This is a genomic window from Pantoea sp. E2023-21 (assembly GCF_051302795.1).
Taxonomy (GTDB): domain Bacteria; phylum Pseudomonadota; class Gammaproteobacteria; order Enterobacterales; family Enterobacteriaceae; genus Pantoea; species Pantoea ludwigii_A.
On record NZ_CP195344.1, the window covers coordinates 915,596 to 972,097 of the forward strand.

The 56,502-nt window shown below is 54.9% G+C and carries 56 protein-coding genes (2 of these 56 only partly in view); 24 read left to right on the forward strand and 32 right to left on the reverse strand.

Features of this window, described 5'->3' with window-relative positions; all coding sequences use genetic code 11:
* A protein-coding gene (gene cfa, locus ACRQ84_RS04400) for a cyclopropane fatty acyl phospholipid synthase (RefSeq protein ID WP_483817881.1) crosses the window boundary here: on the reverse strand, positions 1-337 show its 5' end (the start). 812 nt of this gene lie to the left of the window's left edge; the window shows 337 of its 1,149 coding nt (coding positions 1-337); it begins with the start codon at positions 335-337; the stop codon falls past the left edge of the window.
* 302 nt (positions 338-639) lie between these two features.
* The gene (gene punC, locus ACRQ84_RS04405) at positions 640-1,842 is read right to left on the reverse strand and encodes a purine nucleoside transporter PunC (RefSeq protein WP_483817269.1); all 1,203 of its coding nucleotides are present in this window, start codon (positions 1,840-1,842) and stop codon (positions 640-642) included.
* A gap of 109 nt (positions 1,843-1,951) precedes the next feature.
* Between punC and punR the strand changes: the two genes are divergently transcribed.
* The gene (gene punR, locus ACRQ84_RS04410) at positions 1,952-2,863 is read left to right on the forward strand and encodes a DNA-binding transcriptional activator PunR (RefSeq protein WP_064741048.1); all 912 of its coding nucleotides are present in this window, start codon (positions 1,952-1,954) and stop codon (positions 2,861-2,863) included.
* Here punR and purR read toward each other — a convergent pair.
* Complete coding sequence (gene purR / locus ACRQ84_RS04415; RefSeq protein ID WP_064741049.1) at positions 2,860-3,885, reverse strand: HTH-type transcriptional repressor PurR; 1,026 nt, start codon at positions 3,883-3,885, stop codon at positions 2,860-2,862. The genes punR and purR overlap by 4 nt on opposite strands.
* Positions 3,886-4,158: 273 nt before the next feature.
* Between purR and ACRQ84_RS04420 the strand changes: the two genes are divergently transcribed.
* Complete coding sequence (locus ACRQ84_RS04420; protein ID WP_007892756.1) at positions 4,159-4,248, forward strand: cytochrome bd-I oxidase subunit CydH; 90 nt, start codon at positions 4,159-4,161, stop codon at positions 4,246-4,248.
* 56 nt (positions 4,249-4,304) lie between these two features.
* Here the strand turns inward: ACRQ84_RS04420 and ACRQ84_RS04425 are convergent, their stop codons facing one another.
* Positions 4,305-5,096, reverse strand: a complete 792-nt coding sequence (locus ACRQ84_RS04425) for a C40 family peptidase (RefSeq protein WP_064741050.1) — start codon at positions 5,094-5,096, stop codon at positions 4,305-4,307.
* A 364-nt stretch (positions 5,097-5,460) separates the two neighbouring features.
* On the opposite strand from ACRQ84_RS04425, the gene ACRQ84_RS04430 reads away from it, so the two are divergent.
* Positions 5,461-5,796 (forward strand): Grx4 family monothiol glutaredoxin, encoded by a 336-nt coding sequence (locus tag ACRQ84_RS04430; protein ID WP_175501675.1) that lies wholly within the window; start codon positions 5,461-5,463, stop codon positions 5,794-5,796.
* Positions 5,797-5,831: 35 nt separating this feature from the next.
* Here the strand turns inward: ACRQ84_RS04430 and rnt are convergent, their stop codons facing one another.
* The 5 genes from rnt to eptA all read right to left on the reverse strand — a co-directional run bounded on the left by rnt (position 5,832) and on the right by eptA (position 10,538).
* Complete coding sequence (rnt, locus tag ACRQ84_RS04435) at positions 5,832-6,500, reverse strand: ribonuclease T (protein WP_008110303.1); 669 nt, start codon at positions 6,498-6,500, stop codon at positions 5,832-5,834.
* Positions 6,501-6,607: 107 nt separating this feature from the next.
* Entirely contained in the window at positions 6,608-7,015 is a 408-nt protein-coding gene (gene gloA / locus ACRQ84_RS04440) for a lactoylglutathione lyase (RefSeq protein ID WP_007892766.1), read from the reverse strand.
* Between the two features lie 101 nt (positions 7,016-7,116).
* Entirely contained in the window at positions 7,117-8,214 is a 1,098-nt protein-coding gene (locus ACRQ84_RS04445) for an alkene reductase (protein WP_064741052.1), read from the reverse strand.
* Between the two features lie 50 nt (positions 8,215-8,264).
* A complete protein-coding gene (locus tag ACRQ84_RS04450; protein ID WP_483817270.1) occupies positions 8,265-8,861 on the reverse strand; it encodes a TetR/AcrR family transcriptional regulator in 597 nt (198 codons plus the stop codon).
* 39 nt (positions 8,862-8,900) lie between these two features.
* The gene (eptA, locus tag ACRQ84_RS04455; RefSeq protein WP_483817271.1) at positions 8,901-10,538 is read right to left on the reverse strand and encodes a phosphoethanolamine transferase EptA; all 1,638 of its coding nucleotides are present in this window, start codon (positions 10,536-10,538) and stop codon (positions 8,901-8,903) included.
* A 228-nt stretch (positions 10,539-10,766) separates the two neighbouring features.
* On the opposite strand from eptA, the gene ACRQ84_RS04460 reads away from it, so the two are divergent.
* The 4 genes from ACRQ84_RS04460 to ACRQ84_RS04475 all read left to right on the forward strand — a co-directional run bounded on the left by ACRQ84_RS04460 (position 10,767) and on the right by ACRQ84_RS04475 (position 13,171).
* Positions 10,767-11,006, forward strand: a complete 240-nt coding sequence (locus ACRQ84_RS04460) for a DUF1289 domain-containing protein (protein WP_008110296.1) — start codon at positions 10,767-10,769, stop codon at positions 11,004-11,006.
* A gap of 72 nt (positions 11,007-11,078) precedes the next feature.
* Entirely contained in the window at positions 11,079-11,975 is an 897-nt protein-coding gene (locus ACRQ84_RS04465) for an aldo/keto reductase (RefSeq protein WP_483817272.1), read from the forward strand.
* Between the two features lie 80 nt (positions 11,976-12,055).
* On the forward strand, positions 12,056-12,574 hold the full coding sequence (gene sodC, locus ACRQ84_RS04470) for a superoxide dismutase [Cu-Zn] SodC (protein ID WP_483817273.1): 519 nt from the start codon (positions 12,056-12,058) through the stop codon (positions 12,572-12,574).
* A 129-nt stretch (positions 12,575-12,703) separates the two neighbouring features.
* The gene (locus ACRQ84_RS04475) at positions 12,704-13,171 is read left to right on the forward strand and encodes a hypothetical protein (protein ID WP_483817274.1); all 468 of its coding nucleotides are present in this window, start codon (positions 12,704-12,706) and stop codon (positions 13,169-13,171) included.
* On the opposite strand, the gene ACRQ84_RS04480 is transcribed toward ACRQ84_RS04475, so the two are convergent.
* From ACRQ84_RS04480 to ACRQ84_RS04490, 3 genes are read right to left on the reverse strand one after another with little or no spacing between them, the layout of a single operon-like run.
* Positions 13,172-15,172, reverse strand: a complete 2,001-nt coding sequence (locus ACRQ84_RS04480) for an FUSC family protein (RefSeq protein ID WP_064741058.1) — start codon at positions 15,170-15,172, stop codon at positions 13,172-13,174. It abuts the gene before it with no gap.
* 7 nt (positions 15,173-15,179) lie between these two features.
* A complete protein-coding gene (locus ACRQ84_RS04485; protein ID WP_483817275.1) occupies positions 15,180-16,037 on the reverse strand; it encodes an efflux RND transporter periplasmic adaptor subunit in 858 nt (285 codons plus the stop codon).
* A gap of 6 nt (positions 16,038-16,043) precedes the next feature.
* Positions 16,044-16,280 carry a DUF1656 domain-containing protein gene (locus ACRQ84_RS04490; protein ID WP_064741060.1) on the reverse strand — a complete coding sequence of 79 codons (237 nt, stop codon included), beginning with the start codon at positions 16,278-16,280 and terminating at the stop codon, positions 16,044-16,046.
* A gap of 150 nt (positions 16,281-16,430) precedes the next feature.
* On the opposite strand from ACRQ84_RS04490, the gene slyA reads away from it, so the two are divergent.
* Complete coding sequence (gene slyA, locus ACRQ84_RS04495; protein ID WP_007892783.1) at positions 16,431-16,868, forward strand: transcriptional regulator SlyA; 438 nt, start codon at positions 16,431-16,433, stop codon at positions 16,866-16,868.
* 40 nt (positions 16,869-16,908) lie between these two features.
* Here slyA and slyB read toward each other — a convergent pair whose 3' ends face one another.
* The gene (gene slyB, locus ACRQ84_RS04500; protein ID WP_007892784.1) at positions 16,909-17,376 is read right to left on the reverse strand and encodes an outer membrane lipoprotein SlyB; all 468 of its coding nucleotides are present in this window, start codon (positions 17,374-17,376) and stop codon (positions 16,909-16,911) included.
* Positions 17,377-17,651: 275 nt separating this feature from the next.
* On the opposite strand from slyB, the gene anmK reads away from it, so the two are divergent.
* The 5 genes from anmK to pdxY all read left to right on the forward strand — a co-directional run bounded on the left by anmK (position 17,652) and on the right by pdxY (position 22,122).
* Positions 17,652-18,773, forward strand: coding sequence for an anhydro-N-acetylmuramic acid kinase (gene anmK / locus ACRQ84_RS04505; RefSeq protein ID WP_483817276.1), 1,122 nt, complete (start codon positions 17,652-17,654; stop codon positions 18,771-18,773).
* A 9-nt stretch (positions 18,774-18,782) separates the two neighbouring features.
* Positions 18,783-19,112: an MliC family protein gene (locus tag ACRQ84_RS04510; RefSeq protein WP_483817277.1), complete on the forward strand. Its 330-nt coding sequence runs from the start codon at positions 18,783-18,785 to the stop codon at positions 19,110-19,112.
* A gap of 22 nt (positions 19,113-19,134) precedes the next feature.
* Complete coding sequence (pdxH, locus tag ACRQ84_RS04515) at positions 19,135-19,791, forward strand: pyridoxamine 5'-phosphate oxidase (protein ID WP_064741063.1); 657 nt, start codon at positions 19,135-19,137, stop codon at positions 19,789-19,791.
* A 139-nt stretch (positions 19,792-19,930) separates the two neighbouring features.
* Complete coding sequence (gene tyrS, locus ACRQ84_RS04520; RefSeq protein ID WP_064741064.1) at positions 19,931-21,205, forward strand: tyrosine--tRNA ligase; 1,275 nt, start codon at positions 19,931-19,933, stop codon at positions 21,203-21,205.
* 56 nt (positions 21,206-21,261) lie between these two features.
* Complete coding sequence (pdxY, locus tag ACRQ84_RS04525) at positions 21,262-22,122, forward strand: pyridoxal kinase PdxY (RefSeq protein ID WP_064741065.1); 861 nt, start codon at positions 21,262-21,264, stop codon at positions 22,120-22,122.
* Between the two features lie 39 nt (positions 22,123-22,161).
* Here the strand turns inward: pdxY and gstA are convergent, their stop codons facing one another.
* The 3 genes from gstA to dtpA form a co-directional block, all read right to left on the reverse strand.
* Positions 22,162-22,767, reverse strand: a complete 606-nt coding sequence (gene gstA / locus ACRQ84_RS04530) for a glutathione transferase GstA (protein ID WP_483817882.1) — start codon at positions 22,765-22,767, stop codon at positions 22,162-22,164.
* A gap of 99 nt (positions 22,768-22,866) precedes the next feature.
* Positions 22,867-23,748 (reverse strand): LysR family transcriptional regulator, encoded by an 882-nt coding sequence (locus ACRQ84_RS04535; RefSeq protein WP_483817278.1) that lies wholly within the window; start codon positions 23,746-23,748, stop codon positions 22,867-22,869.
* Between the two features lie 147 nt (positions 23,749-23,895).
* Positions 23,896-25,401 carry a dipeptide/tripeptide permease DtpA gene (gene dtpA, locus ACRQ84_RS04540; RefSeq protein WP_483817279.1) on the reverse strand — a complete coding sequence of 502 codons (1,506 nt, stop codon included), beginning with the start codon at positions 25,399-25,401 and terminating at the stop codon, positions 23,896-23,898.
* A gap of 652 nt (positions 25,402-26,053) precedes the next feature.
* Here dtpA and ACRQ84_RS04545 point away from each other — a divergent pair.
* Positions 26,054-26,746: a CTP synthase C-terminal region-related (seleno)protein gene (locus tag ACRQ84_RS04545; RefSeq protein WP_483817280.1), complete on the forward strand. Its 693-nt coding sequence runs from the start codon at positions 26,054-26,056 to the stop codon at positions 26,744-26,746.
* A gap of 545 nt (positions 26,747-27,291) precedes the next feature.
* Here ACRQ84_RS04545 and ACRQ84_RS04550 read toward each other — a convergent pair.
* The 10 genes from ACRQ84_RS04550 to ydgT form a co-directional block, all read right to left on the reverse strand.
* Positions 27,292-28,128, reverse strand: coding sequence for a zinc-dependent alcohol dehydrogenase family protein (locus ACRQ84_RS04550; protein WP_483817883.1), 837 nt, complete (start codon positions 28,126-28,128; stop codon positions 27,292-27,294).
* A gap of 118 nt (positions 28,129-28,246) precedes the next feature.
* A complete protein-coding gene (gene nth / locus ACRQ84_RS04555; protein WP_483817281.1) occupies positions 28,247-28,882 on the reverse strand; it encodes an endonuclease III in 636 nt (211 codons plus the stop codon).
* Positions 28,879-29,580, reverse strand: a complete 702-nt coding sequence (locus ACRQ84_RS04560) for an electron transport complex subunit E (protein WP_064741072.1) — start codon at positions 29,578-29,580, stop codon at positions 28,879-28,881. The genes nth and ACRQ84_RS04560 overlap by 4 nt, the downstream gene beginning before the upstream one ends.
* Positions 29,573-30,208: an electron transport complex subunit RsxG gene (gene rsxG, locus ACRQ84_RS04565; protein ID WP_064741073.1), complete on the reverse strand. Its 636-nt coding sequence runs from the start codon at positions 30,206-30,208 to the stop codon at positions 29,573-29,575. The genes ACRQ84_RS04560 and rsxG overlap by 8 nt, the downstream gene beginning before the upstream one ends.
* A 2-nt stretch (positions 30,209-30,210) precedes the next feature.
* Positions 30,211-31,269, reverse strand: coding sequence for an electron transport complex subunit RsxD (gene rsxD, locus ACRQ84_RS04570; RefSeq protein WP_483817282.1), 1,059 nt, complete (start codon positions 31,267-31,269; stop codon positions 30,211-30,213).
* Positions 31,270-33,729 carry an electron transport complex subunit RsxC gene (gene rsxC / locus ACRQ84_RS04575; protein ID WP_483817283.1) on the reverse strand — a complete coding sequence of 820 codons (2,460 nt, stop codon included), beginning with the start codon at positions 33,727-33,729 and terminating at the stop codon, positions 31,270-31,272.
* Positions 33,722-34,300 (reverse strand): electron transport complex subunit RsxB, encoded by a 579-nt coding sequence (gene rsxB / locus ACRQ84_RS04580; protein ID WP_064741075.1) that lies wholly within the window; start codon positions 34,298-34,300, stop codon positions 33,722-33,724. The genes rsxC and rsxB overlap by 8 nt, the downstream gene beginning before the upstream one ends.
* Positions 34,300-34,881 (reverse strand): electron transport complex subunit RsxA, encoded by a 582-nt coding sequence (gene rsxA / locus ACRQ84_RS04585; RefSeq protein WP_007893776.1) that lies wholly within the window; start codon positions 34,879-34,881, stop codon positions 34,300-34,302. The genes rsxB and rsxA overlap by 1 nt, the downstream gene beginning before the upstream one ends.
* Positions 34,882-35,004: 123 nt before the next feature.
* Positions 35,005-35,448, reverse strand: a complete 444-nt coding sequence (locus tag ACRQ84_RS04590) for a DUF2569 domain-containing protein (protein WP_483817284.1) — start codon at positions 35,446-35,448, stop codon at positions 35,005-35,007.
* Positions 35,449-35,559: 111 nt separating this feature from the next.
* Positions 35,560-35,775: a transcription modulator YdgT gene (gene ydgT, locus ACRQ84_RS04595; RefSeq protein ID WP_036650139.1), complete on the reverse strand. Its 216-nt coding sequence runs from the start codon at positions 35,773-35,775 to the stop codon at positions 35,560-35,562.
* Between the two features lie 674 nt (positions 35,776-36,449).
* On the opposite strand from ydgT, the gene ytfQ reads away from it, so the two are divergent.
* The 4 genes from ytfQ to yjfF are packed head-to-tail and all read left to right on the forward strand — an operon-like array spanning position 36,450 to position 40,976.
* Positions 36,450-37,406 carry a galactofuranose ABC transporter, galactofuranose-binding protein YtfQ gene (ytfQ, locus tag ACRQ84_RS04600; RefSeq protein WP_483817285.1) on the forward strand — a complete coding sequence of 319 codons (957 nt, stop codon included), beginning with the start codon at positions 36,450-36,452 and terminating at the stop codon, positions 37,404-37,406.
* Positions 37,407-37,463: 57 nt separating this feature from the next.
* A complete protein-coding gene (locus ACRQ84_RS04605) occupies positions 37,464-38,984 on the forward strand; it encodes a sugar ABC transporter ATP-binding protein (protein ID WP_064741078.1) in 1,521 nt (506 codons plus the stop codon).
* Entirely contained in the window at positions 38,977-39,993 is a 1,017-nt protein-coding gene (gene ytfT, locus ACRQ84_RS04610) for a galactofuranose ABC transporter, ATP-binding protein YtfT (protein ID WP_064741079.1), read from the forward strand. Before ACRQ84_RS04605 ends, ytfT begins: the two co-directional genes overlap by 8 nt.
* Positions 39,990-40,976 (forward strand): galactofuranose ABC transporter, permease protein YjfF, encoded by a 987-nt coding sequence (yjfF, locus tag ACRQ84_RS04615; RefSeq protein ID WP_064741080.1) that lies wholly within the window; start codon positions 39,990-39,992, stop codon positions 40,974-40,976. The genes ytfT and yjfF overlap by 4 nt, the downstream gene beginning before the upstream one ends.
* Before the next feature lie 502 nt (positions 40,977-41,478).
* Here the strand turns inward: yjfF and ACRQ84_RS04620 are convergent.
* The 3 genes from ACRQ84_RS04620 to ACRQ84_RS04630 all read right to left on the reverse strand — a co-directional run bounded on the left by ACRQ84_RS04620 (position 41,479) and on the right by ACRQ84_RS04630 (position 45,916).
* Entirely contained in the window at positions 41,479-41,829 is a 351-nt protein-coding gene (locus tag ACRQ84_RS04620) for a hypothetical protein (RefSeq protein WP_483817286.1), read from the reverse strand.
* Between the two features lie 886 nt (positions 41,830-42,715).
* On the reverse strand, positions 42,716-44,218 hold the full coding sequence (gene araA / locus ACRQ84_RS04625; protein WP_483817287.1) for an L-arabinose isomerase: 1,503 nt from the start codon (positions 44,216-44,218) through the stop codon (positions 42,716-42,718).
* Between the two features lie 12 nt (positions 44,219-44,230).
* The gene (locus ACRQ84_RS04630; protein WP_483817288.1) at positions 44,231-45,916 is read right to left on the reverse strand and encodes a ribulokinase; all 1,686 of its coding nucleotides are present in this window, start codon (positions 45,914-45,916) and stop codon (positions 44,231-44,233) included.
* 366 nt (positions 45,917-46,282) lie between these two features.
* Here ACRQ84_RS04630 and ACRQ84_RS04635 point away from each other — a divergent pair, with 366 nt between their 5' ends.
* The 5 genes from ACRQ84_RS04635 to ACRQ84_RS04655 all read left to right on the forward strand — a co-directional run bounded on the left by ACRQ84_RS04635 (position 46,283) and on the right by ACRQ84_RS04655 (position 52,027).
* Positions 46,283-47,266 carry an arabinose ABC transporter substrate-binding protein gene (locus tag ACRQ84_RS04635; RefSeq protein ID WP_064741086.1) on the forward strand — a complete coding sequence of 328 codons (984 nt, stop codon included), beginning with the start codon at positions 46,283-46,285 and terminating at the stop codon, positions 47,264-47,266.
* A gap of 133 nt (positions 47,267-47,399) precedes the next feature.
* Complete coding sequence (araG, locus tag ACRQ84_RS04640; RefSeq protein WP_483817289.1) at positions 47,400-48,920, forward strand: L-arabinose ABC transporter ATP-binding protein AraG; 1,521 nt, start codon at positions 47,400-47,402, stop codon at positions 48,918-48,920.
* A 17-nt stretch (positions 48,921-48,937) separates the two neighbouring features.
* Positions 48,938-49,924 carry an L-arabinose ABC transporter permease AraH gene (araH, locus tag ACRQ84_RS04645; protein ID WP_064741088.1) on the forward strand — a complete coding sequence of 329 codons (987 nt, stop codon included), beginning with the start codon at positions 48,938-48,940 and terminating at the stop codon, positions 49,922-49,924.
* A gap of 67 nt (positions 49,925-49,991) precedes the next feature.
* Complete coding sequence (araC, locus tag ACRQ84_RS04650) at positions 49,992-50,909, forward strand: arabinose operon transcriptional regulator AraC (protein WP_064741222.1); 918 nt, start codon at positions 49,992-49,994, stop codon at positions 50,907-50,909.
* Between the two features lie 77 nt (positions 50,910-50,986).
* The gene (locus tag ACRQ84_RS04655) at positions 50,987-52,027 is read left to right on the forward strand and encodes an oxidoreductase (protein WP_008110233.1); all 1,041 of its coding nucleotides are present in this window, start codon (positions 50,987-50,989) and stop codon (positions 52,025-52,027) included.
* A gap of 64 nt (positions 52,028-52,091) precedes the next feature.
* Here the strand turns inward: ACRQ84_RS04655 and add are convergent, their stop codons facing one another.
* The 3 genes from add to malX all read right to left on the reverse strand — a co-directional run bounded on the left by add (position 52,092) and on the right by malX (position 55,973).
* The gene (add, locus tag ACRQ84_RS04660) at positions 52,092-53,090 is read right to left on the reverse strand and encodes an adenosine deaminase (RefSeq protein ID WP_064741089.1); all 999 of its coding nucleotides are present in this window, start codon (positions 53,088-53,090) and stop codon (positions 52,092-52,094) included.
* A gap of 118 nt (positions 53,091-53,208) precedes the next feature.
* The gene (locus ACRQ84_RS04665) at positions 53,209-54,387 is read right to left on the reverse strand and encodes a MalY/PatB family protein (RefSeq protein ID WP_483817290.1); all 1,179 of its coding nucleotides are present in this window, start codon (positions 54,385-54,387) and stop codon (positions 53,209-53,211) included.
* Positions 54,387-55,973 (reverse strand): maltose/glucose-specific PTS transporter subunit IIBC, encoded by a 1,587-nt coding sequence (gene malX, locus ACRQ84_RS04670; RefSeq protein WP_064741091.1) that lies wholly within the window; start codon positions 55,971-55,973, stop codon positions 54,387-54,389. Before malX ends, ACRQ84_RS04665 begins: the two co-directional genes overlap by 1 nt.
* 173 nt (positions 55,974-56,146) lie before the next feature.
* On the opposite strand from malX, the gene malI reads away from it, so the two are divergent.
* Positions 56,147-56,502 carry the beginning of a Mal regulon transcriptional regulator MalI gene (malI, locus tag ACRQ84_RS04675; RefSeq protein WP_483817291.1) on the forward strand. Its footprint extends 673 nt past the window's final position, so 356 of the gene's 1,029 nt are visible here — the first part of the coding sequence; its start codon is at positions 56,147-56,149; its stop codon lies off the right edge, out of view.

A 56,502-nucleotide genomic window follows, 5' to 3' on the forward strand; every position in this document is an offset into this window, starting at 1 on the left:
AGGCACGTTTTTTTGATTGCAAATTAGTGAGACGCGCAGCTGCAATGCGCAACGTATCTTTAAAATGCCGCGGTAATTGTTGGTCCAGATGATGTTTTAATACGCGATGGAAGAACATATCGAGTTGTTCACACTCCCACCAACCGTCCATGTAACTTTCACCCAAGCCGAGAGAACCGTTTTCAAGAACGCGTTTAAAAAAATCTGGATGCTTTACCTGAATATCCCAGGGACGAGTGCCATTAACTGCAATATCTGCGCGCTCTAGCAGTTCATTGACGATCCGATACCAGTGGTTTTCTTCAAGGCTCACTTCTTCTATAACAGATGAACTCATAGCTTCTCCATCACCTTCCGATCTGAACCTGAGAAAAAGAATAGCCAATTTCCCAAGACCTGTGAGAGAACTCACGGAAAACCCGTGCGCCAAAAATCCGACGTTTTACAGAGGTATGAATTTGAATAGAAAAGTTGGACGTAACACTGGAGTATCGTGCAGACGCCATCCCGCGACAGGGTCGCTAAAGGTATTACATTTATATTATTGATTTAATACAGAATTACTGACCCACTGAGTATATGCTCACGTGGGTCAATATTCAACGGGTGATCGTTAGTTTGCTAACGAAAATCGTTGCCTTAATGATTATCTTCGCAGGGACGGGAAGTGTGGGCAATATCACTTTGTGCGTTTACTGCTCGCTGGCAGACAAACCCCGCCCACGCCAGTACCACGGTGGCCACCATCACTAAAGTCGTGTTAAACAGCGCTTGCTCAAGGCCAGCAGAGACCAACAGGCTGGCGACAAAGCACAATCCTAACTGGAACAAGTTCTGTAATCCGGCCGCTTTGCCGGTGGCGTGCGGGAAGGGCGCTAATGCGCTGGCAACCACAATCGGATAGATCGCGCCATTGGCCAGCGCCATGCCGCAGAATGGCATGAGTAATACGAACAGCGGCGCTGAAGGCATTAAGGCGATAACAAACAGGCTCAGGATGCTCAGGCTATACAGCACCAGCAACCATGGCAACAGTTGTGCACCTTGATAACGATTTAACAGCGTGCGACAGCCAAAACCGCCAATTAAAAACGCAATAGTCTGCGGAATATAACTCAGGCCAATATCGCCCGGTGTCAGGCCAGCAGCGGCGAGAATGAAAGGTGATCCCGTCAGCCAGGCGAAGAAACTCGCCGAGCAAGCAGAATAGATCAAGACGTTACCGCTATAGACGCGCGTGCCCAGTAAGGTTAACCAGCCAGGTTGTGTACCACCGGCCACTTTTTCGCGCTTAGCCGACGTTAACTGCAGCGTACCGATCAGCAGTACCACCGCGACCAATGTCAGCGTGATAAAGATGCTGCGCCAGTGGAAGTGGCTGATAAGCCAGGCGCCAAGCAGTGGTGCCAGCGCAGGAGACAGCGCAACCAGCGGCATAATCGTTGCAAACACTTTATTCGCTTTGGCTTTTGGATAGTGATCTACCACCAACGCCTGCCAGCTCACGGCTGCAGCACACACGCCAATGGCCTGCACAAAGCGCAGCGCCAACATCAGGCGTACGTCGGTTACCCAAAGCATACCCAGGCAGCCGAGGGCGAAGATGGCTAAACCCGCCAGTAAAATCGGTTTACGTCCATAACGATCCGACAGCGGCCCCCAAAATACCTGTGCACAGGCAAAACCGCCGAGAAACAGACTTAAGCTGGCGCTGATAGTGCCGGGTGCGCTAGCAAAATCACGCTGCATATCGCCAAAGGCGGGTAAATACATATCCGTGGCAAGAAAGCCGAGCATGCTGAGCACGGCGAGATAAGGCATAAATGCTTTAGACGACAACATGTTGATTCTCTTTTGGGCAGGTTGAACGCCGGGAGTGTAAAAGGATGCAACGCGCTTTGTGAAACGCTAATATTTGCATGGAGCTGTTAAATTTTTTGAAGGCAAAAATATGTGGTCAGAATATGCGCTTGAAGTGGTGGATGCCGTGGCGCGCACCGGCAGTTTTAGCGCGGCCGCGCAGGAGCTGCATCGCGTGCCTTCTGCCGTCAGCTATACCGTGCGTCAGCTGGAAACCTGGTTGGCGGTACCGCTGTTTGAGCGCCAGCATCGCGAAGTGGTCATGACACCAGCCGGCGAGCACTTCGTTCGTGAAGGGCGATCTGTTATCAAAAAAATGCTGGCAACGCGTAGGCAGTGTCAACAACTGGCGAATGGCTGGCGCGGTGAATTGAGTATCGCGGTTGACTGCATTGTAAAACCGCAGCGCACGCGGCAATTAGTGAAGGACTTCTATCGTCATTTTCCCGATATGGAGTTGATTATCAGCTACGAAGTGTTTAACGGAGTGTGGGATGCATTAGCCGATGGCCGGGTAGATGTCGCGATTGGCGCCACGCAGGCAATTCCCGTCGGTGGACGTTTTGCGTTTCAGGATATGGGCGCGCTGAATTGGCGTTGTGTGGTCAGCCCGGATCATCCACTGGTTAACAGCACTGAACTGGATGATGAAACGTTGCGAGCGTGGCCATCTCTGGTGCTGGAAGATACGTCGCGTGCATTGCCGCGCCGTATGACCTGGACGCTAGATAATCAGCGGCGGCTGGTGGTGCCAGAATGGGAAACCGGGATGGCGTGTTTGTTGGCAGGATTGTGCGTTGGAATGGTGCCGGGCCATTTGGCGCGTCCGCTGCTGGACAGTCATAAATTGGTCGAACTGTCGCTGCCGCAAGCCTTTCCTGATAGTCCGTGCTGCGTCAGCTGGGCTGAACAACGCACGTCGCCGGCGCTTGAGTGGTTACTGGCTTATCTGGGGGATGCTGAAACGCTGAACCACGAATGGCTCAGCGAAGTGTCAGCTTAGCGGCGATAATCGCGGAATGGGCCGTACGCCACTGAACGACGTTCAATCAGCGTAGGCTGAACCTCGATGGTTTGTGGATCTTCACGTTTGCTGGTGATGCGATCCAACAGCATTTCCAGCGCTTTTTCACCCAGTTCGGCTTTAGGCTGGTGTACGGTGGTCAGCGCAGGCGTGAAATAGCGCGCGTTGCGCACGTTATCGTAACCAATCACCGAGATATCTTGCGGTACACGCAAACCCATCTCATCGGCGGCACAAATTGCGCCCATCGCCATAATATCGCCGCCGCAGAACACGGCGGTTGGGCGCTGTTTCTGGTTAAGAATCTGCTGCATTGCCTGATAACCGGATTCAGGTTCAAAGTCGCCCTGAACCACCCATTCTGGGCGCACTGTAATGCCTGCTTCGTTCATCGCCTGCAGAAATCCTGCGTGACGTCCGCCGCCGGTGTTGCGCTCCATCTGGCCAGGGATGGCACCAATATCGCGATGGCCACGTTCAATCAGATAACGCCCGGCGAGATAGCCGCCTTGAAACGCGTTGTCCTGCACCGTATCGGTAAAATCACCGCGCGAAGCACCCCAATCCATGACGACCATCGGGATATTGCGGTTCTCTTCCAACATTTGCAGTAAATCGTCCGGATATTCAGAACACATCACCAGCAAACCATCGACGCGCTTTTGCGCCATCATCGACAGATAGGCGCGCTGTTTTTGCAGATCGTTGTGCGCATTGCCGAGAATCAACGTATAGCCGCGTTCGAAACAACGATTCTCCACCGCTTCGATAATTTCAGCAAAATAGGGCGCTTCACTGGACGTTGCCAGCAGACCTAAGGTTTTGGTGTGATTCACTTTGAGACTACGCGCCACGGCACTTGGCGAGTAGTGTAATTGTTTGATCGCTTCCCATACGGCGTTACGCGTTTCTTCCGCAACGAAACGCGTTTTGTTGATGACATGCGAAACCGTGGTGGTTGAGACACCTGCGCGTTTTGCGACATCTTTAATTGTTGCCATGAAAATGGTACTCCTGGGCTTATCGCAACTCACTGATAAGTATATTGTTAAACGTTTGCGTCTGCTAACGCTTTTACAGCCCAAAAGGCGGGCAAAACGGGGTGTTATAGCAGACGAAATCACTTCATTATGCTGAAAATACAGCACGCGCAAAATCTGTTGCGCAACGAAAGGCGGCGATTCTAACAAGCCCGCGCGGATAACACGAGATTTTTGCCGATTGCTGTGCGAAAATCGCGTTAACCCCATTAATTGTGTGACTAAGGAGTTGTGATGAATACTGACCTGAAGCTGGCGCTAATGACCACTGTTGGCGCACTGTTGATGATTATCGCCTTCAGTTTTACCGCGATCATGCATTAACAAAAAAGCCGGAGCTGTGTGCAGCATCCGGCTTTTTTCTGTTTGTTGCGCAACAATTAGCGAATGGTTTTTGGCGTCATCATACGACGCGCGCCCACATAGTGTTTCTGCCAGTAATCCTCTCCCAAAGCGCTAATCTGAATATCTTTGCCGGTACGCGGCGACTGAATGAATTTGCCGTTGCCGAGATAAACGCCAACATGATCAGCGGTGCCGCGATTGTTAATGCGGAAGAACACCAGATCCCCTTTCTCCAGCATTTCACGTTTGATCGGGGAAGCATCACGCAAGTGATACATCTCATTGGCGGTGCGCGGAAATTTGAATTTCACCAGATCTTTATAGGCGTACCAGACCAATCCACTGCAGTCGAAACCGGTATGTGGCGAGGTGCCGCCCCATTGATAAGGTTTACCGAGTTGCCCCATTAATTTGGTCATCGCCGTTTCACGCGCTTTTTGATAACGCTGGCGGTGCGACTTACTCATTTTAATGCCGGTAAGCGCAACCGCTTCGTCATCAACCACCACTTCGGGAGATTTCTTCACCAGGCGTTGATGACCGTATTTCTTAGCGGTAAGTTTCAGCGGGGATTTTTTGCTGGTGGTTTTGTGCAGCGCGGTTTCTGTTTTGGTCTGTTTTTTTAGTTTGAATTTTTGGACAGCAGTCAGGCGCGATTTTTTTGTGGTGGTTTTCACCGGACGTCGTTTGCGGCGCTCGTCTTCACGTGCGCTCTTTTTCTCTGCTTTGAGCGAGCTGGCATTAACGGGTGCATGCGGAGATGCAGCAGCCACATTAAAGAACAGTTGGGCTAAAGCCAGTATGAAAAGCGTAATTAGTAGACGCATAATCCGGTTACAGGTTAAGCAGGCTGAATGAACACAGACTGCGGCAAAGTGAGAGAAATCTGATCAAGTGACCAGCGCCGAGGCAATTCTAATCCACTTTTTTTCCAAAAGGTAAGGCCTTTTTCCATTAATATGTTACCAGATTGATTCTGTAGCAAAAATGAGCGATTTCAGCTGGTTAACCCAGCGAAACTATTGCTAATTATTAATTTATTAATGCCAATTAATGATATGAAAATGTTATTTGTCATGAATTGACTTAACAAACATGGCGATTAGCAGGCGCAAACACAAAATCCCGTTTTCAGTACGGGAGCGAAATCGCTACAATAAACAAACACGAAGTGAAGGATTAAGGAAGGCAATAATGAGTACTGTTGAAAAAATTCAGCGTCAGATCGCAGAAAACCCGATTCTGCTGTACATGAAAGGTTCTCCGAAGCTGCCAAGCTGCGGTTTCTCGGCGCAGGCCGTGCAGGCGCTTTCCGCATGCGGCGAGCGTTTCGCCTATGTGGACATTCTGCAGAACCCGGATATCCGTGCTGAAATGCCAAAATACGCGAACTGGCCAACCTTCCCGCAGCTGTGGGTTGATGGTGAGCTGGTCGGCGGCTGCGACATCATCGTGGAAATGTTCCAGCGCGGCGAACTTCAGCCGCTGCTGAAAGAGACCGCTGAGAAGTATAAAGAAGCGGAATAATGCAGAAGGCCGACACATGTCGGCCTTTTCTTTGGCTATTCGACGGACGCGTCGTCAGCGGGTTCTTCACTGAAAGCCAATGGCCAGCCACCAAGGCGTTTCCAGCGATTCACCAGCTCACAGAACAGCGTCGCGGTTTGCTCGGTGTCATACAGCGCCGAATGCGCTTGCGTACTATCAAACTCCATTCCCGCTGCTTTGCAGGCTTTCGCCAATACGGTTTGCCCCAACACTAATCCGCTTAATGCCGCAGTATCAAACGTGGCGAAAGGGTGGAACGGATTGCGTTTCAGGCTGGCGCGTTCTGCGGCCGCCATGACAAAGTTAAGATCGAAAGTGGCATTGTGCGCCACAATAATGGCGCGATTACAGCCGCTGTCTTTGGTGCCTTTGCGTACCATTTTAAAAATCGCATGCAGCGCTTCGTATTCGCTTACCGCACCGCGCAGCGGATTGGTGGGATCGATACCGGTAAACGCCAGCGCCGCAGGATTGAGAATGGCGCCTTCAAACGGTTCCACATGGAAGTGCAGCGTTTCATCGCGATGCAACCAGCCGTCTTCATCCATTTTCAGCGTTGTGGCTGCAATTTCCAGCAGTGCATCGGTTTGTGCATTGAAACCAGCGGTTTCAACATCGATCACGACAGGATAAAAACCGCGGAAGCGTTGGTGGAGAGCGTTTAAAGCGTTCGATTCAGACATCAGGATCTCATGGCAATAAATAGGGCAGCGCGCATTATGGCAAAAATCGCAGGAGGGTGCAGCAGGAGAGGGAAGTCAGCCTGCAATTAGCAGGCTGACGAGCAACATTAGTTGCCTAAGCCGTGACCGGCATGTTTATTTTCAATCAGCTCGATTTTGTAACCGTCTGGATCTTCAACAAACGCAATAATGGTAGAACCGCCTTTCACCGGACCCGCTTCACGCGTCACGTTGCCGCCGGCGCTGCGAATGCGTTCGCAGGTGTCGGCCACATTGTCCACGCCCAGCGCGATATGGCCGTAGGCGTTGCCGAGATCATATTTGTCCACGCCCCAGTTGTATGTCAGCTCAATCACCGCGCCTTCGCTCTCTTCGGTATAGCCAACAAACGCCAGCGTGTATTTGTACTCGGTGTTTTCGCTCTGACGCAGCACGCGCATGCCGAGCACGCGGGTGTAAAAGTCGATGGAACGTTGCAAATCGCCAACGCGTAACATGGTGTGAAGTAAACGCATAACATCCTCTTTTTTAAAACGTCATCAGTGAATGACAAGACAACTTAGTATACACACTGATGAAACAACGCTGCCGCCAATCCACGGCGGCAGCCATTTTCTTACAGGGTGGGGTAATCGGTATACCCTTCCGCACCGCCGCCGTAGAAGCTTTCCGGACGTTGCGGGTTGAGAGGGGCATCTTGCTGCAGACGCGCCACCAGATCCGGGTTAGCGATAAAGTCGCGGCCAAACGCCACCGCATCAATCAGGCCGCGAGCAATCAGATCATCGGCTTTCTCAACGGTGTAGGCACCCGCACCGATGATGACGCCAGGGAACAGCGCACGCACTTTCTCGCGGAAGGCATCGCTGTAAGGCTGTCCACCCGCCCAGTCAGGCTCAGATAGGTGCAGATAGGCGATGCCGCGTTTGCCCAGCTCGGCGATATACCACAGCGCCGCTTTTTCTTCGTCCGGGCCATTTTCCAGATTCTGGAAGGCACCGATTGGCGAAACGCGAATCCCAATGCGGTCGGCAGACCAGTTGGCAATTGCTGCATCCACCACTTCCAGCGCGAAACGGCCACGTTTCTCAATCGAACCGCCATACTCATCGGTACGCTGGTTTGAGTCAGGTGCAAGGAACTGGTGCATCAGATAACCGTGCGCAGAATGCAGCTCCAGCAGGTCGAAGTCGGCATCGCGCGCATTGGCGGCGGCCTGACCAAAATCTTTTACGATTTGCTGAATTTCCGCCACTGACAGCTCGCGCGGTACTGAGGTGTCTTCACGATAGACAGAACCATCCGCGGCGCGTAGGGAAGTACGCGTACCCGCCGCCAGCGCGGTGGGTGCGACAGGCGCTTTGCCTTCTGGCTGCACGCTGTTATGCGAAATGCGGCCGGTATGCCACAGCTGGACGGCGCTGTGACCTTTAGCAGCATGAATGCCTTCGTTAATCATTTTCCACGCGGCAATTTGCTGCTGTGTGTGCAGACCCGGCGCGCCGGCGTAACCTTTCGCCTGGAAAGAGATCTGAGTGGCTTCGGTGATGATTAAACCGGCGCTTGCGCGCTGTTGGTAATATTCCGCCATCAACGGCGTTGGGATATCGCCCGGCTCAATGCTGCGCAGACGCGTCAACGGGGCCATGAAAATGCGGTTCGGTACGGTAATCGCGCCCACTTTGAGTGGGGAGAACAGCTGCTTACTCGCCATAATGATTGCTCCAGGAAGACCGGTCGTCTAGTAACGCGGATTTTTAAAAATCAGTGACTCATCAGCCACTGTTCGATGGTGTCGAGCGCCAGGCTAATCGGACCTGATTCTCGGGAAATCTTGCTCTGCAAACTGGCCCCAAGCCACAACAAGTAGCAACGATGCGCCAGCTGCTGCGGAGTTTGGTCATAGGGCAATGCCTGCTCAGCCGCCACATCGGTTAAACAGCGTGTGTAGGCTGCGATGATGGCATTCGCACCCTGTTGCAGCGCATCGCGCATCGGTTCAGAGAGATCGCACACTTCCGCTGATAACTTCACGCCAAGGCAGCCAACAATATGGCCCTGCTCGATAAACAGCCTTTCGCCATATCGAAAATGCGCTAACAGGCGTTCAGTCGGCGTGAGGCCTGGCAGATTCAGTTGCTGATCGATCTGTTGCTGAAAGTGGGTGAAGTAGCGCTCAATCAGCGCCACGCCAAAGGCTTCTTTCGAACCGAAATAGTGATAAAACGAGCCTTTGGTGACGTCCGCCAACGCCAGCATCTCGATCAATCCCATGCCGGTAAAACCGCGCTGTAAACAAACCTGCTCGCCAATGGCGAGCAGGTGTTCACGGGTATCGTTGCGTGGCTGAGTCTTATTCATGGGTTGCAGGTTATTAGACCAGTCAGTCTAACGCAACCTTCAGGCAGCCGTTTGGCACGATCTGATCATGTCCAGCTGTGGCTGATATTGCTGGGTCTGGACATTGAACATGCCTAAAACCGTATGGAAAAGATTATCTTGCGATACGTTTTCGTCGGCTGCTTGCTGGCGTAAACAGGCTTCATTAATGTGATTGACCGCCGCGTAACCTGGTGACATCCACAACAGCAGAGGAATGTGTGTCTGCTGCGTAGGGGCAAACAGATAAGGCGCACCGTGCAGATACATTCCGCGCTCGCCAAGAGATTCACCGTGATCGGAGAGGTAGACCAAGGCTACATTGAAGCGATCGCTCAGGCCTTTCAGCTTATCAATGGTGCGGCTTAGCATCGCGTCGGAATACAGCAAGGTGTTGTCATAGGTATTGACCAGCGCCTGATGATCGCAATCCTGAATCTGCTTACTGTCACAGGTGGGCGTAAAGCGGCGGAATTCAGCTGGATAGCGCTGATAATAGGCCGGACCGTGGCTGCCCATTTGGTGTAGTACAATAATGCTGTCGTTGTGCAGGCTATCAACATAGTTATCAAGACGATGCAGCAACACATCGTCCTGGCAAAATCCGTCATGGCAATATTGTGGCAGTTTCCACTGTGTCATATCGGTGTGTGGCACGCGGTCACAGGCGCCTTTACAGCCGCCATCGTTCTCGCGCCACAGCACGCTCACGCCCGCATGGGCAAGGATGTCGAGCATGCCTTCCTGATGGTGCGCCAGATTAGCGTCGTAATGCGCGCGTGGCATATTGGAGAACATACAGGGCACCGATATGGCGGTTTCTGTGCCGCAGGAACTGGCGTTGCGATAATAAATTACCTGCTGTTTTTTCAGTTCTGGATTGGTATCTCGCGCGTAACCGCCCAACGAGAAATTCCCGGCGCGCGCCGTTTCCCCTACGACTAGCACCACCAGCGTTTTTTTGGTTGCTGCGGAGATTAACGGACCTTTATGTGCATCTTCACCGAGTTTCACCAGCGCCTGGCTACCTTGCAGATAACGTTGATCGACATAATGGCCGGTACCGCTAACGATATTGGCCGGGGTAATCATCTTGATCAGGTTTTTATTATTGCGTATCAGCGAGGCGTAATCTTTGTAGAACAGCGCTGCCATTAGCAATATCACTAATATTGCTCCCAATGCGCCCGTTAAGCGTTGCAGTAAGTTCCACCACCATCGTTGTCCCTGATGAAAACGCACGCCGCAAATCAGCGCTACCGGCACAATCCCCATCAACAACATCCATATTACATAGCGGCTACTGATCAACGCACCGGCCTCTTGCGGGTCGGATTCAAATACGTTTTGGATCATATTGGTGTCGATCACCGTACCAAAACTGTGCATGAAGTAGTTGGCGGCCGCGCTAACGACGACCAGCACAATCAGCAACGGCTTGCGGATATAAGGCAACGCAGCAAGCGAGAAAATAAAATAGAAAGCCGAGGCTAGTACTACAGGGATACTGGCAGCGAACAGATAATCGTGGGGATGATCATAAGGGATCATTTCCCATGCGCGCAGCAAGAAAAGGGCATTCAATATCAAGGCGAAGAACAGCGCAGCAATAAGGTTAAATCCACTGCTACTGCACTGAAATGTGTTCGGAAATCTCATGAAAATTCGACGCTGAGGAGTAATGTGACAATCCTATGAAGACAAGATGAGGAAAACCTTAACGAAGATTAAACATGCGCACTCTAAATTCTGTAAACGCTGGCTATTTGGTAAACAGTCGTAACCAGAGGTGGCCGTGGGGGCATAATGAGCAATTCACGTTTACTCTTTGCACAATGTCACTAAGCTGTTATCAATGTTAAGTCAGATGTTAATTGCGGAGTTGATGTGGCCGAGCAACTGGAGTTCTTCCCCGTACCCAGTCCGTGTCGCGGCATTTGCCAGAGTGACGCGCGTGGCTATTGTCGTGGGTGTTTACGTAGCCGGGAAGAGCGCTTTAACTGGATGAAATTCAGCGATGCGCAAAAGCGCGATGTGCTGCGCTTGTGCCGGCAACGCTTTTTGCGCCTGCAGCGGCAGCAGAAAGTGGATGAAGATCATGATCCACAACAACCGGAACTGTTTTAAGAAAACGATGATTTGCCTTTCCGTTATACTCCCGCTTTCGTCATCTGGATCCGTGTTTGAGGGAGTTTAACCATGTTACAACCGCAGGCTATTGCACCGCAGGGACCGTCTTTTTCACCGCTGATTGCTGGCTACTGGCGTTTAATGGAGTGGGGCATGACGCCGCAGCAAGTGGTGGCGTTTATTGAGCACCATTTGGCGCTGGGCATCACCACCGTCGATCACGCCGACATTTACGGCGATTACCAATGTGAAGCCGCCTTCGGTGACGCGCTGCGCCTGGCTCCAGGCTTGCGTGAGAAGCTGCAAATCGTCACCAAATGTGGCATTGCCACGCGTGCAAAACCTGAACACCGCATCGGCCACTACATCACTGAAGCCAGTCACATTCTGCACAGCGCTGAAAATTCCCTGCGTCATTTCAATACCGATTACCTCGATCTCATGCTGATTCATCGTCCGGATCCATTGATGGACGCAGATGAGATTGCAGAAGCCTTTATGCCGCTGCATCAGAGCGGCAAAGTGCGCCACTTCGGTGTGTCCAACTTCACCGCTTCACAGTTCACGCTGCTGCAATCGCGTTTGCCGTTCAGTCTGGTCACTAACCAGCTGGAAATCTCTCCGCTGGAGCAAACCTCGCTGTTGGATGGCTCGCTCGATCAGTGTCAGCAGAATCGCATTCGTCCGATGGCATGGTCTTGCCTCGGCGGCGGCCGACTGTTTAACGATCCGCATTATCAACCCCTGCGTGATGAGCTGGAGCAGGTGAAAAAAGAGATTGGCGCCAGCAATATCGAGCAAGTGGTCTATGCATGGGTAATGAAGTTGCCAAGTCGTCCGCTGCCCATTATTGGGTCAGGCAAAATCGAACGTGTTAAAGAAGCGGTCGGGGCGTGCCAGTTAACGCTTGATCGCCAGCAGTGGTTCCGCATTCGCAAAGCCGCCATCGGTTATGATGTGCCCTAAAGCGTAAAGCTGCGTCAAATTACGGCAGCCTGGATGAAAGCAGTCCAGGCTTAAAGGGAATCTAACCGTAAGGAGACGTTATGAAGAAAACCCTCATTGTTATGCTGGCTGTGGCTTGCGCCGCTGGCGCGCAGGCTGCGTCGGAAGAGGTCACGCTGCATGAAACCACGGCACAAGGTATCGGGGCGGTGATTGGCAAAGTTACTCTCAGCGAAACGCCGTACGGTGTGCAATTTACACCCGCGTTAACCGGACTCAAACCCGGCATTCATGGCTTCCATGTGCATGCCAAAGGCAGTTGTGAACCCGGTCAATCCGATGGGAAAACCGTGGCAGCGGGAGCGGCAGGTGGACATCTCGATCCGCAAAACAGCGGCAAACATCTTGGCCCGTATGCCGACGGACACCTTGGTGACTTACCTGCACTGTTCGTGACAGAAGATGGCAAGGCGAATTATCCGGTCGTCGCGCCGCGCATCAAATCCCTGAGTGAAATCAAAGGTAAAGCCTTAATGGTGCATGTCGGCGGCGATAATCATGCCGATCATCCGCAACCGCTTGGCGGCGGCGGGGCGCGTTTTGCCTGCGGCGTAATTTAACGCTGAGGGCGGCAACTTTTTGTCGCCCTTTTTCACCCTACCTGAAAAAAGTTGACCCATTTTCTTACTACTCTCAGCGGTTTTTCCGTCCTATGATATTGATTCAGGAATAAATGCTCAGGGGCAGGAATGAAAACGCGTGGGATAATGCTGTTATGTTTGTTGTTGGTGGGTTGCGATCAACCGAATGATACGCAGTTACGTTTGGATGCCAGTCGACAATTACAACGCACTATCGATACCAATCCACTGCGCGTAACCTGTGAGAAGATTGCCCGTGGCCGTGAATGGCTGACACAGCACACACTGCAGCGTCTCGAAGCCCAGGGCTGTCAAAACGTATTACGCAGCGCGACCGAAACCAATTTTTTGCACAGTGAAACCTATCGACATGCGATGACGGTGGTTTGCGGCGGTATTCAGGGCAAAAGTTTCACCGGCACCACTTTGAGTCGGCGTTTTATCTACTCCTCAGAAGAGAAGGCGTTGGTGATCGAACCGATGTCCGATCAGGATAAAACCCGTTTTGAAGGACACAAATCGCTGCTGCAACTGCAGGAAGACTTTAATCGCCAGACCACGCAATATTGTCAGTGATCAATCCGGCACCGCCTGCGCAAGCTGCGCGAGTGAGCAGCGCAATCGCCACAAAATGCCAGCCAGCATATTGGCTTCGCGCTCGGGCTGCTGCTGCAATTGGTTAATCATGGTCTCCAGCTCATCCAGCGTGGCTTGCAACGCGGTGTGATGCACGCCGCGCAGGCTGATAATCCTTTGTAAATTTTGCAGGCTGCTGTCGCGCATCCGTCCCAGCGTAGCGGAAGTGGGCTGCCATTCACGCAGTTGCCAGACAATATGCGAACAGTTGAGCAGCACCACGCCCCAGCGCAGCAGCCAGACGCGCGCTTGCTCGTCGCGACTGTTACTTAACTGACTGATATGATGATAAATCTGCGATTCAAAGTGGCTTTCGCTTTGACGCGGATGGCGACGCAGTTGATCGAGAAACGCATGCCGCAGGGCGCGAATATGCCGGCGACTGCGACGCGCATCGGAACTGGGACGCAGCACCTGAAACGCCAGCCACGCCAGCAGTACGCCACACACCTTCGCGAGATTGTCATTCAGGAAACTTTGATAATCCCAATCTGGCGGATTGGTGACGGCAATAAACGATCCCATAAAAACAATGAATTGCCCCCACATCCCCGCACGTTTCTTCTGCTGCAGTTTAAACAACTGCAAGGTGAGTAGCAGCGGGAACAGCACCAACAAAAACTGCCACAGCGCGCTGATTTGCACCATCAAACCGAACTGCAGCACAAAACTAAACAGCGACAGCCACAGCAAGGTTTTTAGCAGTAGCGTTACGCTGCCACTGGGCGAAGGGGCGGAAGAGTAAAGCACACAGGCGATGGCGGTCAGCGTCAGGGCCGCGGCACCGGAATCCCACTGCGTGGTGATCCAAAAGGCGCAGCCCAGCATAATCACGCTGAAGGTGCGCAGTGCACTCCAGCCGGCTTCCGCACTGTCGCTCTCGCGCGCCAGTGAAGGCGCATAAGGCGGCTGAAAACGCGTGTCGGCATCGGCGCGTTCAATCAGGCGAATCCAGCGATTGACGTTGAGGTAGACCCAACAGAAATAGCGCAGTCGCTGGACGAAAGCGCGCTGCCGGTAATCACCGGTTGCCGCTGGCGTAATGCCGCGCAAAATTAGCGCCAAACGATATTTGTCACACTGCGGCTGCGCCAGTTCCTGCAGCAGTTTGGCAATAGCGTCGTAAAGTTCGGGTGGCGCGTCAGGCCAATTCAGCAACATGCGGCGCAGGCTGGAGAGTACGCTGGTCAGACGCAATTGCTGATGCAGCACATAGTTCAGCACGTTATTCTGGCGACGGAAGCGATAGTGGCTCCAAAATGCCTGAATGCGCAGCAGGTTCATGGTGAGAATTTGGCTGATAACGTTCTCATGCGCGGTACGCACGTTATCGGTGCTGCCTTGCTGCAGTAATAACACCGCATGATCCAGCAAGCGCGCATGCATCTGACGCAGCGAACTCATCAGTGCGTTGCCATCAGAGGTGCTGGGCAGAATCATCATCATCAATCCGGCACACAGGATGCCGGAGATCACTTCACAAACGCGCGCCTGAGCGATATCCCACAACTGAGTAACATCGGTGATGTTGACACTGCTAAAGGCAATGATGGCGGCGGTATACCCCGCCAGCGAAAACGCATAGGCCACGTTGTTTTGGTAGTGATTGGCGATCCAGGTGCAGAACGCCAGCCAACCGGCCATGAAGAAGGCAAACAGCCAGGGCTCGTTTAACGTATGTCCGGCAATCACCAGCGCGGCGGTAGCGCCGAGCAAACTGCCGACGATTCGGCCCAGACTTTTACTGATGGCACCGCCGACGGTGGGGAAACTGACCACCGCCGCCGAGGTCATAGCCCAATAAGGTTCATCGAGTTGCAGCGCATAGGCGATGGTTAACGCGAGACACATCGCGATGCCATTACGCAGCGCGTAGCGCCACTCGGCCCAACTTGCTTTTATCCACGGCAAATTTTGCCAGGCCAGCCACTGAACGTTCATCATGACCTCAGTGGGCGATAGAAATGGTACAGGTGGTGCCCGCCACCAGCGTTACGCCATCCGGCAACGCATCCAGATGAATACGCACTGGCACGCGTTGTGCCAGGCGGACCCAAGGTACGTTGGGCTTAATATCCGGGACCAATCCGCCATCGCTGGCGACACTTTGGTCATAAATGGCGCGTCCGATGCTCTCTACTTTACCCTGCAAGCGAGCGCCGTTGCTGTACAGCACAATCTGCGCCGCAGCGCCGGGTTGAATATGGCGCAGCTTGGTCTCTTCGAAATAACCCATTACGTAATAAGAATGGCTGTCCACCAGCGCAAACAGCGGCGTACCCGCACTGGCATAGTTGCCGGTGCGCAGCGTCAGGTTGCTGATCCAGCCATCGGTAGGCGCGGTAAGAGTGGTTTGATCGAGGTTCCAGCGCGCCTGATCAAGGCTCGCCTGCGCGGCTTTAGCGCTCGCTGTGGCGGCGTTGGCAGTCAAACGCGCGGCATCCATATCTTCCGCCGAAATGACGTTACGCGGCAGGCTGGCACGGCGATTGGCTTCATGCTGCGCTTTAGCCAGATCGGCCTGCGCTTTGGCTAACTGCGCTTCGGCGTTGGCCTGCGCAATTTGCCACGGCACCGGATCGAGCTTGAGCAATACGTCACCTTTATGCACGAACTGGTTGTCACGTACCGCCAGAGCGATGATGCGTCCCGACACGTCCGGCGTGATATCCACCAGTTCGGCGCGCACTTTGCCGTCACGCGTCCACGGCGATTGCATGTAGTAATTCCACATCCACCAGCCGGCAAGCAGGGCCAGCGCAAAGAGCACTACTGTGGAAAAATACTTAAAAGGGTTGAATTTCATGGTGATTTATCCGAGGCTCAGTAACCACAATGCGCCAGCAACGCACAGTACAAACAGGGAAAGATCCATTAAGGTGGGATGCCAGACATCGCCGGAGTAGATCCAGCCGCGAATCAGCGGGTGAATCATTAGCCAGAAAAAGAAACCGAGCAACACCGCTTTAAAAAGCGGAGGGAAAAACAGCGACGCACCGAAAACCAGGTCGGTAAGCGGGGCGCTGGGGGAAAAAGCGGTTAGGGACACGTGTCATCATCCTTTTGACCGGGAATCATCTCAATAGAGTTTAGACAGCCAGCGTATGCACTGGCCTGGTATTTGTAATTTGCCAGGTAAACTCGCAGAATAGTGTAAAATCTGGCTTAATAGCTAGCAAGCTAATTATAAGGAGATGCAATGGATACGCCCTTGGGAACCGATCTGTCTCGCCTGGTGCGCATTTGGCGCGCTTTGATCGATCAGCGTTTGAAACCGCTTGAGTTGACTCAAACACACTGGGTGACGTTACACAATATTCATCAACTCCCGCCAGAGCAGTCACAGATTCAGCTGGCTAAAGCGATCGGCATTGAGCAACCTTCTCTGGTGCGCACGCTGGATCAGCTGGAAGAGAAGGGATTGATCACCCGCGCCACCTGCGCCAACGATCGCCGCGCCAAGCGCATTAAGCTGACGAAGCAGGCGGAGCCAATCATTGAACAGGTTGAAAATGTGATTGATGCGACGCGTGACGACATTCTTTCCGGCATCAGCCTGGAAGAGATTAATCAGATGGTGACGCTGATTGCGCGGCTGGAAAAAAACATTCTCGAATTTCACAACCGCGAGAAATAAAAAAACCGACGCAAGGCGTCGGTTTTTTTTATCTGTACGCTTAACGTGGCGAAACGGTAACCTGGCTGCCGTTTGACGCCATTACTACGCGCTGACCAACCGAGTAGCGAGTGGCCGCTTGTTTCTGCACCACCATGATGGTGTTGCCATCATCCTTGCGGATTTCCAGCTCGACACCGTCAGATTTGTTGACCGCACCCTGAACGCCCTGACCGGCTACGCCACCGAGTACCGCACCGCCCGCAGTGGCCAGACTGCGGCCGCTACCGCCGCCGATGGTATTACCGAGGAAACCACCCAGCACGGCACCACCAATCGCGCCAATCACGTTGTTTTCATCGCCGCCCTGGATTTTCACCGGACGAACCGATACCAGCGTGCCGTAGGAAACACTTTGTACTTGTTTAGCTTCGTTGGCGCTGTAAACGTCACCGGAAAGGGTGCTGTCATTGGCACAACCTGCCAGAGTTAAGCCGGTTAACGCCACGGCTACAAAACGCTTAATCATCAGAACGCTCCTTAATGCAAAATAACGCCATATTTCTCATCCTGTACTGCACAGAGTATAAGACAGAAAACCGGCAATTGACTCTAAGTCCGTATAAAACGCGGCTGGGGCGAAGCATAGACCATCCTCCCTCAACAAAAATTCAATTACGTGACGAATATATTTCTTAGCTGGAATGCACTGCGCAGTGACGCTGAAAAGCGGAATTTTATCATAGAATTAGCCTCGGTAATTTGCCAGGCTTAAGCCAGATGATATTAAGGGAGTGAACCGCTATGAAATCAGGACGCTATATTGGCGTGATGTCTGGCACCAGCCTTGACGGCGTAGACGTGGTGCTGGCGGCGATTGATGGACATATGGTGGCGCAGCAGGCCAGCTATTGTCATCCCATTCCACAGGAACTACGTCAGCAGGTGCTGGCCATTTGCCAGGGACAAACATTGACGCTATCGCAGCTCGGGCAACTGGATACGCGTCTTGGCAAGCTGTTCGCCGAAGCGGTATTGACCTTGATGCACCAGCAGTCGCTGGAAGCCAGCGATATTATGGCGATAGGCTGTCACGGGCAAACGGTGTGGCACGAGCCGCAAAGTGATGCACCCAATACGCTGCAAATCGGTGATAACAACCAGATTGCGGCGGCAACCGGCGTAACGGTGATCGGTGATTTCCGTCGTCGTGATATGGCGCTCGGTGGGCAGGGCGCGCCGCTGGTACCCGCCTTCCATCAGGCGCTGTTAATGGACAGCGTGGAGCGCCGCATGGTGTTGAACATTGGTGGCATTGCTAATCTCTCACTGTTGATCCCGGGCCAGGCCGTACGCGGTTTTGACACCGGCCCAGGCAATATGCTGATCGATGCGTGGATTTGGCGGAATAAAGGCTTACCGTACGACAAAGAGGCTGCCTGGGCGCGCAGCGGTCAGGTGGTCCCGGCGCTATTGGAATTGATGTTAAGCGATCCCTGGTTCGCGCTGCCGCCGCCGAAAAGCACCGGGCGCGAATATTTCAATCTCAGCTGGATTGAGCAACAGTTGCAGCGTTTCCCGGCGCTGGCACCGCAGGATGTCCAGGCCACGCTAACCGAACTGACGGCGCTGACCATCGCCCAGCAGGTACAGCTCAACCACGGTTGCGATCGTCTGTTGGTCTGCGGCGGAGGTAGCCGAAATCCGCTGCTAATGGCGCGCCTGGCTACGCATCTGTCGGGTACCGAAGTCGGTACCACCGACGAAGCGGGCATCAGTGGTGATGATATGGAAGCGCTGGCCTTTGCCTGGCTGGCGTTTCGCACACTAAACGGATTACCGGGCAACTTGCCCGCGGTCACCGGCGCGCGTGATATGAGTGTATTGGGCGCGATTTATCCGGCCAATCCCCGCCCCCTTCGTTAAGAGGTGAAGATGAAAAAAAGCATAGTGGTGCTGAGTAGTATTGCGATATTGAGTGGTTGCGGCATGGTGCATAATCAGGAGCCAGCGCCGCAACAGTTGCGCTACCAGTGCGGCACGCTGCCGCTGACGGTGACGCAGGATAATGCGAAGCAGCAGGTGAGCTTCATCCTGGATGGCAAGCCACTGACATTGGCACAAACGGTCTCGGCCTCCGGTGCGCGTTACAGCGACGGCACTTACGTCTTCTGGTCAAAAGGCAATGGCGCTTTTGTTGAACGTAATAACAAAATCGTGATTAATGATTGTGAATTGCAGAACGCGGATAACGCCGTTCAGTAAACGTGAGAAAAAGAGAAACAGCATGAGCGACAGTGACAGCTTGCAAAATATTGCCCATCTGCGTCGTGAATACACCCGCGGCGGGCTGCGACGTAAAGATTTGCCCGATAATCCTCTGGCGCTGTTTGAGCAGTGGCTGCAGCAGGCCTGCATCGCCCAGTTGCCCGATCCGACGGCGATGACGGTCGCCACCGTAGACAGCAGCGGCCAGCCATATCAGCGCATCGTGCTGCTGAAGCACTACGATGAGCAAGGCATGGTGTTCTACACCAATCTCGGCAGCCGTAAGGCGCTGCAGCTGGCAGAGAATCCGCGTATTTCGCTGCACTTCCCGTGGCACTTCCTTGAGCGTCAGGTCATGGTGCTCGGTGAAGTGGAAAAGCTGTCGCCGCTGGAAGTGTTGAAGTACTTCAGTAGCCGTCCGCGTGATAGCCAGATTGGTGCGTGGGTGTCTAAGCAGTCGAGCCGCATCTCTGCCCGCGGCGTGCTGGAGGGCAAGTTCCTCGAACTCAAACAGAAATTCCAGCAGGGCGATGTGCCGCTGCCCAGTTTCTGGGGCGGTTACCGCGTCAAATTCCACACCGTGGAGTTCTGGCAGGGCGGCGAACATCGCCTGCACGATCGCTTCCTCTACCAGCGTAATGACAATGGCTGGTCGATTGACCGTTTAGCCCCGTAAAACTGCGTTTTATCCCCTTTCAACGCTGGCGCAGTTGGCGTCAGCGCTTTATGCTATAGCCCTCTTTTTTTTCGTCTCCGCACGTCAGCGGAAAGCTGTGTACCAGCCTAGGTGCAGTCTGATCAATTTGGAGTCAGTGATGACCAGCAGTAACCTGATACAACAATTGCAAGAAAGGGGCTTAGTCGCCCAGGTAACGGATGAAGAAGCGTTAGCAGAGCGACTGGCGCAAGGGCCAATTGCACTCTATTGCGGCTTCGATCCTACCGCTGATAGCTTGCATTTGGGCCATCTGGTGCCGCTGCTCTGCCTGAAACGTTTTCAGGATGCCGGACACAAGCCGGTCGCGCTGGTGGGTGGTGCCACCGGTCTGATTGGCGATCCCAGCTTTAAAGCAGCAGAACGTAAACTTAACACCGCTGAAACCGTCGGCGAGTGGGTGGACAAGATCCGCAACCAGGTTGCGCCTTTCCTGAGCTTTGATTGCGGCGACAACAGCGCCATCGCCGCCAACAACTACGACTGGTTTGGCGGCATGAACGTGCTGACCTTCCTGCGTGACATCGGTAAACACTTCTCGGTGAATCAGATGATCAACCGCGAAGCGGTGAAACAGCGTCTGAACCGCGAAGATCAGGGCATCTCCTACACCGAGTTCTCCTACAACCTGCTGCAGGGGTATGACTTTGCCGAACTGAACAAGCGTCACGATGTGGTGCTGCAGATTGGCGGTTCCGATCAGTGGGGCAATATCACCTCCGGTATCGACCTGACGCGTCGCCTGCATCAGCAGCAGGCGTGGGGATTAACCGTACCGTTGATCACCAAATCCGATGGCACCAAATTCGGTAAAACCGAAGGTGGCGCGGTGTGGCTGGATGCGAAAAAAACCAGTCCGTACAAGTTCTACCAGTTCTGGATTAATACCGCAGATGCGGATGTCTATCGCTTCCTGAAGTTCTTCACCTTCATGAGCATAGAAGAGATCAATGCGCTGGAAGAAGAAGATAAAAACAGCGGCAAAGCGCCACGTGCGCAGTACGTGCTGGCTGAGCTGGTGACGCGTCTGGTGCACGGCGAAAGCGGCCTAACCGCGGCGAAACGCATCACCGAGAGCCTGTTCTCCGGCAGCCTGAGTGCCATGACCGAAGCGGATTTTGAGCAGCTGGCGCAGGACGGCATGCCAACCATCACGCTGACGGCAGAAGACGATCTGCAACAGGCGCTGGTGGCGGCGGAGCTGGTGCCATCACGTGGCCAGGCGCGCACCATGATCGGTTCAAATGCGGTCTCGCTAAATGGCGAAAAACAGTCAGACGCCGAGTACCGTTTCAGCGATAGCGATAAACTGTTTGGACGTTTCACGTTGTTGCGTCGCGGTAAAAAACATTACTGCCTGATTAACTGGCAGTAAGCGTTGAGGGCCGGTTTCCGGCCCTTTTTTATGGCAAGACAGCAGTACAGGGCAAAATGAAAAATATTCTCGCAATTCAATCTCACGTTGTTTACGGACATGCCGGTAACAGCGCTGCCGAATTCCCGATGCGCCGCATGGGCGCAAACGTTTGGCCGCTGAATACCGTGCAATTTTCTAATCACACGCAGTATGGTCACTGGACCGGCACCGTGATGCCCGCCACGCATTTGACCGACATCGTTAAAGGCATTGCGGCGGTTGATCGCCTGAAGACCTGTGATGCGGTGCTGAGTGGCTATTTGGGGTCGGCAGAGCAGGGCGAACAGATTCTGGAGATCGTTCGTCTGGTGAAAGAGGCCAACCCAAACGCGTGGTTCTTCTGTGACCCGGTAATGGGCCATCCGGAAAAAGGCTGCATCGTGGCGCCGGGTGTGGCGGAATTCCACTGCAAAATGGCGTTGCCCGCCAGCGATATCATCGCGCCGAATCTGCTGGAGCTGGAGATGCTCAGTGGCCATGAGGTTGCTAACGTCGAACAGGCGGTAATTGCCGCGCGTGAACTGATTAGCAAAGGCCCGAAAGTGGTGCTGGTGAAGCATCTTGCGCGCGCCGGACGTCGCAGTGACCGCTTTGAGATGCTGCTGGTGACCGCCGAAGAGTGTTGGCACATTAGCCGCCCGCTGGTGGACTTTGGCGTGCGTCAGCCGGTGGGTGTGGGCGATCTGACCAGCGGGCTGCTGCTGGTTGATCTGCTGCACGGCAAATCGCTGCAGGATGCGCTAGAACACATCACTGCTGCGGTATATGAAGTGATGCTAAAAACCCATGAAATGGGTGAGTATGAATTGCAGTTGGTGGCGGCACAGGATGCGATTGCCAAACCGACGCAGCACTTCGCGGCAGAAAAGCTGTAATAGCAAAAAGAGGCCGGGTTTTAACACCGGCCCTTTCTGTTAAACCAAACCTTCCGCTTTCAATGCTGCCTGCACCGCCGGACGCTCAGCAACACGATTAAACCAGGCTTCTAACGCATCCAAACCACTTAAATCCAGCTTGATAGCTTTGGCCCAGCGCGTCACCACAAACAGATACACATCAGCGACGGTGAAACGTAATCCCAGCAGCCACTGTTTATCCTGCAACGCTTCGTTCACCGCCTGATACTTCTTCTCCAGCTGCGCACGCACAATGGTCTTGTACTCTTCCGGCGTATCCGGACGAAACAGCGGGCTGAAGGTTTTATGCAGCTCGCTGCTGACGAAACTCAACCACTCCAGTGTGTGGTAGCGCGTCAGGCTACCGGTGGGCGCCAGCAGATTGCGATCCGGCTTAAGATCCGCCAGATACTGCACAATCGCCACGCCTTCGGTCAGGATGCTGCCATCATCAAACTGCAGCGCCGGCACTTGTCCTTTCGGGTTAATCTGCCAGTAATCCTCTCCTTGCTCGGTCACTTTCTTCTGCAGGTCAACGTTCACCTGTGTAAAGTCCAGTCCGCATTCAAACGCGACAATATGCGGTGATAGCGAACAGGCACCGGGCTTGCAATAGAGTTTCATCATGGCTTCTCCTTGAGTGTGGTGGTCAACGAAGCAGCATAAGTCTGCCCGTCATTTTTACCCGTGACAGTGATCAGGAATTGCGGTCACCGTTCAGGTTTATTGCGCAAAGCATGGCAGCAACGGCAGCTTTTCAAGCGCAAAATCCCAAAATCGCCTCACTTTTGGCGTCATATTCTTCACGCGCTGCGTCACTAACTGCACCGGCAGCGGCGCCGGTTCCCATTCAGGCAGTAACTGCATCAGTTTTCCGTTATGGATATCGTCGAGAACCTGATACGACAACAGCCGTCCGATGCCGTGCGCGTTGCGCAGCGCTTCCAACTGGCTCTCCACATCGTTAACGCGCAGACGCGGCGTGATTCTCACGCGCAAATCCTGGGAAAAACGCCACTCGCGCGTATGACGCAGACTCGCCACTAAGGCATGTTGAGCCAGTTCAGCGGGATGAGAGGGCGTGCCAGCACGTTGCAGATAGTCAGGGCTGGCCACCAGCGTCGGACGTACATTGCCAACCTGACGCGCCACCATTGAAGAGTCCTGCAATTCTCCAATGCGCAGCGCAATATCCAGGCCGTTTTCAATCAGGTCCTGATAGCTGTCGCTTAGCACCACTTCAATCTGCATCTCAGTATGCTGCTGCAGGAAGGCGTTCACCAGCGGCATCATGTGGCGACGGCCAAACTGCACCGGCGCTGTTAAACGCAGCAGGCCATGCAGGCCGCTGTGGTGAGCGCTGTCGATGGCACGCTGATAATCGCTGAGCACGCGTTGCGCCTGCTCAAACAGCTGCCAGCCGGCCTCGGTCGGCGCCAGCTGGCGTGTGGTGCGTTCAATCAGGGTGGTAGCGAGACGCGCTTCGAGGGTGTTGAGCGTGCGGGTGATAACCGGAGGCGAGCGTTGTAACAAGCGCGCCGCGCTGGCCAAACTGCCTTGTTGGATGACCGTGACAAACACCTCTAGCTCATCAAACCTGTCCATGATTTTTCCACTCTGATTAACAGTGAGCGGACATCATGAAGTTAAGTGAGTAAAAAGCGAAGTGTGATGAGCAGAAATCATTAAAGGAAATGTGAATGATGGAGAAATGGCGGGTAGAAAAAAGCCGGGACAAGCCCGGCTTTTCAGTTACTGGTTCGCGTTAGCGCGTTTCAGTTGAGTTTGACTGTCGTCCTGTGTCATGCGGTTCAACAGTGGCGCGGTGATCAACATCAGAAGGGCAATCACACCGGTCGCAATACCAATCTGCTGGAACACATGGCTGTAAACTGCCAGTGAAGTGTGCGGATCGGTGACATCGCTTGGCACCGCCATCAGATTCGCGACTTTACCGGCAATCATGGCCGCACCCGCGGTGGTCAGGAACCAGGATCCCATGATAAAGCCCATCAGACGTTGAGGTACCAATTGCGCCACCATCGCTAAGCCCAGACCGGAAATCATCAACTCACCGATACTTTGCAGTGCATAGCTGAGGATTAGCCAGTTAACCGAGACGATACCGGCTTCGTTGGCAAATTTAGCGCCAAACGGCAATACCAGGAATGCCGCTGAGCACAGCACCATCCCGAAGGCGAATTTATGTGGCATCGGCATTTTATCGCCGAGCTTGTTATACACCGCCGCCAGAATCGGGCTTGCCAGCATAATCCAGAACGGGTTAAGCGCCTGGAACTGTTCTGGCTCAAAGGTGATGCCGAGAATTGCGTGCTCAACGTTGCGGATTGCGAAGAAGTTGAGTGAGGTTGGCATCTGCATGTAGAGCACAAAGAACACAATCGCTTCTACCATCAGCAGGAAAGCCACGATCATCTTGCGACGTGCCGCACCTTTCAGGGCAAAGGCTTCTTTAGCGAAGATCAACACGATACCCGCCGCGATTACGCCCAGCGTCATACGCGCAATGCTCTGGTGATGCAGCAACCAGGTCGCCAGTGCAACCAGTGCGACCACGCCAACCAGCGTCATCAGCAGTTTACCCATCTGCAGCGGGGCGAAATCGGGTTTAGAACCGTAGTTTTTCACCATACGCTGGCAGAACAGGAAGTTAAGTAACGTGATGACCAAACCGACAACCGAAAGCGAGAATGCTGCGCCCCAGCCATATTTGGCGGCCAGCCACGGTGTCAGCATCATTGAGAACAGTGAACCGATGTTGATCGACATGTAGAACATGGTGAAGGCACCGTCGAGGCGCGCGTCATCTTTCTCATAACAGGTCGAGAGCAGGGAAGAGGGGTTGGCTTTAAACAAACCGCTACCGACGGCGATGGTCGCCATGCCGATATACACCATTGAGGTGTCATGGCCGGAGAAGGCAATCAGCGCATAACCCAGCGCCAACACAATCACGCCGAGAACAATGACACGTTTGGTGCCGAGTACTTTATCGCCGAGCCAGCCACCGATGGCAACCAGGCCATACACCAGTGCGCTAAACGAGGTGAACAGCGTAATGGAGTCCGCTTCGGACATGCCCAACTGTTTCACCAGGTAAACCGCCATAATGGCTTGCAGACCGTAGTAACCAAAACGTTCCCACAGTTCGATGGAGAAGATCAGATAAAACGCTTTGGGTTGCTTAAAAGCATTGAGGCTTGGTGCCTCATCAGTGTGTTTGTTTGCAGTTGACACTTGTACCTCAGTTTTAACATAGCCTGTTTTGCGACAGGAATTAAGTCTGCGTCGGGCTGGGTAATCCCGCGCAACATTGTTATTAGAAAGGAAAAACGGCGACTAATTTGGCTGAATCAGTCCATCAGGGCAAGCATTTTTTACGCGCTGAAATACGTGCAATAGGTAGGGTTAATGCCGCTATACAAAGTTGTAAATCAGTGTTAAATGTCGCTGATAGGCATTATATCAGGACAAAGGTGTAAAATGCAGAGCAGGAGGATCATTTTCCTGATGTAAACTGCTCGGAGAAGCTTTGCCAGAATATATCGCTAATGTTCATAAATTATACAGACAATAGAATTGTTATTGCGCAAAATATAAGCACAACAGGTTGATTGGTGAGCGTAATAAGCAGTCGAAAGATTCCAGAACGCTAATTTGTTGATCCTGCGCACAAAACTGCGAATTAATTAAAGGAGCAAAAGAAGTAAACGTTTGCGCAGCTGGCATCTGACGAATAAAACAGCGATAGGGCGCACTCTTTGCCAGATAAAAATGCAGCACTACGCGCAATGCGTTTAAATGAAAACAGCACAAACACAGGTTTTAGCCGCTTAGACAGCAGGATAACTTTGCTGTAACCTCCTTTTTTCCCTGAAAGGACGTAGTCATGACGAAGATGATTCGTGTCGCCCTGATTGGCGATTACCGTGCTAATGCTGTTGCGCATCAGGCCATCCCTCCCGCCGTACAACTGGCCGCAAAAACGCTCTCTCTTAATGTCAGCGCTGACTGGATCGCGACGCCAGAGCTCGATCAGCACCCCCTCACCGATTACCATGCGATTTGGCTGGTGCCGGGAAGTCCTTATCTCAATGACGATGGCGTATTTGCCACCATTCGCTGGGCGCGTGAAAACGGGAAGCCCTTTTTGGGTTCGTGTGGCGGATTTCAGTACGCCATCGTTGAGTACGCGCGCAATGTGTTGGGTTGGGAAGATGCTGCGCATGCGGAAACCGATCCCACTGGCCGCTGGGTAATTGCGCCGCTGGCGTGTTCGCTGGTGGAAAAGCGTGGAACCGTCACTTTCCAGCCGGGTTCACGTGTCGCGCAGGCGTATGGCGCGTTGCAGAGCGATGAGGGCTATCACTGCAACTTTGGCGTCAACGCCGAATTCAGCGAGGCGCTGGCAACGAAGAATTTAACGATCACCTCATGGGATTTGGCAGGCGATGTGCGCGGCATTGAATTAATCGATCACCCATTCTTTGTCGCCACCTTGTTCCAGTCCGAGCGGGCTGCGCTGCAAAATCGCCTATCGCCGCTGGTGGTTGCCTGGCTGCAGGCAGCCGCAGCGACGTGAAGGGTGAGGTAATGCTGGTCAGTTGAGGTGTGAAAACCGAAATGACGCAGCGCACAGATTGTAGCGGCGCACTTTATTGCGTAATGCCGATCAGTTAAGCGCCAAGCCACTTTCGTTCGCCATCGGCTGGGGCAGTTTCAGCTATGCCGTGCGGCGACCGAGCAGAGGACGCCTGGCCGCGCCCTCTGCACTCCCGGGCCCTGCGCCAGCCCATCCCGCCGCTTCGCGGTGCCTTCACTCATTCACGATTCCTGACGGACCGGCGGCGATTCGCTCCTGCTCAGCGCCGCCTCTCGCCGCATCCCTGCGGCTCGCCCTGAAATCCCTCATTCGCTCAGCGGGTTGGGATGTCGCCTCCACACCCGCGCTTCAGCATCAATGCCTGTTTCTTAATCACTATTGCTGTAACGCCTGTAGGGGCGCCATTCATGGCGACCAGGTAACCCCTCCCCGAGCCAGTTCGCTGCTTAACTGACGAGCATTACGCACTTTATTGCGCGATAAATCGCGCCGCTACGGAATGCTACGATGATGGGATGCTGTACTTAATTAAGTTGCAACAATGGCTTACGGTCACGCCCCGATTGGTGATAACAGTGAATAGCCTCTCGCCAGTTTGCCAATGGAAAAAGCGCCACTTCGCCACAATCACTTGCACGCAATAGCGGCCAGAGTTGAATGAAAAGATGTTGCCAATCCTGATGCGCTAAATCTTCCAGCGTATGCCGAATGTGGAACCAGTGCAGCGCTGGACGTGACGCATTCACCTGCACCGGCTTACCGCTCAGCACGCCGTAAGCCACAAACTGTGCCTCTGCGGGCAACGATTGCCAAATCAACTGACCGATTTCACCGCCCACCGCATCAAACACCCGATCGCACCGCTGCGCGGCAGCGGCAATCTCGTTACGCTGCGATTCCATCAGCGCAGCAATACCCAGTTTTTGCAGGCGCGCGCGATGTTGCGGCGCACGATGCACTAAGGTGATAGCGATCGCGCCCATGTGCCGCGCCCACTGCGCGAGTAACAAGGCACAAGCGGAACCGCCTGCGGTGATCAGGACGCGTTTACCGGCTGGCGACCACTGCTTCAGCATCAGCAGCGCCGCCAGCGGATTGATATACGCGCGTGCCGCAAGCAAGGTGCTGATGTCGGACGGAACCGGCACCGCAATCTGCGGATCGCAATCGACATAGCGTTGCCAGGTGCCGGCACTGCGCAAAGGCAGCACACGCTGACCGAGCAAATGATGGTAAGCGGGCGGCGCTGCAATCACCGTGCCGACGCCTTCATAGCCGGCAGTCAATGGTGGCGTAACGCGATGGCGATAAGCGCCGGTAATCGGAATCAGGTCAGAAGCATTGATGGGGGCAAACTGCATGGCCACGCGCAGCAGGCCAGCAGCGCAGGGCGATAAAGGGAAAGGTTCCAGCGTAAGTACGCTGGCAGGATCGCCAAACTGCCGATAAGCGAGGGCAAGATTGCTTATCGGCGCTGTTTCACCATTCGGTTTTGGCGTCGAATTCACACAGATCTTCGATCAGACAGGATCCGCAGCGCGGTTTACGCGCCACGCAGGTATAGCGACCATGCAGAATTAGCCAGTGATGACAATCAACCTTGAACGCCGCGGGCACTACCTTAAGAAGTTTATCTTCCACTTCTTCCACGTTCTTACCCGGCGCAAAGCGGGTGCGATTGCTGACGCGGAAAATATGGGTGTCGACGGCGATAGTAGGCCAACCGAAAGCGGTATTGAGCACCACATTGGCGGTTTTACGCCCGACGCCCGGTAGCGCTTCCAGCGCCGCACGATCTTCCGGTACTTCGCCGCCGTGCTGCTCCAGCAGAATGCGACAGGTCTTGATGACGTTCTCCGCCTTGCTGTTAAACAGGCCGATGGTTTTGATGTATTCCTTCACGCCATCAACGCCCAGCGCCAGAATCGTTGCCGGCGTATTCGCCACCGGATAGAGCTTCGCGGTGGCTTTATTGACGCTCACGTCGGTGGCCTGAGCGGAAAGCAACACCGCAATCAGCAACTCAAACGGTGAGGTGAAGTTCAGTTCGGTAGTCGGATGCGGATTTTCATCACGCAGGCGCGTAAGGATCTGCGCGCGTTTCTCTTTATTCACACCGCTTTCCCGGTTGCGCCTTGCGGCTCAGCTTCAGGCGCCGCCGCACGAGTGGCAGCGCGCTGTTTCATCTTCTGGTCGATAAGGTACTTGCCCGCCAGCAGCATGCCAAGGCCAATAAAGGCACCCGGTGGCAGCATCGCCAGTAGCATCGGTGAATCAAAATGCACCACTTCAATACGCAGCGCTTTCGCCCAAGGACCGAGCAATTGGTCCGCACCGTTGAAAAGCGTACCGCTGCCAATCAGTTCACGAATCGATCCCAGTGTCACCATCGCGCAGGTTGCGCCCATGCCGATGGCAAACCCGTCCAGCGCGGAGAGGGGAATGCTGCTCTTTGAGGCGACTGCTTCGGCGCGGCCCACCACGATGCAGTTGGTGACGATCAGCGGGATAAAGATGCCGAGTGACTGATATAAGCCGTACGCGTAGGCGTTGATCAGCATCTGCACGCAGCTCACTACCGAGGCGATAATCATCACGTAAATCGGAATACGAATTTCGGCCGGCACCCAACGACGCGAGGCAGAAATCGAACTGTTGGTGATGGTCAGCACCAGCGTGGTCGCCAGACCTAAACCGAGGGCGTTGGTGGCGGTAGAGGTCACCGCCAGCAGCGGACACAGGCCGAGCAGCTGCACCAGCGCGGAGTTATTTTTCCACAGGCCGCCGACCAGTAAATTCTTCGCTTCACTCATTTGCATCTCCACATTCAGGCAGCGAAGCGAGCTTCGCAGGCAGTGTTTCAATCAGCAGCGCGGTGCGCTTGGTGGCATTCACCACCGCGCGAGGCGTAATGGTTGCGCCGGTAAATTGGTCGAATTCACCGCCGTCTTTTTTCACTGCAAAATTTTTGTCATCAGCGCCATGGATCACTTTGCCATTGAAGCTGTTGATCCAGTCTGAAATACGCAGTTCGATTTTATCGCCGAGGCCCGGCGTTTCATGATGCTCAACCACGCGTACGCCCAGCACTTTGCCGTGGAAATCGGCGCCGACCAACATCTGAATCGCACCAGAATAGCCGTCTGGCGCAGTGGTCTCAAGCGCGGCCGCCACCGGCTGGTCGCCCTTGCGCGCGACATAGAGATGGTGCGGACGATCATTGCCTAGCGCCAGCGCATCGGTCACCAGAAAACACTCTTGCTGGATGTGATTGTCATACAGATCGGTCGGTACGACCTGATCTAACAAATTTTTCTGCTGTAGCGCCGTCTGATGCTCCACCGTCGGCTTGGTGACATAGTTGACCACCGCCGTCACGCCGGTGGTGATCACCGCAAAGGCTGCCAGCGTCACCGCATTTTTACGAATAGCTTCGATCATCTTCAATCCTTGCGATGGCCGTAAACGCGCGGCTGGGTGTAGTAATCAATCAGCGGCACACAAATGTTCGCCAGCAATACCGCGAAGGCGACGCCATCCGGATAGCCGCCAAAGCTACGAATTAGCCAGACCAGCAAACCAATTAGCGCACCGTAAACCAGGCGTCCGCGATTGGTGGTCGATGCGGTCACCGGATCGGTCGCGATAAAGAACGCGCCGAGCATGGTGGCACCGGAGAACAGGTGAATCAGCGGCGAGTTAAGCGACTCCGGTGAAAACACCCAGCCCAGCGTGGCGCAGAACGCCAGCGAGACGAGGAAACTGACCGGAATGTGCCAGCGAATGGCATTTTTCGCCAGCAGCAGCACGCCGCCAAGCAAATAACCGAGGTTAACCCATTGCCACCCCAACCCGGCTAACACGCCGCTGTAAATCGGCTCAGCCAGCAACTGATCTGCGCTGTGTCCAGCGCGCAGCCCGGTTTTAAACGTATCCAGCGGCGTTGCCTGGCTGACGCCATCAACGCCGAGTTGCAGCTGCTGCATGGTTTCACCGGCCAGCGTGTGGTGGGTGAAGATCATGCTGAGCGAATCCAGTAAGCCCGGTTTGATCGCCTGTAAGCTGTCCGGTGGCAGCCAACTGGTCATTTGTACCGGGAAGGAGATCAGCAGTACCACGTAACCCACCATCGCCGGGTTAAACGGGTTTTGCCCCAAACCGCCGTACAGCTGTTTGGCAATCACGATGGCGAAAATCGTTCCCAGCACCACCAACCACCACGGTGCAAGCGGCGGCAGGCTGATGCCAAGCAGCAACGCGGTGAGCAGGGCCGAGTTGTCAGAGAGTGTCGGCACCACCGGCGTTTTGCGCAGACGCAGAATCGCCCCTTCAGTGGCCCATGCGGTGGCGGTCGCCAGCAAAACCTGAATTAAAAAACCAACGCCAAAGAAATACCACTGCGCGGCCATACCAGGCAGCGCGGCCAGCACCACCAGCAGCATAATATTGCCGGTGCTACGGCGGTTGTGGGTATAGGGCGAACTTGCGAGACGAAAAGCCATTTAATCCTCAGTATTCGAAGGCTGCTGCTGCGCTTTACGCGCTTTGGCACGGGCGACCGCAGCGGCAATGGCCGCTTTGCGTGGGTCGGCGGAGTCAGGAGAGGCAGCAGCCTCCACTTCAGAAGATGTTGCTTCAGTCTGCTGCGCGGCAGCGGCGGCTTTTTTCGCTTTGGCGCGGGCAATGGCGGCTTCAACCGCGGCTTTGCGCGGATCGACGGCTGCCACAGGCGTGACGGCTGCCGGCTCGGCAGGTGCCGGTTCAACGGCTTGCACGGCAGCGGCGGCTTTTTTCGCTTTGGCGCGGGCAATCGCGGCTTCAACAGCGGCTTTACGCGGATCGACGGCTGCCGCAGGCGCGACGGCTTCCGGCTCGGCAGGTGCCGGTTCAACGGCTTGCGCGGCAGCGTTGGCTTTTTTCGCTTTGGCGCGGGCAATGGCGGCTTCAACCGCGGCTTTACGCGGATCAACGGCTGCCGCAGGCGCGACGGCTGCCGGCTCGGCAGGTGCCGGTTCAACGGCTTGCGCGGCAGCGGCGGCTTTTTTCGCTTTGGCGCGGGCAATGGCGGCTTCAACCGCAGCTTTACGCGGATCGACGTCTGCCGCTGGCGCGACGGCTTCCGGCTCGGCAGGTGCCGGTTCAACGGCTTGCGCGGCAGCGGCGGCTTTTTTCGCTTTGGCACGGGCAATCGCGGCTTCAACGGCGGCTTTGCGCGGATCGACTTCAGCAGTTGGCGCGTCCACTTCCGGTTCCGCAGGCGCTATTTCAGCGGCCGGTGCGCCCGCTTTCCTGGCTTTAGCACGGGCAATTGCTGCTTCCACCGCCGCTTTACGCGGATCGCCGTACTGTCGACTGAGCGCCTGGGTTTCGGCTTGCTTCTCAGCCTGCTGCGCTAAGGCTTGCGCATGACGTGCTTCGCGCTCGGCCGCATCTTGCTCCGGAGTCTTTTCCTGACGCGCTTTCACGCGAGCTACGGCGGCGTCAAGTTCACCCTGATCGCTGCGCGCTGCGCGTTGTTTAGCCTGTTCATGACGCATTTCACGCGCCTGTTTTTCGCGTTCCAGCCGCGCCAGGCGTGCTTCAAATCGCGCTTTCGCTTCGGCGGTGCGTTTCGCTTCGAGATCGATGGCGCGCAGTTCCGCCTTCTCCTGGCGATAATATTGCACCAGCGGAATGTTACTCGGGCACACGTAGGCGCAGGCACCACACTCAATGCAGTCATCAATATTATGCGCGCGTGCTTTTTCGTGATCGCCGCCCTGGCTATACCAGAACAGCTGCTGCGGCAGCAGTTTAGCCGGGCAGGCATCGGCGCAGGCGCTGCAGCGGATGCAGGATTGTTCTTCCTGATCGTTGCCCATTTCGCTCGCGGAAGGGGCCAGAATGCAGTTGGAGATTTTAACCAGCGGCACGTTAAGTGACGGCAGGGTAAAGCCCATCAACGGACCGCCCATAATCACCATCTGGCGCGATCCCGGGGTAAAACCGGCGTGCTGCAGCAGATGGCTCACGGGTGTGCCGAGACGTCCCCAAACGTTGCGCGGGCGTGCCAGCGCTTCGCCGGTTAAGGTCACCACGCGTTCGGTGATCGGTTCGCCGTCAACGATGGCGCGTTTCACCGCCCACGCGGTTCCGACGTTCTGCATCAGCACACCAATATCGGTGGAACGTCCGCCGTGTGGCACTTCGAGGCCGGTGAGAATCTGAGTCAGCTGTTTCGCGCCGCCAGAAGGATACTTGGTAGGGATGACGCGAATCTGCAGTTCACGATCGCCACCCAATGCCTGCTTCAACGCGGCAATTGCTTCGGGTTTGTTATCTTCAACACCAATCAGCACGCGTTCAGCCTGCAACACCCACGCGAGAATGCGGCAGCCTTCCAGCACTTCGGCGGCACAATCCTGCATTAAGCGGTCATCGGCGGTGATGTAAGGTTCGCACTCGGCGGCGTTGATAATCAGCGTTTTCACGCCGCGCAGGCCGCCGCGCAGTTTGGTCGCGGTAGGGAAACCCGCGCCACCCAGACCGGCGATGCCCGCATCGTGAATACGTTTTACTGTTTCTTCACGCGTAAGCGCGCGGTAATCGGGCTGCGGATGGAGTGTGGTCCAGCGATCTTCGCCGTCGGCGCGCAGGAAAATGCACAGCTCCGATAAGCCCGACGGGTGCGCCGTCATGTGCGGTGCAATCTCTTCGATGGTGCCGGAAGTCGGCGCGTGTACCGGCAACATGCGTCCGCCGCCAAAGGTCAGCGGTTGGCCGCGCAGCACTTTGTCGCCAGGCGACACGCAAATCTCGCCTTCGTGGCCGATGTGCTGTTTTAATGGGATGATAAAGCGCTCAGGCAGCGGTAACTGGCTTAGCGGCGTACCGTTGGACTGTGTTTTCATTTCCGGCGGATGAATGCCGCCCTGAAAATCCCACAGCTTCTCTTTGCGGAACAGGTTAAACAGATTAAGCATGGGTTTCTACCGGGATTACCCGTACAGGAATGGTGTCGAGATTCCATTTCCAGTTGGCCGTAGTCGTGGCAACTGGGCGCATCTCAATGCAGTCAGTCGGGCAAGGCGCAACACAGAGATCGCAACCGGTGCAGACATCGCTAAGCACGGTATGCATGGCGCGGGTGGCGCCGACGATGGCGTCAACCGGGCAAGCTTGAATACACTTGGTGCAGCCAATGCAGTTCGCTTCATCGATCCACGCCACGGTGCGTATCGGCTCCAACACTTCTTCGCCGCCGTCGAGCGGTTGCGGTTCCACGTTGAGCAGCGCGGCCAACTTGAGCATGGTCTGCTCGCCGCCGGGCGCGCACTTATTGATGGCTTCACCGTTGTTGCCCACCGCATCGGCATACGGGCGGCAGCCAGGATAGCCGCACTGGCCACATTGGCTCTGCGGCAAAATCTCATCGATTTGTTCAACAATCGGATCTTCTTCCACCTCGAAGCGACGCGAGGCGTAACCGAGCAGGGCGCCGAACACCAGGCTTAGCGCAGCCAGTACTGCAATAGCAATCCAAATCGCGGTCATTAGAATTTCACCAGCCCGGTGAAGCCCATAAAGGCCAGCGCCATCAGACCGGCGGTGATCAGCGCAATGGAGTTGCCTTTAAACGGTGCGGGGACATTCGCCAAAACTAAACGCTCGCGCATGCCAGCGAACAGCACCATCACCAGCGAGAAGCCCAGCGAAGCACTGAAGCCATACAGCGCCGCTTGCAGGAAGGTGTGATTCAGATTGACGCTCAGCAACGGCACGCCCAGCACCGCGCAGTTGGTGGTAATCAGCGGCAGGAAGATTCCGAGCAAACGATAAAGCGACGGACTGGTTTTGCGCACCACCATTTCGGTGAACTGCACCACCACTGCGATCACCAGGATGTAAGCCATGGTCCGCAGATAAACCAGATCGAGCGGCACCAGAATCAGGTGATTCACCAGCCAGGCGCAGATCGCCGCCAGCGTGATCACGAAAGTGGTGGCGAGTCCCATGCCAATGGCCGTTTCCAGTTTTTTTGACACGCCCATAAATGGGCAAAGGCCGAGGAATTTGACCAACACGAAGTTGTTCACCAGCACGGTGCCAATAAAGAGAAGTAAGTAATCGGTCATTTTTTAACCTGGGAAGCCGAAAGGCGCCTATTATCCGAAATCGAGAGGTGCATCTCAACCTTCACGCGGTTTGTGTGGTCGTCAAGAGCACTCAGAATTAAATTGCTGACGAAACTCACGTCATTATGGCTGGGTAAACGTCTGTTTTACGCGCTGAGAGCGTTTGAAATAGGGGACAAACACTGCCGCTGCCAACAGCGACAGCAGCAAAGTCTGTATCGCTTTGCCATCTGCAACCGGTGTAAAGGCAAAGGTTTTCAGCGCCAGCAGAATCGTCATGAGCAGCCACAGAATGTAGTGGCGCGGTAATCGACGCGAACGTTTACAGAAAATCCAGCACACCCAAATACTATAAGCCCACACCACCGCAGCAGTAAGCAGCGAGACTGACCATTGCATCAGTAAGGTGCCGCCGTGTGAAAACAGCGTAGTACGTAATTCGGGATTGAAAAGCGGGCTCAAATACATTGCCACCACCAGCGCACTGGTCAGCATGGTCATAATCAGCCACGCCAACGGCAGCAATAGCCAGCCAGCAATACGTGGCGGGAAAACCTGTTCGGTCATCGACAAGATCCTGTTTACAGAAAAGAGGGCGATGCAGAGCGTATCATGTCCAAACGGGGCACGCCCGACCTGGACAACGCAAGAGCGCAGATAAAGAGGGGGATAAATCAATTAGATCACGTAACGCCAAACGGTTTTAGGCACGCGGCCCATATCGAACAGACGTCCGCCAGAGACTAATTCAGCACGTCGATGGTCGGCAGCGCGATACATATTGATGATCTCGTTATCATCAGTCAGCGAATAATTAAGATGGTCGTAGAGTTTTTCCAGACTATCGAGATTATTCACTTTGCGGAATTTCAGCAGGTAATCTAACGCAGTCATGATTGCCATTTAAATATAAAGTACTCGGAAGTGCCCAAGTATAGGGAGCACGCCGCGAGAGTCCATACACTCCTCACAAAAAAATACAAAATTCAGACAACATGCGCTAATTCGCTCATGAAACGACACTTTTTTGGCGTTTAAGTGTTTTAAACGCGCATGAAAAGTGCACTTTAAGCCAGGTTTAAGCCGCTATTTAGTGGGCTTGTGAGAAAATCTCACACTATTTAACCCATTCAGGAAAGCCCTTATTTATCCGTCTCTATAATAGGTATTTCCGATCGTACTGCTGATAAATCCGTTAATTATTCCTTACTGGTCGGCAAATTTATGTACATGCCATGAAACTGCCACTCACAATCTGTGCGAGCAATCACAAAACCGATAAATGTATGTCTGCTCAGGCAATAACCATTCTTTACGCATCCGTTGTAATCGTTTCCAGTGGCCTGACGCATAACCGATTCTGTTTATTACATTTATTTAACCACCTGCGTAATATTGCGCAGGCATTTTATCCATAATCTCCCTGTCATCTCGACTTTGCTCATTCTCGTAACTCCTTTAATTCACTCTGATTTGTGAGGTGTGTCGCGCTTGTTTCCGCGCTTTTCAGCCAGGCTTAATTCGCGTTTTGTACCCCTACAACACACTCCCTTCAGAGGAATGAAACTATGTGGAAACGTTTACTCTTAACCGCCATGGTGAGTTCGGCACTGAGTACGTCGGTGCTGGCTGCTGATATGACGGTGGGCTTCTCACAGGTTGGCTCGGAATCTGGCTGGCGTTCAGCAGAAACCAATGTGGCAAAAAGTGAAGCGCAAAAGCGCGGCATCACCCTGAAAATCGCCGATGGCCAGCAGAAACAAGAGAACCAAATCAAAGCCGTACGCTCGTTCATAGCGCAAGGCGTGGATGCCATCTTTATTGCGCCCGTGGTGCAAACGGGATGGGAGCCGGTGCTGGAAGAAGCCAAAGACGCCAAAATCCCGGTGTTCTTACTCGATCGCGCCATCGTAGTGAAAGATAAATCGCTGTACATGGCGGTGGTCACCGCTGACAACGTGCTGGAAGGCAAGTTGATTGGTGACTGGCTGGTGAAAACTGTCGCAGACAAAAAATGTAACGTGGTAGAGCTGCAAGGCACCGTCGGTGCCAGCGTGGCGATTGACCGTAAGAAAGGGTTCGCCGAAGCCATCGCCGGCCACGACAATATCAAAGTGATTCGTTCGCAATCCGGTGACTTTACCCGCAGCAAAGGTAAAGAGGTAATGGAGAGCTTCATCAAAGCTGAAAACAACGGCAAAAACATCTGCATGGTTTATGCGCACAACGATGATATGGCGATCGGTGCTATTCAGGCGATCAAAGAAGCGGGCCTCAAGCCAGGCAAAGATATCCTTACCGGTTCGATTGACGGCGTGCCAGATATCTACAAAGCGATGCTTGCCGGTGAAGCCAATGCCAACGTGGAGCTGACGCCAAACATGGCCGGCCCGGCCTTCGACGCGCTGCAGAAATTCAAGAAAGACGGCACGATGCCGCCGAAAATCATCAAAACAGAATCGAAACTGTATCTGCCGGATACCGCGCAGGCGCAGCTCGATACCAAAAAAGGCATGGGTTACTGATCCCCGCAACCGCCCCGCGGGGCGGTTTTTTGATGACGTTAGGCGAGGTAGAACCTGATGAGCACCTCCGATGAAACCGCACTGCTGACTATCAGCGGCGTCAGCAAAGGTTTTCCCGGCGTGAAGGCGCTGGATAATGTCTCGTTCAGCATCCGCAAGGGCGAGATCATGGCCTTGCTGGGCGAGAACGGCGCGGGTAAATCCACACTGATCAAAGTGCTGACCGGCGTGTACACGCGCGATGCCGGTACGGTGACCCTGAATGGCAAAGCGATAACACCCCACAATACCGCCGATGCGCAGGAAATGGGCATTGGCACCGTTTATCAGGAAGTGAATCTGCTGCCGAACATGTCGGTGGCGGATAATTTGTACATTGGTCGGGAACCCCGTCGCTTTGGCATGATTGATCGCAAGCGTATGGTGCGTGATGCCGATGTGCTGATGCGCAATTACGGTTTTGTGCTCGACGTGACGCGTCCGCTCGGGCATTACTCGGTGGCGATGCAGCAGATCATCGCGATTTGTCGCGCGGTGGATCTCTCGGCGCAGGTGCTGATCCTCGATGAACCCACCGCCAGCCTGGATGCCAACGAAGTTGAGATGCTGTTTACCCTAATGGCGCAGCTAAAAGCCAAAGGGATGAGCCTGATTTTTGTTACCCATTTCCTCGACCAGGTTTACCGCATTACCGATCGCATTACCGTGCTGCGCAACGGGCAGTTTATCGCCACGCGCGATACCGCCACGCTGCCGCAGATTGAGCTGATTAAACTGATGCTCGGCCGCGAGCTGCTGGAAACTGCGTTGCAGCGGCAGGGCAGCACGTTACGCAGCAATCAGCCGGTGGTGTCGTTTGAGGATTACGGCAAGAAGGGCACCATTGAACCGTTCAACCTGCAGGTACGACCGGGTGAAGTGGTGGGGCTGGCCGGATTGCTGGGTTCCGGTCGTACGGAAACCGCCGAAGTGCTGTTTGGCATCCGCCGAGCCGATCGCGGGACCGCAACCATCAAAGGCAAACAGCAAACCATTCGCACGCCCGCCAAGGCCTCACGGCTCGGCATGGGGTTCTGCCCGGAAGATCGCAAAACTGACGGTATTATTGGCGGAGCATCGGTCCGCGAAAATATCATTCTGGCGTTGCAAGCGCAGCGCGGCTGGTTACGCCCCATTAAGCGTCGTGAGCAGCAGGAGATCGCTGAACGCTTTATCAAAAGCCTCGGTATTCGCACACCGCATGCCGATCAACCGGTTGAGCTATTGTCCGGTGGTAATCAGCAGAAAGTCTTGCTGTCGCGCTGGCTGGTGACCAAACCGCAATTCCTGATCCTCGACGAGCCGACGCGCGGAATTGATGTGGGTGCGCACGCCGAAATCATTCGCTTAATTGAAACCTTGTGCGCCGACGGATTGGCGCTGCTGGTTATCTCCTCTGAACTCGAAGAACTGGTGGGCTATGCCGATCGCGTGTTGATTATGCGCGATTTGAAGCAGGTGGCCGAAATCCCGCTGGAGCAGCTGTCGGTGGCTTCGATCGTCAATGCCATCGCCGATGGAGGAGCACAACATGCTTGAATCCCCTATGACACATGACAAACCCGAACGGCGTAAGCCGAAGCTGCCGCCCGGCATGCCGCAGATCGTAGCGCTGATTCTGGTGCTGCTGGTGGACAGCCTGGTGGCGAATAACTTTTTTGCCATCCACATTCAGGATGGACGCCTGTTCGGCAGTCCGATTGATATCCTCAATCGCGCCGCGCCGGTTGCGCTGCTGGCGATTGGCATGACGCTGGTGATTGCCACTGGCGGCATCGATCTGTCGGTAGGCGCGGTGATGGCGATTGCGGGCGCAACGGCGGCAACCTTGACCGTGTCGGGGCACAGTTTGCCGTTCATTATTCTGGTGACGCTGGGTACTGGCCTGGCGTGCGGTTTGTGGAACGGCGTGCTGGTGGCACTGCTAAAAATTCAGCCTTTTGTCGCCACCTTGATTTTGATGGTGGCGGGACGCGGCGTGGCGCAGCTGATTACCCAAGGCCAAATTGTGACCTTTAACAGCGATAGTCTGGCGTGGTTCGGTAGCGGGTCATTGTGGCTGTTGCCGGTGCCGGTATGGATTACGCTGCTGGTGGCGTTGGTGGTGTGGTTGTTGACGCGTAAAACCGCGCTCGGACTGTTTATCGAGGCGGTGGGTATTAATTTGCGTGCGGCGCGCAATGCCGGTGTAAATGGCTGGCTGGTGGTGATGTCGACGTATGTGATTAGCGGTATGTGCGCGGCGGTTGCCGGGATGATTGTCGCCGCGGATATTCGCGGTGCCGATGCCAATAACGCCGGCTTATGGCTGGAGTTGGATGCGATTCTGGCGGTGGTGATAGGCGGTGCCTCGCTCATGGGCGGGCGCTTTAATCTGGTGTTGTCATTGATTGGCGCGCTGATTATCCAGTCCATGAATACCGGCATTTTGCTGTCAGGCTTCCAGCCTGAACTCAATCAGGTCGTTAAAGCGGTGGTGGTGATGTGCGTGCTGCTGCTGCAGTCGCCACGCTTTATTGCCATCTTGAAACGGAGACGCCCGAAATGATTAAACGTCATCTGCCATTGATGATCACGCTGCTGGTGTTTGTGGCGGGTTATCTGTTTTGCCTGAGCCAGTTTCCCGGCTTCGCTTCAACGCGCGTGATTTGTAACATTCTGACCGATAATGCCTTCCTCGGTATTATCGCCGTGGGTATGACGTTCGTGATTTTATCCGGCGGGATTGATCTGTCGGTAGGTGCGGTGATCGCCTTTAGCGGCGTGTTTCTGGCGCGGGTGATTGGTGATTATCATCTCGATCCGCTTCTGGCGTTTGCGTTGGTGCTGGCGATGGGCGCACTGTTTGGCGCGATGATGGGCTGGCTGATTGATGCGCTGAAAATCCCGGCCTTCATTATTACGCTGGCAGGAATGTTTTTCCTGCGCGGCTGTAGCTATTTAGTCTCGGAGAATTCGATCCCTATCGATCATCCGCTCTATAGCACGTTGTCGAGTCTGGCATGGAAAATTCCCGGCGGCGGGCGGCTGAGTTTGCTGGCGGTGATTATGCTGGTAGTGGTGATTGGCGGCATTATTCTGGCGCACCGCACGCGCTTTGGTAATCAGGTGTATGCGATTGGCGGCAGCCTGACCTCGGCGCAGCTGATGGGCATTTCCACCCGCGCGACTACCATCAAGATTTATATGTTGTCGACCACGCTGGCAACGCTGGCGGGCATTGTGTTCTCCATTTATACCTCGGCAGGCTATGCGCTGGCGGGATTGGGCGTAGAGCTGGATGCCATTGCCTCCGTGGTGATTGGCGGTACCTTGTTGTCTGGCGGCGTGGGCACGGTATTGGGCACGCTGTTCGGCGTGTTGATTCAGGGCTTAATTCAGACCTGGATTAACTTCGACGGTACCTTGAGTTCGTGGTGGACAAAGATCGCCATCGGCATTCTGCTGTTTGCTTTTATCGCGCTGCAACGCTTATTAACGGTGATGTGGGATCGCCAGAAGAACGCGCCGGTTAAGCGTTTAACCTCGTAGGGGGGCCATTCATGGCCACCTGGTTTGCTTTGTGGCTGTGGGATTGGGTGCTTAGGCCAGGAAAAACCAGCCCGATCGCAAAGAAACCCTGCATCCATGCATTTCGGCCTCGCAAGTATTCGCCTCATCCATGAGGCTCACCCGCTAGCGGGCAATGCTTTGCATTGTGCAAAAACGCTCCCGGCGTTTTTGTCCCTGGCTCGGACGCTTTGCTCTTCGGGCTGGCCTTTCCCGGCCTAATGGAAACTTTCATCGCTGTTTCGGGCAGTTAACCCTAAGCTTTCTGCCCGGCTGTAGCGGCGCAATTTATTGCGCAATGTCGGGATGGGCTTAGTGCCGCCATCGGCAATCTGCTGTTCGCCTTGCTCACTTTCGTAGGGTGGCCATTCATAGCCACCTGGTTTGCTTTGTGGCGGTGGGATTGGGTGCTTAGGCCAGGAAAAACCAGCCCGATCGCAAAGAAACCCTGCATCCATGCAGTTCGGCTTCGCAAGTATTCGCCTCATCCATGAGGCTTACCCGCTAGCGGGCAATGCTTTGCATTGTGCAAAAACGCTCCCGGCGTTTTTGTCCCTGGCTCGGACGCTTTGCTCTTCGGGCTGGCCTTTCCCGGCCTAATGGAAACTTTCATCGCTGTTTCGGGCAGTAAACCTAAGCTTTTTGCCCGGTTGTAGCGGCGCAATTCATTGCGCAATGCCGGGATGGGCTTAGTGCCGCCATCGGCAATCTGCTGTTCGCCTTGCTCACTTTCGTAGGGTGGCCATTCATGGCCACCTGGTTTGCTTTGTGGCTGTGGGAACGGCTGCTTAGGCCAGGAAAGGCCAGCCCGATCGCAAAGAAACCCTGCATCCATGCAGATCGGCCTCGCCATCCTGGCTCGGACGCTTTGCTCTTCGGGCTGGCCTTTCCCGGCCTTACGGACACTTTCATCGCTGTTTCGGGCAGTAAACCTAAGCTTTCTGCCCGGTTGTAGCGGCGCAATTCATTGCGCAATGTCGGGATGGGCTTAGTGCCGCCATCGGCAATCTGCTGTTCGCCTTGCTCACTTTCGTAGGGTGGCCATTCATGGCCACCTGGTTTGCTTTGTGGCTGTGGGAACGGCTGCTTAGGCCAGGAAAGGCCAGCCCGATCGCAAAGAAACCCTGCATCCATGCAGATCGGCCTCGCCATCCTGGCTCGGACGCTTTGCTCTTCGGGCTGGCCTTTCCCGGCCTAATGGACACTTTCATCGCTGTTTCGGGCAGTAAACCTAAGCTTTCTGCCCGGTTGTAGCGGCGCAATTTATTGCGCAATGTCGGGATGGGCTTAGTGCCGCCATCGGTAATCTGCTGTTCGCCTTGCTCACTTTCGTAGGGTGGCCATTCATGGCCACCTGGTTTGCTTTGTGGCGGTGGGATTGGGTGCTTAGGCCAGGAAAACCAGCCCGATCGCAAAGAAACCCTGCATCCATGCATTTCGGCCTCGCCATCCTGGCTCGGACGCTTTGCTCTTCGGGCTGGCCTTTCCTGACCATGTGGATAATGTCATCGCTAATTAATAAAGCGGCTACCTACTTCCACTAAGGAGGAAGAGGTGGGCAGTGGAGTAAAGCGTCCGCCGCAAGGATGCGGCGGCCGAGGCTACAGGGATGTATTCACGCCGTCTTTACGTAACGCCCACCTTTTCAGACTGATAAGTGCGAATTCCTCAGCCAATAAAAAGGCCGCGAATCATCGCGGCCTTGATTAATCCTTTAAACTTTAACGCGCTAAGCGGTAATAGGCCTCATTCCAGCGCAGGGCATCTTTAAACGCCGGTAAGCGTGTTTCCTCATCGATCACCAGCACTTCAATGCCGTTCAGCTCGCCGTACAGATACATATCATCTAAATCCAGCGCCTGGCTAAACACCGTATGGTGCGCGCCGCCGGCCAGAATCCATGCTTCAGATGCGGTGGCCAGTGACGGTTGCGCACGCCACAGCGCACGCGCTACCGGCAGTTTTGGCAGCGGTTTTGGCTGCTCGATGGCATCCACCACATTCACCAGCAAACGGAAACGATCGCCGAGATCGATCACGCTGGCATTCACCGCACGTCCCGCAGGTGTGGAGAAGATCATGCGCGCCGGATCGGCTTTGTCGCCAATGCCGAGGAACTGCACATCAATCAGCGGTTTTTCCTCTTTGGCGATGGACGGGCACACTTCCAGCATGTGCGAACCCAGCACTAAATCGTTGCCCGGTGAGAAGTGATAGGTGTAGTCCTCCATAAATGACGTACCGCCGGCACGTGCGCCCGCTTGTATCTTGAGAATGTGCAGCAGCGCGGCAGTTTTCCAGTCACCTTCTCCGGCAAAGCCGTAGCCCTGGCCCATTAAGCGTTGCACCGCCAAACCCGGCAATTGCGTCATGCCATGCAACGTCTGGAAGTTGGTGGTGAAGGCTTTGCAGCCCTCAGCCTCAAGGAAGCGTTTCAGGCCGAGCTCAATACGTGCGGCATCCAATACATTTTGACGCTTGTCGCCGTTGACGGCGGCGGCCTCGGTAAAGCGATATTGGCTCTCATATTCATCGATCAGCGCGTTGACGTCGCCGTCGCTGACACTGTTCACCACCTCGACCAAATCGCCAACGCCCCAGCCATTCACCGAATAACCGAACTGAATCTGTGCCGCAACTTTATCGCCTTCGGTAACGGCGACTTCACGCATATTGTCACCGAAGCGCGCCACTTTCAGCTGCTGGCTAGCCTGTTTCGCTAATGCGGCATTGATCCAGCGTCCAATGCGTTGCTGGCTGGCTTTATCCTGCCAGTGACCGGTGACAACACTGTGTTGCAGCCCCATGCGCGCGCCGATAAAGCCGAACTCGCGGCCGCCGTGCGCGGTTTGATTGAGGTTCATAAAGTCCATATCCATGCTGTCCCACGGAATCTCCGCGTTGAACTGGGTATGGAATTGCAGCAGCGGCTTATTAAGGATACTCAGGCCACCAATCCACATCTTGGCCGGAGAAAAGGTGTGCAGCCAGGTAATGATGCCGACGCACTGGTTGTCGTGGTTGGCATCGCGGCACAGTGCCAGCGCTTCGTCCGGTGATTTCACCAGCGGCTTGAGCACCAGCGACACCGGTAATGTGCCGGCCTGATTTAATCCGTCCATCACCTGGCGAGCGTGCTGCTCCACCTGACGCAAGGTTTCCGCGCCGTAAAGGTGCTGTGTACCAATGACAAACCACACCTGTTGTGCGTTGTGCTGTTCCATAAAATCTCTCCTTTACTGAGCGGATGCGGTGCGAGCGGCATACTGCGGTTCAGCGGCCTGGCACCATTGTTGATAACGTTGATAAAGTTGCTGATAAGCGTCCACGCGTTCGGCGTTGGGTTGCAGCGTCACATCAATCGGACTGGCCATGACCTGCTGGGCAGCTGGCACGTCGGCATACACGCCCGCAGCCACGGCGGCAAAAATGGCGGCGCCCAGCGCACAGCATTCGTCAGAGGCAACGATATCCAGCGGACGGTTCATCACATCGCAGCACGCCTGCATGATGGCGGGAGATTTGCGCGCGATGCCGCCGAGCGTCAGGATGCTCTGCACGGGAATCTGCTGCTGTTCAAAACACTCCATAATGGCGCGTGCGCCAAACGCCGTTGCCGCGATCAGGCCACCAAACAGTGCGGGCGCATCGGTGCCGAGGTTGAGATCGGTAATCACGCCTTTTAAGCGCTGATTGGCATCCGGCGTGCGGCGTCCGTTGAACCAGTCCAGAACCACTGGCAGATGATCGAGTTGCGGGTTAGCAGCCCAGGCTTCGGTGAGAGTGCGGATCAGATCTTTTTGCAGCGCGGCTAACTGCGGCTGCAGTTCCGGATGCTGCTGCGCGGCCTGCTGCAGCGGCCAGCCGAGTAGGCGGCTGAACCAGGCATAAATGTCGCCAAACGCGGATTGACCGGCTTCGCAGCCAATCGCACCTGGCATTACGCTGCCGTCAACCTGACCACAAATACCTTTAATGGCGCGGTCGCCGACGGTGTCGCTGTCGGCAATCAAAATGTCGCAGGTTGACGTGCCAATCACTTTCACCAGCGTATAAGGTTGCGCACCCGCGCCGACGGCGCCCATGTGGCAGTCAAAGGCACCGCCCGACAGAATCACTTTTTCCGATAAACCAAGGCGCTGCGCCCATGCGCGGCTGAGCGTGCCAACCGGCACGTCGGCGGTCCAGGTTTGGGTGAAGAGCGGAGAATCGAGCTGTTCGGTCAGCAGCGGATCAAGCGCGTTGAAAAAGTCAGCGGGCGGTAAACCTTGCCACTCCGGATGCCACAGTGATTTGTGCCCGGCGGCACAGCGTCCACGACGCAGGTGTGCGGGTGCGGTGGTGCCGCTGAGCAATGCCGGCACCCAATCGCACAGTTCCACCCAAGACACTGCCGCGTCACGTACCGCAGCGTCTGCGCGTGACACGTGCAGTATCTTGGCCCAGAACCACTCCGACGAATACACGCCACCAATATAGCGGGTGTAATCGTTGAAACGACCGCTGCGACACAGCTGATTGATCTCTTCGGCTTCTTCAATCGCGGTGTGATCTTTCCACAGCACGAACATCGCGTTCGGGTTGGTGGCGAATTCCGGACGCAGCGCCAGCACGTTGCCATCACGGTCGATGGGCGCAGGCGTCGAGCCCGTGGAATCGACGCCAATGCCGACCACAGCTGCGCGCTGTTCGGGTGTTAATGCGTTGACTACCTCGACAATCGCCTGTTCCAGCGCATCAATATAGTCCTGCGGATGGTGACGAAAGCGGTTGGCGTGCGCGTCGCAAAATTCACCTTTGGCCCAACGCGCATAATTGACCACCGCTTTTTCCAGTTCTTTACCACTGTGGCAGTCCACGGCCAGCGCCCGCACCGAGTCACTGCCGAAATCCAGCCCAATTGTTATGGTGCCAGCACCCATTGGGATTCTCCTGTGTGAGTTATCTGGCTCTATCCTGGAATGGGGCGGCAGAAGCGGTTAGTCATCAGTCGCTGAGAATATGAACTTTTCTGCCATCGGCGGAGATGTGTGATCCATCGCAAAAGTTAACGACCGGTTAAATTTGCTGAATGTATGGAGGATTTTGTCATCGTTTTGAGATGTGATACCGCTCTACATTTTTCCTTTCCATTCCCGCTACAACTAGCCCAGCGTTTGCACAGCCTTTGTACAACATGTGTGCTAACGCGCTGAATTTTTAGCTGTACCCCACAAAAATATTTGATTGGTAGCGTTTACACCGATTCGCTAATAACAGCCTTAAACATCATTGTGCCGGAGAGCATCATGCATAAATTCACTAAAGCGCTGGCGGCAGTAGGTCTCGCCGCGGTTATGTCACAATCCGCTATCGCCGAGACCATGAAACTCGGTTTCCTCGTCAAACAGCCGGAGGAACCCTGGTTCCAGACCGAATGGAAATTTGCGGATAAAGCCGGCAAAGATCTGGGTTTCGAAGTGATTAAAATTGCCGTGCCCGACGGTGAGAAGACGCTAAATGCCATTGACAGCCTGGCTGCCAGCGGTGCGAAAGGCTTCGTCATCTGTACGCCGGATCCAAAGCTGGGTTCCGCAATTGTTGCTAAGGCTCGCGGTTATGGCCTGAAAGTGATTGCCGTTGACGACCAGTTTGTCACCGCCAAAGGCAAGCCGATGGATACTGTGCCGTTAGTCATGATGGCGGCGACCAAAATCGGCGAGCGTCAGGGACAAGAGCTTTATAAAGAGATGCAGAAACGCGGTTGGGATGTAAAAGAGACCGGCGTCATGGCGATCACCGCCAATGAGCTCGACACCGCGCGTCGTCGCACCGGCGGTTCCATGGACGCCCTGAAAGCCGCCGGTTTCCCGGAGAAACAGATCTATCAGGTCCCGACCAAATCCAACGATATCCCCGGCGCATTTGATGCCGGTAACTCGCTGCTGGTGCAGCATCCGGAAGTGAAACATTGGCTGATTCTCGGCATGAACGATAACACCGTGCTGGGCGGCGTTCGCGCCACCGAAGGTCAGGGCTTTAAAGCGCCGGACGTGATTGGTATCGGTATCAACGGTGTTGATGCGGTGAGTGAGTTGTCGAAAGGTTCAGCCACCGGTTTCTATGGTTCGCTGCTGCCGAGCCCAGATGTACACGGTTATAAGAGCAGTGAAATGCTTTACAACTGGGTCACCAAAGATCAGGAGCCGCCGAAGTTCACCGAAGTCACCGATGTGGTGCTGATTACCCGCGATAACTTCAAAGCCGAGCTGGATAAGAAAGGGCTGAAGTAATTCCGATTCGATATCACGCACCCTCTGTAGCGGCGCGATTTATCGCGCGATTTTTGGCGGTAGCCATGCGCAATAAATTGCGCCGCTACGAAGTGTGCAGGATCTACACGCATTAAGTCGTCAAGGAGTTCCCATGAACACTGATCCTGCCTTTCTGTCGTTTCATGGCATTAGTAAAACCTTTCCCGGCGTGAAAGCGCTGCAGGACATTTCGTTCAGCTGCCGTGCCGGTGAAGTACACGCGCTGATGGGGGAAAACGGTGCCGGTAAATCGACGCTGTTGAAGATCCTCAGCGGCAGCTACCAGCCGACTGGTGGCGAGATTCGTATCAAGGGCCAGCCAAAGAGATTTAGCAACACGGTGGAGGCGCTGGATGCGGGCGTCGCCATCATTTATCAGGAATTACATCTGATACCCGAAATGAGCGTGGCGGAGAACATCTATCTCGGTCAGTTGCCGCACAAACGTGGACTGGTTAATCGCAAACTGCTGCGTTATGAAGCCGGTTTACAGCTGAAAAATCTGGGGATGGATATCGATCCGGATATGCCGCTGAAATATCTGTCGCTTGGCCAGTGGCAGATGGTGGAGATTGCCAAAGCGCTGGCGCGCAATGCGCGCATCATCGCCTTTGATGAGCCAACCAGTTCACTGTCGGCGCGCGAGATCGATCATCTGTTTCGCGTGATTCGCCAGTTGCGTGAGCAGGGCCGCACCGTGCTGTACGTCTCGCATCGCATGGAGGAGATCTTTGCACTCAGTGATGCCATCACCGTGTTTAAAGATGGTCGCTACGTGCGCACCTTCACCGACATGAAAAACACCCATCACGACGATCTGGTGCAAGCGATGGTGGGACGTAATCTGGGGGATATTTATGGTTACGCGCCGCGTGAATTGGGCCCGGTGCGTCTGCAGCTGGACGCGGTAGAGGCAAAGGGCGTGCGTATGCCCATTTCGCTCACGGTGCGCGCCGGTGAAATCGTCGGCCTGTTTGGTCTGGTGGGCGCAGGGCGCAGCGAACTGATGAAAGGGCTGTTTGGTGCCACCAAACTGCGCGGGGGTACCGTGACGCTGGATGGCAAAAAGCTCAACATTCGCCAACCGATTGATGCGATTCGCGCCGGCATCATGCTGTGCCCGGAAGATCGCAAATCTGAGGGCATCATTCCGGTGCATTCGGTGCGCGATAACATCAACATCAGCGCGCGTCGCCACAATCTCAACGCCGGTTGCCTGATCAAACCGAGCTGGGAGGCGAAAAACGCCGATATCCATATTCGTTCCCTCAACATCAAAACGCCGGGGCCGCAGCAGTTGATCATGAACCTCTCCGGCGGCAACCAGCAGAAGGCGATTTTGGGCCGCTGGCTGTCGGAAGAGATGAACGTGATCATGCTGGATGAGCCTACGCGCGGCATTGACGTTGGTGCTAAACACGAAATCTACAACCTGATTTACCAACTGGCGAAGAAAGGGATTGCGGTGCTGTTTGCCTCCAGCGATCTGCCCGAAGTAATGGGATTGGCCGATCGCATCCTGGTGATGCGTGAAGGCGAAATCGCCGGAGAATTACCCCATGACACGGCCACAGAGCAGCTGACGCTGAGCCTGGCGATGCCGAAAACAACGCAAGCGGCCGCCGTGGCCTGACGTAAAGGAGAGCAATAATGGCTTCATCTACCACTTCCAACACGCCACCGGTGCAGCGCAACGGGCTGCAACTTGGGCGGATTTGGGACAACTTCGGCATGCTGGTGGTGTTCGCACTGCTGTTTATCGTCTGTGCCATTTTCGTGCCAAATTTTGGTTCCATTATCAATATGAAAGGGCTGGGCCTGGCGATGTCGATGTCCGGCATGGTGGCGTGCGGCATGCTGTTCTGCCTGGCCTCCGGTGACTTTGATCTCTCCGTGGCTTCCGTGATCGCCTGCGCTGGCGTGGTCACCGCAGTGGTGATCAACATGACCGAAAGTTTATGGATTGGCGTGGCAGCAGGTTTAGTGCTTGGCATGGCAACCGGCTTTATTAACGGCTTCGTCATTGCCCGGCTGAAAATCAACGCCTTGATCACCACGCTGGCAACCATGCAGATTGTGCGCGGCCTGGCGTACATCTTCTCCGACGGCAAAGCGGTGGGAATTGAAGATGAGCGCTTCTTTACCCTCGGTTACGCCAACTGGCTCGGCGTGCCGGCACCCATCTGGCTCACCCTCGCTACCATGGTGCTGTTCGGTTTTCTGTTGAATAAAACCACCTTTGGCCGCAACACGCTGGCGATTGGCGGCAACGAAGAAGCCGCGCGTCTGGCGGGTGTGCCGGTGGTGCGCACACGCATCATTATCTTCATCCTGTCCGGTTTAGTGTCGGCGGCGGCGGGTATCATTCTGGCTTCGCGCATGACCAGCGGCCAGCCAATGACCTCTCTCGGTTACGAGCTGATCGTGATTTCGGCTTGCGTACTGGGCGGCGTCTCGCTGAAAGGCGGCATTGGCAAAATCTCTTATGTGGTGGCAGGCGTTTTGATCCTCGGCACCGTTGAGAATGCGATGAATTTATTGAATATCTCGCCGTTCTCACAGTATGTGGTGCGCGGTTTGATACTGTTAGCGGCGGTGATTTTTGACCGCTACAAACAGAAAAGTAAAGCCGCCTGATAACCAAGGCTGAGCGTGCCCGATGGCGGGCATGCTCAGTGCATTTCACGCGATAAGTGAGGGCAGTATGTACCACCGTGAACCCCCAAGTGAGCAGCAGAATCCCTTATTGCCGGGCTATGCGTTCAATGCCTGGCTGGTGGCCGGATTGACGCCGATTAATGCCAATGACGCGCTCGATTTCTTTATTGATCGTCCGCACGGCATGAAAGGCTACATTCTCAATTTGACCATTAAAGGTCAGGGGCGGGTGTTTGATGGTGAATCCGCCTTCGACTGCGAACCGGGCGATTTGCTGCTGTTTCAACCAAAAACCCCGCACTATTATGGTCGCGCGCCAGACAGCCCGTGCTGGTTCCATCGCTGGGTCTATTTCCGTCCGCGTGCCTACTGGACCGATTGGTTGCAGTGGCAGGATGAAAGCCAGGGCGTGGGGCGCTTGCGTCTGTCGGAAGCGCAGCGTGCCGAGTTTGATCGCCTGTTCGCCAGCATTGAACAAACGCACAACTCCGGACGCCGCTTCGCCGAAGAGTTGGCGATGAACCTGCTGGAGCGTTTACTGCTGCGTGCGGTAGAAGAGGATCCGCGCAGCCATCAGCAAATACGCGATCCGCGCGTTATTGAAGCCTGTCAGTACGTCACCAACCATCTGGCAGGTGAAGTGAAGATTGAAGACGTAGCGCGCCATGTTTGCCTGTCGCCGTCACGCCTGGCGCATCTGTTTCGTGAGCAAATGGGCATTAACCTGCTGCGCTGGCGTGAAGATCAGCGCGTGATTCGTGCCAAACTGCTGCTGCAAACCACCCAGGAACCGATTGCTTCCGTGGGGCGTGAAGTGGGTTACGATGACCAACTCTACTTCTCGCGTGTGTTCCGTAAACGCGTGGGTGTCAGTCCCAGCGACTTCCGCCGCCGCAGCCAGGATGCGCAGGATGCATTAGTGGCTCATGAGAGCTGGCAATCCGCACGGAGTGCTATTTCCTGAGTTTTCAGGTGATTCCGCCTTGTTCTTATAGTCTGATTCGTCTTAAATCAGTCAGGAAACGAACAAGAGGAATGAGAATGAGCGATAAACTACGTGTCGGCCTAATCGGCTACGGTTTTGCCAGCAAAACCTTTCATGCACCCTTGATCGCCGGTACGCCGGATGTTGAGCTGGCAGCGATCTCAAGCAGCGATGCCAGCAAAGTGCATGCTGACTGGCCGTCAGTGCAAGTGGTGTCCGATCCACAAGCGCTGCTGGATGACCCGACACTGCAACTGATTGTTATTCCGACCCCGAATGACACCCATTTCCCGTTAGCTAAAGCGGCCCTTAACGCCGGTAAACACGTGGTGGTGGATAAGCCCTTTACCGTGACGTTGTCACAAGCGCGTGAGTTGGATGCGCTGGCAAAAGCCAAAGGTCTGCTGCTGTCGGTGTTCCATAATCGTCGCTGGGACAGCGATTTCCTCACGCTGAAGTCTTTGCTGAACGACGGCACGCTGGGGGAAGTGCGTTATTTCGAATCCCACTTTGACCGTTTCCGCCCAGAAGTACGTCAACGCTGGCGTGAAATGAAAGGTGCGGGCAGCGGCATTTGGTTTGATCTTGGACCGCACGTGTTGGACCAGGCGCTGCAGCTGTTTGGCACGCCAGTTGCCATCAACGTGGATATGGCGGAACTGCGCCCGGGCGCGCAAACCACCGATTACTTCCATGCCGTGTTGACCTATCCAACACGCCGTGTGGTGTTGCACGCCAGCATGCTGGTGGCGGCGGAATCCGCGCGCTTTGTGGTGCATGGCACGCGCGGCAGCTACGTGAAATACGGCCTCGATCCGCAGGAAGATCGTCTGAAAGCGGGTGAACGTCCGCCGCAGGAAGATTGGGGCTACGACATGCGCAACGGTACGCTGACGCTGGCGGAAGGCGATGTGATGGTGGAAAAAGAGTTACTGACGCTGCCGGGTAACTATCCGGCGTACTACGCAGGGATTCGTGATGCGATTGCCGGTACAGGTGCCAATCCGGTACAGGCAGAAGAGGCCATTCAGGTGATGGAGTTGATCGAGCTGGGCTTGCAGTCCGCCGAGAAGCGCCAGACCATGTCACTGCGATAATTCAGTATCGGTCGCCATGAATGGCGACCCTACATTAAAAGGTGCGCATTGATGCGCACTTTTTTTATCCCGCCACGCGTGCGCGCAGCGCGGCTTTCTCTGCATCACTCAGGAACGCGATGGTCACGCCATTATCCTGTGCCTGACGCATCTCTTCCGCCGTCAATCCTGCTTGCGGTGCCGCGACTTCATATTCGTGTGCTAGCTCTACGCCCTGTACGGCTGGATCGTCCGTGTTAATGGTGGCGAGAATGCCATGCTGCAAGAAGGTTTTCAGCGGATGGCTACTCAGCGACGAAACAGTACTGGTTTGAATATTCGACGTCAGGCAAGACTCAATACCAATGCGTTGCTCGGCGAGGAAATCCATCAGCGCGCGATCTTCAATCGCCTTAACGCCGTGACCAATACGCTCAGCGCCCAGCTCGCGAATCGCTTGCCAGATACTTTCCGGGCCTGCCGCTTCACCGGCATGGACGGTAATGCGGAAACCAGCATCACGCGCACGATTAAAGTGGCTGAGGAATTCGCTGCCGGGGAAACCTAACTCGTCGCCGGCCAAATCAACAGCGGTGATGCCATCGCGATGCGCCAGCAAACCTTCCAGTTCACGCAGGCAGGCTTCATCGCCAAAGGTTCGGCTCATGATACCGGTCAAGCGCACATCGACGCCGTATTGCTGAATGCCGGCACGCACGCCATCGATCACCGCTTCAACTACGCCTGCAATCGGCAGTTGATGCGTCATCGCCATATAGCCCGGTGAGAAGCGCAGCTCGGCATAGTGAATACCGGCGCGCGCCGCATCTTCTACGTTTTCCAGCGCGATACGACGACAGGCATCAAGGTCGCCCAGCACCTTCACGCCCCAATCGAGTTTCTGCAGGAAGCTCACCAGATCCGGTTCATTGGCGGTGACCTGCACATGCGGACGCAAGGCATCCAGCGAATCAGCGGGGAGCGCAAGATTGTGCTGACGACCTAAATCAAGAATGGTTTGTGCGCGGATATTGCCATCAAGGTGGCGGTGAATGTCGGTAAGGGGGAGTTTTAGATCAATCATGGCGCACTCGCTTAAGTTTCATAAAGTGCAGAGGATTATAAAAACATCTTGCGCAACAGCGCCAGCGATTTGCGCAAACAGTAAAACGGATGCTGAATTAATCAGCATCCGTCGCATTTCAGAACGATTTTAACGCGGCGATCAGGCGATCCAGTCCATCATCCAGTTTGCTACGCGGGCAACCGGCGTTGAGACGCAAATAACCGCGACTCGCGGCACCGTAGGTGGAACCGGGCATGATCGCCACTTTGTGTTGATGAATCAGACGCTGTTGCAGCGCCTGTTCGTCAAGGCCAAGCGGATTAAGATCGATCCACGCCAGGTATGTCGCGGCTGGCGGCTGCCAATTGAGTTGCGGAAACGCCGCATTCAGTCGCTGCGCGATATGCTGCAGGTTGCCACGCAAATAAGCGCGCAGCGCATCCAGCCACGGCGCACCATCGCGATAAGCCGCGATGGTGGCAGCAAGCGCCATTACCGCCGGTGAGGATAAGCCATCCTGTTGCTTCAACGCATGGAACCAAGCCTGACGATCGCGCTCATCGGGAATCATGCCCCACGCGCCGGTCAGCGCCGGAATATTGAAGCTCTTGGATGCCGAGGTAAACAACGCCCAGGCGGATTCCGCAACCTGGCTCCACGGCGTATGCTGCACATCGCTCAGCACCATATCCATGTGAATTTCATCGCTGATAACCTTCACCCCATGCCTGGCACACAGCGCCGCCATCTGACGCAATTCGTCTTCATGCCACACTTTTCCGCTGGGATTGTGCGGACTGCACAACAGCATGACTTTGCAGCGCGGCCGCGCCAGCAGGCGTTCAAGCTGTGCCATCTCGCACACCCATTCGTTGCCGTGACGCTGTAACGGCAGCGCCAGCACACGGCGCTGATTGCCAGTGATGGTGTGGTAAAAGGCATCGTAAGCGGGCGTGTGAATCAGCACTTCATCGTCCGGCTGCGTCCAGTGGCGCAACAATTGCGCCACCATGTAGATCACTGACGGGCCATAAACGAGTGATTCAGCCGGGACTTCAGTAGCAAAACGGCTGTGCATCCAGTGCTGAAGTGCGGAGATAAACTCATCATGCTGCCAGCGGCTGTATCCAAATACACCGTGCGTAAGCCGCTGTTGCAGGGCTGCAATGATGCAAGGCGCGGTGGCGAAGTCCATATCGGAAATCGTGAACGGCAGCAAGTCCGCCACGCCAAAACGGTCGGCAACGAAATCCCACTGCGTACACCAGCTGCCGTGACGATCCACCACGCTGTTGAAATCGAAATCCTGCATCATTACACCGTCGCGCTCATCAGGTGCGCCATTTCATCTTTGACGGACTGCACCTGCGGACCCATCACCACCTGCAGATTGGTGGCATTGACATGCACCACGCCAATTGCGCCATTGGCTTTCAGTGTCGCATCATCCACCTTGCTCATATCGACTACGGTAATGCGCAGACGGGTCAGGCAGTTATCCAGGGACGCGATGTTCTCCACACCGCCCAGCGCTGACAGAATCGCCGGGGTGTTAAAGCCGGATTTACCGACAGCCGCGCGATTAACCTGCTGCGCCACGCTGTTGCTTTCCACTTCGCGGCCTGGCGTTTTGATATTGAAGTGACTGATAGCAAAACGGAAGATGGCGTAATAACCCACGAACCACACCGCAGCAATCACGGGTACCCAATACCATTTGGTGGAGAGGCCGTGCAACACGCCGAAGACGAAGAAGTCGATGACGTTGCCGTCAGTGTTACCGATGGTGACGCCCAGCATCGCCATCACGGTGAAGCCTAAACCGGTCAACAGCGCGTGGATCAGATACAGCACCGGTGCGACGAACAAGAACAGGAATTCCAGCGGTTCAGTGGTTCCGCCCACCACGCAAGCCACCACGCCGGAAATCAGCAGGCCTTTAATTTTGTGACGGTTTTCCGGACGGGCGCAGTGATACATCGCTAATGCCGCACCCGGTAAACCACCGAGGAAGGCCGGCATTTTACCTTGTGACAGGAAGCGCGTGGCGCTCTCGGCAAAGCCGTGTGTATCGGCACAAGCCAGCTGCGCCTGGAAGATGGTTAATGCGCCGCTGACACTTTTGCCGCACACGTCCAGCGTACCGCCCGCATCGGTAAAGCGTATGATCGCCACCAGAATATGCTGCAAGCCAAACGGCAGCAGCAGGCGTTCGCCGGTACCGAAGATCATCGGGCCAAATTCCCCTGCGCTGTTAATTACCCAGCCGAGGCCGGTAATGGCGCGAGCGAAGAAGGGCCAAATCAGTGGAACCACCAGACCCAGCACGCCCATTGCCATCGCCGTGACGATCGGGACAAAGCGTGTGCCGCCAAAGAATGCCAACGCATCCGGTAGACGAATGTTGTGGAAGCGCTCATGCAGCCAGAACACCACGATACCGACAATTACCGCACCGAGAATACCGGTGTCGATTGACTGAATGCCGAGAATATTTTGTACGTTATTGGCTTTCAGCACCGCCGCATCGGTGGTGGGCAGAATGCCGTTGATGTTGAGCCAGAAGTTGATGCTCAGGTTTAGCACCGCATAGCCAACGAAGCCGGCAAACGCCGCCACGCCTTTGTTCTCACGCGCCATCCCTAGAGGAATGGCAATCGCAAACATCACCGGCAGATAGCTGAAGGCAAATGAACCGATCTTCGCCAGCCAGATAAACAGATATTGCAGCAACGGCTGATCCAGCAGGGGAATCAGCGTCAGGACGTCATGACTGCTGAGTGAACTGCCGATCCCCAGCAAAATGCCGCAAAACGACAGCAAGGCAACGGGCAACATAAAGGTTTTACCCAGACTTTGGAAAAACTCCCAAAGTGACATTTTGGGGCGACTGGCGGACATAGACTCTCCTGGCAATAAAGTGAAAGGCTTCAATGAGGTCAAGGATGATAAAACGTTTTACCACTTATTTTTGTGGCTATAATCACAAAGAGTGACTAATTGCAGACTTTATTTTTGGTGGAATCAGTGTAACGTTTTACCTCTTTGGATTTGGACGTCGGTAACGGAACACTATGTCCCAGCAGAAAACCACTATTCATGATGTGGCGTTGGTCGCCGGGGTGTCGGTCTCTACCGTGTCGTTGGTGCTCTCCGGCAAAGGGCGTATCTCGCCCGCCACGGCCACGCGCGTCAATCAGGCTATTGAGCAGCTTGGCTACGTACGTAATCGCTCGGCTTCGATTTTGCGCGGCGGCGAAAGCGGCGTGATCGGCCTGATCGTGCGCGATCTCAGCCAGCCATTTTATGCCGCGATGACCGCTGGACTCAGCGAAGTGCTGGAACAGCAGGGCAAAGTGCTGGTGCTGACACAAAGCGGTCAGCACGGCCAGCATCTTAAACGCTGCTTTGACACGCTGGTGGCGCAGGG

Bases quoted from the DNA above. Each gene is read 5' to 3' on its own strand.
- punC (WP_483817269.1), bottom strand. From the start codon at position 1,842: ATGTTGTCGTCTAAAGCATTTATGCCTTATCTCGCCGTGCTCAGCATG.
- punR (WP_064741048.1), top strand. From the start codon at position 1,952: ATGTGGTCAGAATATGCGCTTGAAGTGGTGGATGCCGTGGCGCGCACC.
- purR (WP_064741049.1), bottom strand. From the start codon at position 3,885: ATGGCAACAATTAAAGATGTCGCAAAACGCGCAGGTGTCTCAACCACC.
- ACRQ84_RS04420 (WP_007892756.1), top strand. From the start codon at position 4,159: ATGAATACTGACCTGAAGCTGGCGCTAATGACCACTGTTGGCGCACTG.
- ACRQ84_RS04425 (WP_064741050.1), bottom strand. From the start codon at position 5,096: ATGCGTCTACTAATTACGCTTTTCATACTGGCTTTAGCCCAACTGTTC.
- rnt (WP_008110303.1), bottom strand. From the start codon at position 6,500: ATGTCTGAATCGAACGCTTTAAACGCTCTCCACCAACGCTTCCGCGGT.
- gloA (WP_007892766.1), bottom strand. From the start codon at position 7,015: ATGCGTTTACTTCACACCATGTTACGCGTTGGCGATTTGCAACGTTCC.
- ACRQ84_RS04445 (WP_064741052.1), bottom strand. From the start codon at position 8,214: ATGGCGAGTAAGCAGCTGTTCTCCCCACTCAAAGTGGGCGCGATTACC.
- ACRQ84_RS04450 (WP_483817270.1), bottom strand. From the start codon at position 8,861: ATGAATAAGACTCAGCCACGCAACGATACCCGTGAACACCTGCTCGCC.
- eptA (WP_483817271.1), bottom strand. From the start codon at position 10,538: ATGAGATTTCCGAACACATTTCAGTGCAGTAGCAGTGGATTTAACCTT.
- ACRQ84_RS04465 (WP_483817272.1), top strand. From the start codon at position 11,079: ATGTTACAACCGCAGGCTATTGCACCGCAGGGACCGTCTTTTTCACCG.
- sodC (WP_483817273.1), top strand. From the start codon at position 12,056: ATGAAGAAAACCCTCATTGTTATGCTGGCTGTGGCTTGCGCCGCTGGC.
- ACRQ84_RS04475 (WP_483817274.1), top strand. From the start codon at position 12,704: ATGAAAACGCGTGGGATAATGCTGTTATGTTTGTTGTTGGTGGGTTGC.
- ACRQ84_RS04480 (WP_064741058.1), bottom strand. From the start codon at position 15,172: ATGAACGTTCAGTGGCTGGCCTGGCAAAATTTGCCGTGGATAAAAGCA.
- ACRQ84_RS04485 (WP_483817275.1), bottom strand. From the start codon at position 16,037: ATGAAATTCAACCCTTTTAAGTATTTTTCCACAGTAGTGCTCTTTGCG.
- slyA (WP_007892783.1), top strand. From the start codon at position 16,431: ATGGATACGCCCTTGGGAACCGATCTGTCTCGCCTGGTGCGCATTTGG.
- slyB (WP_007892784.1), bottom strand. From the start codon at position 17,376: ATGATTAAGCGTTTTGTAGCCGTGGCGTTAACCGGCTTAACTCTGGCA.
- anmK (WP_483817276.1), top strand. From the start codon at position 17,652: ATGAAATCAGGACGCTATATTGGCGTGATGTCTGGCACCAGCCTTGAC.
- ACRQ84_RS04510 (WP_483817277.1), top strand. From the start codon at position 18,783: ATGAAAAAAAGCATAGTGGTGCTGAGTAGTATTGCGATATTGAGTGGT.
- pdxH (WP_064741063.1), top strand. From the start codon at position 19,135: ATGAGCGACAGTGACAGCTTGCAAAATATTGCCCATCTGCGTCGTGAA.
- tyrS (WP_064741064.1), top strand. From the start codon at position 19,931: ATGACCAGCAGTAACCTGATACAACAATTGCAAGAAAGGGGCTTAGTC.
- pdxY (WP_064741065.1), top strand. From the start codon at position 21,262: ATGAAAAATATTCTCGCAATTCAATCTCACGTTGTTTACGGACATGCC.
- gstA (WP_483817882.1), bottom strand. From the start codon at position 22,767: ATGAAACTCTATTGCAAGCCCGGTGCCTGTTCGCTATCACCGCATATT.
- ACRQ84_RS04535 (WP_483817278.1), bottom strand. From the start codon at position 23,748: ATGGACAGGTTTGATGAGCTAGAGGTGTTTGTCACGGTCATCCAACAA.
- ACRQ84_RS04545 (WP_483817280.1), top strand. From the start codon at position 26,054: ATGACGAAGATGATTCGTGTCGCCCTGATTGGCGATTACCGTGCTAAT.
- ACRQ84_RS04550 (WP_483817883.1), bottom strand. From the start codon at position 28,128: ATGCAGTTTGCCCCCATCAATGCTTCTGACCTGATTCCGATTACCGGC.
- ACRQ84_RS04560 (WP_064741072.1), bottom strand. From the start codon at position 29,580: ATGAGTGAAGCGAAGAATTTACTGGTCGGCGGCCTGTGGAAAAATAAC.
- rsxG (WP_064741073.1), bottom strand. From the start codon at position 30,208: ATGATCGAAGCTATTCGTAAAAATGCGGTGACGCTGGCAGCCTTTGCG.
- rsxD (WP_483817282.1), bottom strand. From the start codon at position 31,269: ATGGCTTTTCGTCTCGCAAGTTCGCCCTATACCCACAACCGCCGTAGC.
- rsxC (WP_483817283.1), bottom strand. From the start codon at position 33,729: ATGCTTAATCTGTTTAACCTGTTCCGCAAAGAGAAGCTGTGGGATTTT.
- rsxB (WP_064741075.1), bottom strand. From the start codon at position 34,300: ATGACCGCGATTTGGATTGCTATTGCAGTACTGGCTGCGCTAAGCCTG.
- rsxA (WP_007893776.1), bottom strand. From the start codon at position 34,881: ATGACCGATTACTTACTTCTCTTTATTGGCACCGTGCTGGTGAACAAC.
- ACRQ84_RS04590 (WP_483817284.1), bottom strand. From the start codon at position 35,448: ATGACCGAACAGGTTTTCCCGCCACGTATTGCTGGCTGGCTATTGCTG.
- ydgT (WP_036650139.1), bottom strand. From the start codon at position 35,775: ATGACTGCGTTAGATTACCTGCTGAAATTCCGCAAAGTGAATAATCTC.
- ytfQ (WP_483817285.1), top strand. From the start codon at position 36,450: ATGTGGAAACGTTTACTCTTAACCGCCATGGTGAGTTCGGCACTGAGT.
- ACRQ84_RS04605 (WP_064741078.1), top strand. From the start codon at position 37,464: ATGAGCACCTCCGATGAAACCGCACTGCTGACTATCAGCGGCGTCAGC.
- ytfT (WP_064741079.1), top strand. From the start codon at position 38,977: ATGCTTGAATCCCCTATGACACATGACAAACCCGAACGGCGTAAGCCG.
- yjfF (WP_064741080.1), top strand. From the start codon at position 39,990: ATGATTAAACGTCATCTGCCATTGATGATCACGCTGCTGGTGTTTGTG.
- ACRQ84_RS04620 (WP_483817286.1), bottom strand. From the start codon at position 41,829: ATGGATGCAGGGTTTCTTTGCGATCGGGCTGGCCTTTCCTGGCCTAAG.
- araA (WP_483817287.1), bottom strand. From the start codon at position 44,218: ATGGAACAGCACAACGCACAACAGGTGTGGTTTGTCATTGGTACACAG.
- ACRQ84_RS04630 (WP_483817288.1), bottom strand. From the start codon at position 45,916: ATGGGTGCTGGCACCATAACAATTGGGCTGGATTTCGGCAGTGACTCG.
- ACRQ84_RS04635 (WP_064741086.1), top strand. From the start codon at position 46,283: ATGCATAAATTCACTAAAGCGCTGGCGGCAGTAGGTCTCGCCGCGGTT.
- araG (WP_483817289.1), top strand. From the start codon at position 47,400: ATGAACACTGATCCTGCCTTTCTGTCGTTTCATGGCATTAGTAAAACC.
- araH (WP_064741088.1), top strand. From the start codon at position 48,938: ATGGCTTCATCTACCACTTCCAACACGCCACCGGTGCAGCGCAACGGG.
- araC (WP_064741222.1), top strand. From the start codon at position 49,992: ATGTACCACCGTGAACCCCCAAGTGAGCAGCAGAATCCCTTATTGCCG.
- ACRQ84_RS04655 (WP_008110233.1), top strand. From the start codon at position 50,987: ATGAGCGATAAACTACGTGTCGGCCTAATCGGCTACGGTTTTGCCAGC.
- add (WP_064741089.1), bottom strand. From the start codon at position 53,090: ATGATTGATCTAAAACTCCCCCTTACCGACATTCACCGCCACCTTGAT.
- ACRQ84_RS04665 (WP_483817290.1), bottom strand. From the start codon at position 54,387: ATGATGCAGGATTTCGATTTCAACAGCGTGGTGGATCGTCACGGCAGC.
- malX (WP_064741091.1), bottom strand. From the start codon at position 55,973: ATGTCCGCCAGTCGCCCCAAAATGTCACTTTGGGAGTTTTTCCAAAGT.